General features: G+C 44.4%; 41 protein-coding genes and 2 pseudogenes. 35 read left to right on the plus strand and 8 right to left on the minus strand.

Annotated elements, in window-relative coordinates:
- Positions 1–123 precede the first annotated feature (123 nt).
- The 4 genes from BJR36_RS15520 (at position 124) to BJR36_RS15535 (ending at position 4,294) form a co-directional block, all read left to right on the plus strand.
- Entirely contained in the window at positions 124–939 is an 816-nt protein-coding gene (locus BJR36_RS15520) for a mechanosensitive ion channel family protein (RefSeq protein WP_091236048.1), read from the plus strand.
- A 149-nt stretch (positions 940–1,088) separates the two neighbouring features.
- The gene (locus tag BJR36_RS15525) at positions 1,089–2,876 is read left to right on the plus strand and encodes a B12-binding domain-containing radical SAM protein (protein WP_091236050.1); all 1,788 of its coding nucleotides are present in this window, start codon (positions 1,089–1,091) and stop codon (positions 2,874–2,876) included.
- Positions 2,873–3,541 carry an endonuclease III gene (gene nth / locus BJR36_RS15530; protein ID WP_091236052.1) on the plus strand — a complete coding sequence of 223 codons (669 nt, stop codon included), beginning with the start codon at positions 2,873–2,875 and terminating at the stop codon, positions 3,539–3,541. The genes BJR36_RS15525 and nth overlap by 4 nt, the downstream gene beginning before the upstream one ends.
- Positions 3,542–3,565: 24 nt before the next feature.
- Positions 3,566–4,294: a 3'-5' exonuclease gene (locus BJR36_RS15535; RefSeq protein WP_242875615.1), complete on the plus strand. Its 729-nt coding sequence runs from the start codon at positions 3,566–3,568 to the stop codon at positions 4,292–4,294.
- Positions 4,295–4,298: 4 nt separating this feature from the next.
- Here BJR36_RS15535 and BJR36_RS15540 read toward each other — a convergent pair whose 3' ends face one another.
- A complete protein-coding gene (locus BJR36_RS15540) occupies positions 4,299–4,907 on the minus strand; it encodes a globin family protein (RefSeq protein ID WP_091236054.1) in 609 nt (202 codons plus the stop codon).
- Between the two features lie 378 nt (positions 4,908–5,285).
- Here BJR36_RS15540 and BJR36_RS15545 point away from each other — a divergent pair, with 378 nt between their 5' ends.
- From BJR36_RS15545 to BJR36_RS15565, 5 genes are all read left to right on the plus strand, one after another.
- Positions 5,286–6,908: a VanW family protein gene (locus tag BJR36_RS15545; RefSeq protein WP_169823736.1), complete on the plus strand. Its 1,623-nt coding sequence runs from the start codon at positions 5,286–5,288 to the stop codon at positions 6,906–6,908.
- Between the two features lie 254 nt (positions 6,909–7,162).
- Positions 7,163–8,158, plus strand: a complete 996-nt coding sequence (locus BJR36_RS15550) for an AIR synthase family protein (protein WP_091236058.1) — start codon at positions 7,163–7,165, stop codon at positions 8,156–8,158.
- A 136-nt stretch (positions 8,159–8,294) separates the two neighbouring features.
- Positions 8,295–8,777, plus strand: coding sequence for an Lrp/AsnC family transcriptional regulator (locus BJR36_RS15555; RefSeq protein ID WP_091236061.1), 483 nt, complete (start codon positions 8,295–8,297; stop codon positions 8,775–8,777).
- Positions 8,774–9,949: an aminotransferase class I/II-fold pyridoxal phosphate-dependent enzyme gene (locus BJR36_RS15560; protein WP_091236062.1), complete on the plus strand. Its 1,176-nt coding sequence runs from the start codon at positions 8,774–8,776 to the stop codon at positions 9,947–9,949. The genes BJR36_RS15555 and BJR36_RS15560 overlap by 4 nt, the downstream gene beginning before the upstream one ends.
- Positions 9,950–9,969: 20 nt before the next feature.
- On the plus strand, positions 9,970–10,470 hold the full coding sequence (locus tag BJR36_RS15565) for a tRNA (cytidine(34)-2'-O)-methyltransferase (protein WP_091236063.1): 501 nt from the start codon (positions 9,970–9,972) through the stop codon (positions 10,468–10,470).
- 98 nt (positions 10,471–10,568) lie between these two features.
- Here the strand turns inward: BJR36_RS15565 and BJR36_RS15570 are convergent, their stop codons facing one another.
- The 3 genes from BJR36_RS15570 to BJR36_RS15580 all read right to left on the minus strand — a co-directional run bounded on the left by BJR36_RS15570 (position 10,569) and on the right by BJR36_RS15580 (position 15,170).
- A complete protein-coding gene (locus tag BJR36_RS15570; RefSeq protein WP_091236065.1) occupies positions 10,569–11,981 on the minus strand; it encodes a sensor histidine kinase in 1,413 nt (470 codons plus the stop codon).
- Between the two features lie 33 nt (positions 11,982–12,014).
- Positions 12,015–12,719, minus strand: coding sequence for a response regulator transcription factor (locus BJR36_RS15575; RefSeq protein WP_091236068.1), 705 nt, complete (start codon positions 12,717–12,719; stop codon positions 12,015–12,017).
- Between the two features lie 69 nt (positions 12,720–12,788).
- Positions 12,789–15,170: an endonuclease MutS2 gene (locus tag BJR36_RS15580; protein WP_091236070.1), complete on the minus strand. Its 2,382-nt coding sequence runs from the start codon at positions 15,168–15,170 to the stop codon at positions 12,789–12,791.
- A gap of 436 nt (positions 15,171–15,606) precedes the next feature.
- On the opposite strand from BJR36_RS15580, the gene BJR36_RS15585 reads away from it, so the two are divergent.
- The 5 genes from BJR36_RS15585 (at position 15,607) to BJR36_RS20395 (ending at position 20,484) form a co-directional block, all read left to right on the plus strand.
- Complete coding sequence (locus BJR36_RS15585; protein WP_091236072.1) at positions 15,607–16,887, plus strand: S1C family serine protease; 1,281 nt, start codon at positions 15,607–15,609, stop codon at positions 16,885–16,887.
- Between the two features lie 72 nt (positions 16,888–16,959).
- Positions 16,960–17,904 (plus strand): 3'-5' exoribonuclease YhaM family protein, encoded by a 945-nt coding sequence (locus BJR36_RS15590; RefSeq protein ID WP_091236074.1) that lies wholly within the window; start codon positions 16,960–16,962, stop codon positions 17,902–17,904.
- A 102-nt stretch (positions 17,905–18,006) separates the two neighbouring features.
- The gene (gene rlmD, locus BJR36_RS15595; RefSeq protein WP_091236076.1) at positions 18,007–19,371 is read left to right on the plus strand and encodes a 23S rRNA (uracil(1939)-C(5))-methyltransferase RlmD; all 1,365 of its coding nucleotides are present in this window, start codon (positions 18,007–18,009) and stop codon (positions 19,369–19,371) included.
- A gap of 380 nt (positions 19,372–19,751) precedes the next feature.
- On the plus strand, positions 19,752–19,979 hold the full coding sequence (locus BJR36_RS20580; protein WP_207648889.1) for a hypothetical protein: 228 nt from the start codon (positions 19,752–19,754) through the stop codon (positions 19,977–19,979).
- Positions 19,980–20,226: 247 nt separating this feature from the next.
- Complete coding sequence (locus BJR36_RS20395) at positions 20,227–20,484, plus strand: hypothetical protein (RefSeq protein WP_091236078.1); 258 nt, start codon at positions 20,227–20,229, stop codon at positions 20,482–20,484.
- 10 nt (positions 20,485–20,494) lie between these two features.
- Here the strand turns inward: BJR36_RS20395 and BJR36_RS15605 are convergent, their stop codons facing one another.
- On the minus strand, positions 20,495–22,183 hold the full coding sequence (locus tag BJR36_RS15605) for a LysR substrate-binding domain-containing protein (protein ID WP_242875616.1): 1,689 nt from the start codon (positions 22,181–22,183) through the stop codon (positions 20,495–20,497).
- 57 nt (positions 22,184–22,240) lie between these two features.
- A pseudogene (locus BJR36_RS21185) lies at positions 22,241–22,414 on the minus strand (LysR family transcriptional regulator); the annotation flags it as partial.
- A 332-nt stretch (positions 22,415–22,746) separates the two neighbouring features.
- On the opposite strand from BJR36_RS21185, the gene BJR36_RS15610 reads away from it, so the two are divergent.
- The 7 genes from BJR36_RS15610 to BJR36_RS15640 all read left to right on the plus strand — a co-directional run bounded on the left by BJR36_RS15610 (position 22,747) and on the right by BJR36_RS15640 (position 31,213).
- Positions 22,747–23,820 carry a tripartite tricarboxylate transporter substrate binding protein gene (locus tag BJR36_RS15610; RefSeq protein ID WP_091236084.1) on the plus strand — a complete coding sequence of 358 codons (1,074 nt, stop codon included), beginning with the start codon at positions 22,747–22,749 and terminating at the stop codon, positions 23,818–23,820.
- An 84-nt stretch (positions 23,821–23,904) separates the two neighbouring features.
- Positions 23,905–24,372 (plus strand): tripartite tricarboxylate transporter TctB family protein, encoded by a 468-nt coding sequence (locus BJR36_RS15615; protein WP_091236085.1) that lies wholly within the window; start codon positions 23,905–23,907, stop codon positions 24,370–24,372.
- Positions 24,373–24,386: 14 nt separating this feature from the next.
- Entirely contained in the window at positions 24,387–25,916 is a 1,530-nt protein-coding gene (locus tag BJR36_RS15620) for a tripartite tricarboxylate transporter permease (RefSeq protein WP_091236087.1), read from the plus strand.
- Between the two features lie 43 nt (positions 25,917–25,959).
- Entirely contained in the window at positions 25,960–27,105 is a 1,146-nt protein-coding gene (locus BJR36_RS15625; protein ID WP_242875617.1) for a dienelactone hydrolase family protein, read from the plus strand.
- A 58-nt stretch (positions 27,106–27,163) separates the two neighbouring features.
- A complete protein-coding gene (locus tag BJR36_RS15630; RefSeq protein WP_169823738.1) occupies positions 27,164–29,212 on the plus strand; it encodes a glycoside hydrolase family 28 protein in 2,049 nt (682 codons plus the stop codon).
- Positions 29,213–29,254: 42 nt separating this feature from the next.
- The gene (locus BJR36_RS15635) at positions 29,255–30,352 is read left to right on the plus strand and encodes a glycoside hydrolase family 88/105 protein (protein ID WP_091236089.1); all 1,098 of its coding nucleotides are present in this window, start codon (positions 29,255–29,257) and stop codon (positions 30,350–30,352) included.
- 18 nt (positions 30,353–30,370) lie between these two features.
- The gene (locus BJR36_RS15640; protein ID WP_169823739.1) at positions 30,371–31,213 is read left to right on the plus strand and encodes a sugar phosphate isomerase/epimerase family protein; all 843 of its coding nucleotides are present in this window, start codon (positions 30,371–30,373) and stop codon (positions 31,211–31,213) included.
- Between the two features lie 176 nt (positions 31,214–31,389).
- Here the strand turns inward: BJR36_RS15640 and BJR36_RS15645 are convergent, their stop codons facing one another.
- The gene (locus BJR36_RS15645) at positions 31,390–32,307 is read right to left on the minus strand and encodes a LysR family transcriptional regulator (RefSeq protein WP_091236092.1); all 918 of its coding nucleotides are present in this window, start codon (positions 32,305–32,307) and stop codon (positions 31,390–31,392) included.
- 131 nt (positions 32,308–32,438) lie between these two features.
- Here BJR36_RS15645 and garD point away from each other — a divergent pair, with 131 nt between their 5' ends.
- The 5 genes and pseudogenes from garD to BJR36_RS15670 all read left to right on the plus strand — a co-directional run bounded on the left by garD (position 32,439) and on the right by BJR36_RS15670 (position 37,248).
- Positions 32,439–33,971 (plus strand): galactarate dehydratase, encoded by a 1,533-nt coding sequence (garD, locus tag BJR36_RS15650; protein ID WP_091236094.1) that lies wholly within the window; start codon positions 32,439–32,441, stop codon positions 33,969–33,971.
- A gap of 29 nt (positions 33,972–34,000) precedes the next feature.
- A complete protein-coding gene (gene garR / locus BJR36_RS15655) occupies positions 34,001–34,921 on the plus strand; it encodes a 2-hydroxy-3-oxopropionate reductase (RefSeq protein ID WP_278276595.1) in 921 nt (306 codons plus the stop codon).
- 13 nt (positions 34,922–34,934) lie between these two features.
- Positions 34,935–35,831, plus strand: a complete 897-nt coding sequence (dapA, locus tag BJR36_RS15660; protein WP_091236100.1) for a 4-hydroxy-tetrahydrodipicolinate synthase — start codon at positions 34,935–34,937, stop codon at positions 35,829–35,831.
- Positions 35,832–36,169: 338 nt separating this feature from the next.
- Positions 36,170–36,487: pseudogene (locus BJR36_RS15665) on the plus strand (23S rRNA (uracil(1939)-C(5))-methyltransferase RlmD); the annotation flags it as partial.
- Between the two features lie 230 nt (positions 36,488–36,717).
- Positions 36,718–37,248, plus strand: coding sequence for a hypothetical protein (locus BJR36_RS15670; RefSeq protein ID WP_091236102.1), 531 nt, complete (start codon positions 36,718–36,720; stop codon positions 37,246–37,248).
- Positions 37,249–37,273: 25 nt separating this feature from the next.
- Here the strand turns inward: BJR36_RS15670 and BJR36_RS15675 are convergent, their stop codons facing one another.
- On the minus strand, positions 37,274–37,627 hold the full coding sequence (locus BJR36_RS15675; RefSeq protein ID WP_091236104.1) for a winged helix-turn-helix transcriptional regulator: 354 nt from the start codon (positions 37,625–37,627) through the stop codon (positions 37,274–37,276).
- Positions 37,628–37,774: 147 nt separating this feature from the next.
- Between BJR36_RS15675 and BJR36_RS15680 the strand changes: the two genes are divergently transcribed.
- The 9 genes from BJR36_RS15680 (at position 37,775) to BJR36_RS15720 (ending at position 46,616) form a co-directional block, all read left to right on the plus strand.
- Positions 37,775–38,287 (plus strand): nitroreductase family protein, encoded by a 513-nt coding sequence (locus tag BJR36_RS15680; protein WP_091236106.1) that lies wholly within the window; start codon positions 37,775–37,777, stop codon positions 38,285–38,287.
- Between the two features lie 278 nt (positions 38,288–38,565).
- Complete coding sequence (locus BJR36_RS15685; protein ID WP_091236110.1) at positions 38,566–39,198, plus strand: flavodoxin family protein; 633 nt, start codon at positions 38,566–38,568, stop codon at positions 39,196–39,198.
- A 376-nt stretch (positions 39,199–39,574) separates the two neighbouring features.
- Positions 39,575–40,153: a YdeI/OmpD-associated family protein gene (locus BJR36_RS15690; RefSeq protein ID WP_091236112.1), complete on the plus strand. Its 579-nt coding sequence runs from the start codon at positions 39,575–39,577 to the stop codon at positions 40,151–40,153.
- 261 nt (positions 40,154–40,414) lie between these two features.
- A complete protein-coding gene (locus BJR36_RS15695) occupies positions 40,415–41,098 on the plus strand; it encodes a response regulator transcription factor (protein ID WP_091236114.1) in 684 nt (227 codons plus the stop codon).
- Complete coding sequence (locus BJR36_RS15700; RefSeq protein ID WP_091236116.1) at positions 41,095–42,084, plus strand: sensor histidine kinase; 990 nt, start codon at positions 41,095–41,097, stop codon at positions 42,082–42,084. The genes BJR36_RS15695 and BJR36_RS15700 overlap by 4 nt, the downstream gene beginning before the upstream one ends.
- A 109-nt stretch (positions 42,085–42,193) precedes the next feature.
- On the plus strand, positions 42,194–42,958 hold the full coding sequence (locus BJR36_RS15705; RefSeq protein WP_091236118.1) for an ABC transporter ATP-binding protein: 765 nt from the start codon (positions 42,194–42,196) through the stop codon (positions 42,956–42,958).
- Complete coding sequence (locus BJR36_RS15710) at positions 42,955–44,988, plus strand: ABC transporter permease (RefSeq protein ID WP_091236120.1); 2,034 nt, start codon at positions 42,955–42,957, stop codon at positions 44,986–44,988. The genes BJR36_RS15705 and BJR36_RS15710 overlap by 4 nt, the downstream gene beginning before the upstream one ends.
- 130 nt (positions 44,989–45,118) lie before the next feature.
- Positions 45,119–45,364: a RhuM family protein gene (gene rhuM / locus BJR36_RS20995; protein ID WP_330387960.1), complete on the plus strand. Its 246-nt coding sequence runs from the start codon at positions 45,119–45,121 to the stop codon at positions 45,362–45,364.
- A 94-nt stretch (positions 45,365–45,458) separates the two neighbouring features.
- Positions 45,459–46,616, plus strand: a complete 1,158-nt coding sequence (locus tag BJR36_RS15720) for an MFS transporter (protein ID WP_242875618.1) — start codon at positions 45,459–45,461, stop codon at positions 46,614–46,616.
- Positions 46,617–46,715 lie beyond the last annotated feature (99 nt).

Here is a 46,715-nt window from a genome sequence, read left to right on the forward strand (position 1 = left end):
TACCTCTATTTTACCACTTGCGGAGAGAAAATTTATATAAATGAAGCAATAAAACCCAGTAAAATCAATGGGTTGCGGCGTTTATCAAACGCCTAGGAACATTTACAGGTAAGGAGAAACAAAATGAACGACAATATATACTACAGCATTGGGATCGTGGCAGCTGCGCTGGTCCTGAACAGGCTGAACAAGCTTCTGTTCAGAAAGATACTGATGAGACGCAACAGGATCCATTTGAAATTCCTGCGCTCCATCGTATCCGTGACCATCTATGTGCTGGCAACATACGGCTTATTATCCCAGTTCGAGGTGACGCAGAAGCTCACACAGTCGATACTGACCAGTTCGAGCATTATCGTGGCGGTGGTGATTTTTGCTGCCCAGGAGAGCCTGAACGACATTATAAGCGGGGTGATGCTGTCCTGGAGCAGGCCTTTTGAAATCGGCGAACGCTTGCAGATCGTAAGCCTGAACATTACAGGAACTGTGGAGGACATCACCGTAAGGCACACGATCATAAGGACCTTCAACCACTCCAAGGTGGTGGTGCCTAATAGCGTGCTGAATAAGCAGGTCATTGAGAAGAACAGCAATTCGGACAACAGGGCGGGCAATTTCCTGGATGTCACGGTGAGCTTTGAATCTGACCTTGCAAGAGCCATAGAAATTATGGAAGAACTGGTATCCTCCCACGAACTGGTGCTGATTACGGAGGAGACGCCGGTGAAAGTGTTTGTAAGGGATATCTGTGAAAACGGAGTTGCCCTTCGGGTGCAGGTTTGGACCTGCGAGATCGGGGAAAACTTCCAGACCTGCAGCGACCTCAGGAAGAGCCTGCTGGAGGCATTTAGGGAGAATAAAATCGAGATACCATACAGGCATATCAAAATCGTGGAGCAGGGTGGTAAGATGCGGGCGGCTGCAAGCGATAGGGGTTGATTCTTCGCAGATTTATGTTATCATTAAATAAGATAAAGTAAGACGGCGTTAAAGGGGGCTTTGGAGTTTGCTGAAGCCTTCTTTTTTTATCTCATAGGAAGAACTGTCCTATCATAAGAAAAATCCGTCCTGGAGGAGGAGAATTCTAGTTGAAGATTTTACTGGTTGCAGTGAATGCAAAATACATACATTCCAATCTGGCGGTGTACAGCCTCAGGGCGTATGCGGAAAAATACAGGGACCAGATCGAGATAGCAGAATATACGATTAACCATTATACAGACGACATCCTGCAGGACCTCTACAAGAGGAAGCCGGATGTGGTCGCATTTTCCTGCTATATATGGAACCTCAGCCATGTCAGGGCTCTGATCGGGGATTTCCACAAGCTGATGCCGGATACCCCTATATGGCTTGGAGGTCCCGAGGTTTCCTACGATGCAGAGGAGTTCCTGCGGGAATTCCCCATGGTCAGGGGAATCATGACCGGGGAAGGTGAAAAGTCCTTCCATAAGCTGGCGCACTACTATGCCGGCAAATCCGCAGTCAGACAGGATGAGGAAGCTGCCTTTTCAGGAATAGAAGGCATCACCTACAGGGGCAGGAATGGAAATATCATCGTAAATCATGCCTGCAGCGTAATGGATATGAGCGGCATTCCCTTTGCCTATGAGGATATGGCGGATTTTAAAAACAAGATCATCTATTACGAGTCGAGCCGGGGGTGTCCGTTTTCCTGCAGCTACTGCCTGTCCTCCATCGACAAGAAGCTGCGGTTCAGGGATACAGAACTTGTAAAAAAGGAGCTGGGATTCTTCCTTGATGAAAAGGTGCCCCAGGTGAAGTTCGTGGACAGGACATTCAACTGCAGCCACGGACATGCCATGGAAATCTGGAGATTTCTGAAGGAGAATGACAACGGAATCACAAACTTTCATTTCGAGATCGCGGCGGATCTGCTGAATGAAGAGGAGATGGATCTGATCAGAACCATGAGGCCGGGGCTGATACAGCTGGAAATCGGAGTCCAGTCGACAAATCCTCGAACGATTCAGGAAATCGACAGGACCATGGATTTTGCAACCCTGTCCAGGGTCGTAGCAAAGATCCGCAGCGGCGGAAATATCCACCAGCATCTCGACCTGATTGCAGGACTTCCTTATGAAGGGTACGAAAGCTTTTCCTCTTCTTTCAATGACGTCTATGCATTGAAGCCAGACCAGCTGCAGCTGGGATTCCTGAAGGTCCTGAAGGGCTCGAAGATGCACCGCAACGCAGGCAGCTACGGCATCGTGTATAAGAGCAGCCCACCCTATGAGGTGCTGTATACAAAGTGGCTTTCTTATGACGAAGTGCTGAAGCTAAAGGGGGTCGAGGAAATGGTCGAGCTGTTCTACAACAGCGCCCAGTTTACTGCTTCCATAAGGCAGCTGGAGACGCTTTTTGAAACACCGTTTGAACTCTACACCAGGCTCTGGGAGTTCTATCAGGACAGAGGATACAGCGTGGCAGGTCCCTCGAGAATGGGCCGTTATGATATCCTCCTGGAATTCGCGAAGGAAAATGCCCCGGAAAATGAGGGCATGTACAAAGACCTTCTGCTTTTTGACCTGTATGCCCGCGAAAATCTCAAGAGCAGACCGTCCTGGGCAAAGGATGCAGAAGCCCTGAAGGAACACAAGGAGCGGATTCGTGCATTCTATATGGAAGAGGAGAAAACGCCTGTCTATCTGAAGGGGTATGAGGGGTACCAGTATAAGCAGCTGTCCAAGATGACCCATATTGAGGTGTTTGAATGGAACGCAGCAAAAGGAGCCCCCCTGGCCGGCGAAGACAGAGGATCATACATGGTCCTTTTCGACTACAGGAACAGGAATCCGCTGACTAAGGATGCGGCTGTGTATGTGGTAGAGCAGGGAGAAGGAGGCGGCCGATGACAAAGAGGACGAAAGAAATACTGGAACTTCTGGATAAAAAGTATTCAACGGAATATAAATGCTATCTCCATCATGAGACGCCGTGGCAGCTTTTGATCGCTACCATCCTGAGCGCCCAGTGCACAGATGCCAGAGTCAATATCGTTACGGAGAAGCTGTTCAAAAAGTATACGTCCCTGCAGGATTTCGCAGATGCGGACCTGGTGGAGCTTGAGCAGGACATCAGGTCGACTGGCTTCTACAGGAATAAGGCAAGGAACATCAAAGCCTGTGCCGGAGCAATCATGGAAAAGCACGGCGGGGAGGTTCCCCGGGATATAGAGGAGCTTACGGCACTGCCGGGAGTCGGCAGAAAGACTGCCAATGTCATCAGGGGAAATATTTTTCACGAGCCCAGCATTGTGGTGGATACCCATGTAAAGCGCATTTCGAAAAGGCTTGGATTCACAGTTTCCGAGGACCCGGAAAAGATCGAGTACGACCTTATGAAAGTGCTTCCGGAGGATCACTGGATCCTCTACAACATACAGATCATAACCTTTGGAAGGGAAATATGCACCGCAAGGAATCCGGGGTGCGAGGAATGCTTTTTACAGGATTACTGCCTTGAATATGGGGCGCAAAAAAAGAAGAAGAGAAAAACAGCTGACAAACCGGGCAAATAGGATTCCCGGAAAGAAAGAGAAAAGATGGAAATATTGAATTCATACGTAGCGTTCGATCTGGAGACCACGGGGCTGAATCCCAAATCTGACAGAATCATAGAGATCGGCGCCGTAAAAATAGTGGACGGAAAGCCGGCAGAAATCTTTGAGACCCTGGTCAACCCGGGGATGAGGATTTCTGGAAGGATAACGGAAATCACAGGAATAGACAATGAAATGGCGGCAAAGGGGAAAAAAACCGAAGAGGCGGTGAAGGAATTTATCGATTTCTGCGGCGACCATGTGCTGCTTGGCCACAACCTGATGTTCGACTACAGCTTTATGAAGAGAAGCGCCGTAAACAGCGGAATGAGCTTTGAGAAAACGGGGATCGACACTCTGAAGATTGCGAGAAAGACCCTTCCGGATCTGGAAAGCAGGACCCTCGGATATCTGAGCAGCTACTTCAGGCTGAGCCATGAGAACAAGCACAGGGCCTACAGCGATGCTCTGGCAACAGCCCTGCTTTATCAGAGGCTGGCAGAAGATTTCTGGGAAGAGGAAAAAGAAATATTCCGTCCCCAGCCGCTGATCTATCCGGTGAAGAGGGAAGGCCCGATTACAAAAAGGCAAAAAGCATACTTGAATGATTTGATGAAATATCATAAAATAGACATAACTGTCGGGATTGACACCCTGACAAAGAATGAAGCTTCAAGACTGATCGATAAGATCCTCTTCAATAACGGAAAAATCCCTACGGGCCAGATATAAGGCCCTATTCCCCCAGGGATTCCGAAAGGATCCGCAGGATCGTCGGTTTCATAAGGGAGTCAAGCGTTTCGGCATCTGCCATCAGACGGCGTATTTTTTCGGGCTGTCCCTGCATGCTGTAAAGTTTCGCAAGGAGGGCATAATGCCCGCTGATATCGGTGCGGCATCGGACTCCGAACTCCAGTACGGAAACAGCTTCTTCTGTTAACGAAAGTTCATCAAGGCGAACCCCCCAGCGATACAGTAGCCTGGCAAGGCTGGTGAAATTCTGGTCATAGGAGATCAGGGTGTTCAGGTTGGCAGTTCCATATTCCAGCTTCAGTTCTGTATTGGAAATGCCCGTAAGATTTACAATCTGCTTTTCGGCCAGCTCCAAAATGCCGGCCTGGCAGGCAAGCAGCTCGTTGTCTTCGGTTTCAGGAAAAGGCAGGGAATGAAGGGGAATTTCAATGTAGTCCAGAGAGTCCAGAGATTTTTTTGCGGCCCTGTTGGCGCGGGACTCCCGGTTCCAAAAAGTTTCGCTTTCTTTTTCCATGTTTCTGGAAGCCCGCTTCAGGGCGAAGGAAAACCACAGGACTAAAAGGACGATAGATGTAAACCAAGGCAGCTTCATAAATAGATAAGTTCCTTTCTAAAAAAAGAGGTGATAAAATGTTTAATTTCAATAATTCAAAATCAAGAAAAATGGTCTCGACGGTAATCATTGTCATGCTGGTGATTTCGATGGTGCTTTCTGTTGTACTTCCGTTTTTTTCCTAATCCGGGGATCAGGCGGAAAGGGCATGCAGGATTCGGTTTTTTTGTCTCATAGGAAAGTTCGTCCCATGAAATAAAAACGCATAAAAGAACTTCGCAGGACAACGGCTCTGGACAGTTACACATAATATACAGAAACCAGGGGACAATGTCAAATATATTAGTGCTAATTTGTATTGAAAATGATGTTGAGTATGATAAAATATTCGTAACGAATAAAAAAGGAGTAAATAAAATGAAAATTAGGGAAAGATTGCTATCTGTAGTGATTTTATTAATGGTCATCATGACATTTGGAACTACCGCATATGCAACCGGGGCTGAGAAGGAAGACACAATTGAAGCAACGACCGAAAAAACAGACAATGACACTGAAAACACCATCAGCAAGGGCGTTTTTGTAGGGGATATAGAGATATCCGGAATGACTACGGAAGAGGCGGCGGCAGCAGTCGATGCCTATATAGCTGATTTGAACAATAAAACGCTGACATTTGACGTAAATGGAAATGAAGTCAAGGCGGCAGTAAGCGAACTGGGGCTCACCTGGGAAAACAGAGGAATCATCGATGAAGCTTCGGAGCTTGGAAAGACCGGAAACATCGTGAAGCGATATAAGGACCTGAAGGATCTGGAAAAAGAGCCTCATAAATACGAGGCCGAACTGAAGGCAGATACAGAGCTTATAAAGACTATGGTCGAAGAGAAATGTACAAAATACAATGTGGAAGCAGTCGATGGAACCCTTAAGAAAAACGGCGGCGAATTCAGCTTTGTTGCGGGCACTCAGGGCGTCGAGGTAAACGTGGAGAAATCAGTTGAAGGAATTGCAGCATTTCTCCTGGGCTCCTGGAATAAGCAGGATGCTTCCTGCGAGCTGGCAATCGATACGGTTGCACCTAAGGGAACAGCAGAGGAACTGAGCAAGGTAAAGGATGTCCTTGGAACCTTTACGACAAGCTACGGAAGTTCGGGAGCGGACAGATCAGGCAATGTTGCGACGGGAGCTAAGCATATCAACGGAACAGTGGTGTATCCGGGAGAAACGTTTTCTGTTTATGAGGCGGTAAGTCCTTTCACGGCTGCAAACGGATACTTCGTGGCAGGTGCATACCTGAACGGCATGGTCGTGGACAGCGTTGGAGGCGGTATCTGCCAGGTTTCGACAACCCTCTACAATGCAGTCCTGAGAGCAGAGCTGGAAGTAGTTGAAAGGTCAAACCACTCCATGATCGTAACCTATGTGGATCCAGCGGCAGATGCGGCAATTGCCGGTACTTACAAGGATTTCAAATTCAAAAATAACAGCGATGCTCCAGTGTATATCGAAAGCTACACAGGCGGAAAGAAGGTCACATTCAATATTTACGGCCAGGAAACAAGGTCAGCAGGACGCAAAGTCGAATTCAGAAGCGAGACACTCAGCACGACTGAACCGCCGGCGGATGTGGTGACTGCAGATCCATCCCTTTCCCTCGGAACGGTGAAAGTGACCCAGTCCTCTCATAGAGGATACGTTGCAAAGCTTTACAAAATCGTGTATGAAAACGGCGTGCAGGTAAGCAAGGAAGAAGTCAACAAAAGTACATACAAGGCGGCGCCTAAGTATGTAAGCGTCGGAACAGCAGGAGCATCTGCAGAGGCGGCAGCCACTATAGCAGCTCAGGCGGCGGCAGGAGATACGGCGGGAGCAAAGGCGACCGCACAGGCGGCGGCGGCACAGAATGCGGCGGCGGAAGCGGCAGCAGCTGCTGCGGCACAGCAGCAAGTGACTGATCCGACAGTAAATACGCCTCCTGCAACGACAGATCCGGGAACAACGACAGATCCGGTTCCGGAAACTCCGGCAGCACAGTAAAGGCTGGCGTAACTATTCAGGACTACATCCTTCATAGTCACAGATGATGCACACAAATTGCATAGTCAGCAATTTGGCGCATGCATGTCTCGGGTTTTTATGCAAAATCAGCATAAAAAACCTCGCGGGACAGGGGTTCTGAACAGTTACAGGCTGGCAACTGTTCAGAAGACCTGTGACTATGAAGGTCATGGGCCTGAATAGCGGCAAAAGCTGATACAAAATAGAAGAGACATAGAAAGGCTGATAAGGAAATGAAAGTAGGAAAAGTATCCGAAGCGGTTTTAAAGCGTTCCGTACTGAAACAGGTTAAGAATAAAAGAAAAGAGGTACTTCTCGGAGCTGGCGTCGGTGAAGACTGTGCAATCGTGAAGCTCGAACCGGGAGAAGTCCTTGCTTTTTCAACGGACCCGATTACCGGAACGGTGAAGGATATCGGAAACCTTGCCATACACATCACGGCAAACGACCTTGCAACCACCGGAGCGGAGCCGATCGGCGTGATGCTCACAATCCTGCTTCCTGAATCAGTATTCGAATCAGAACTGAAGGAAATGATGCAGCAGATAGAAAAGACCTGCACCGAACTGAACATACAGGTAATCGGAGGACATACGGAGGTAACGCCCGCAGTCAACCAGCCTGTCATAACGGTATCGGGGGTCGGCAAGGTAAAAGAGGGCGCACTGGTCACCACGGCCGGGGCAAGAGCCGGGCAGGACATCGTAGTTTCAAAATGGCTTGGCATAGAAGGCACCTCCATAATCGCAAAGGAAAAAGAAGAAGAGCTTCTGAAAAAACTGCCGGAAGCACTCGTTGAAACGGCAAAATCCTTCGACCAGTACATATCTGTGGTGAAGGAGGCCGGCATAGCTGTCAAGGCAGGCGTATCGGCCATGCATGATGTTACGGAAGGCGGAATCTTCGGAGCCCTCTGGGAAATGGCGGAAGCATCAGGCATCGGACTTGAAATAGATCTGAAAAAAATACCGATCAGACAGGAAACCGTAGAACTCTGCGAATGCTTTGACTTAAACCCGTACTGCCTTATTTCTTCAGGCAGCATGCTGATGGCCATCGACAACGGCTATGACCTGGTACGGGCGTTGGAGAAAAAAGGAATCCCGGCAGCCGTAATCGGAAAGGCGACAAAGGGTAAAGACAGAGTCGTCGTGAATGACGATGAGGTGCGTTATCTGGAGCCGCCGAAAAGCGACGAGATTTATAAGATATATATAAATCGCGATTAATCAGCCGTGCCGACTGAATGATTACGATGATGAATATAAAATGTCCCGGGTTTTTATGCAAATTCAGCATAAAAACACCTCGCGAGACAGGGGTTCTGAACAGTTACCATAAAATAATCAATTGGAGATGAGTGACATGAGAGAGAAGATTTTATCGTATATCGAGAAGAACAGCAGAATCGATATCAAGGATCTGGCAGTTCTGCTTGGGATGGAAGAAGCTGAAGTAGCCAATGAGCTTTCGGCAATGGAACAGGAAAAGGTAATCTGCGGATACCATACGCTGATCGACTGGGAAAAGACAAACAACGAAAAGGTCACTGCATTGATTGAAGTAAGGGTCACTCCTCAGAGAGGACAGGGCTTCGACAGGATTGCAGAAAGAATCTACAACTATCCCGAAGTAAATGCCGTATACCTGATGTCAGGCGGATTCGATTTTACTGTCATCATCGAAGGAAAGACAATGAGGGATGTTGCCCAGTTCGTATCGGACAAGCTGGCTCCCCAGGAAGCGATCCTGAGCACGGCTACCCATTTTGTACTGAAAAAATACAAGGATCATGGCACTGTTCTGGTCCAGGGTTCAAAAGATGAAAGGATGCTGGTGACTCCATGAGAAATCCATTATCAGATAAAGTAATCAGCATTGAGCCGTCCGGAATCAGAAAGTTTTTCGATATTGTAAGTGAAATGAAGGATGCAATCTCTCTGGGCGTTGGGGAACCTGATTTTGACACCCCATGGCATATCAGGGATGAGGGAATCTATTCCCTTGAAAAGGGGCGCACATTCTATACATCCAATGCAGGGCTCAAGGAACTGAAGGTTGAAATCTGCAAATATTTAAAGAGAAGAGTCGGTCTGGACTATGACTATAACCTTGAAACCCTGGTCACGGTAGGCGGAAGCGAAGCAATTGACCTTGCCCTCAGGGCGATGATCAATCCTGGAGATGAGGTGCTTATCCCGCAGCCAAGCTATGTTTCCTACCTGCCATGCACGGTGCTTGCGGACGGTGTTCCGGTGGTAATCGAGCTGAAGGCCGAAAACCAGTTCAAGCTCACAAGGCAGGAGCTTCTGGATGGAATCACGCCAAAGACAAAAATTCTGATCCTTCCGTTTCCCAACAACCCTACAGGCGCAATCATGACAAGGGAAGAGCTGAAGGAAATTGTCGAAGTGGTCATAGAAAAAGATATTTTTGTAATCACGGACGAAATATACTCGGAGCTCAGCTACAGCGGCAATCATGTGTCGATTGCAGAGTTCCCGGGAATGAAGGAAAGAACAATCCTGATTAACGGCTTTTCCAAAGCATATGCCATGACAGGCTGGAGGCTTGGATATGCAGTAGGACCAAAAGAAATCATCGAACAGATGATCAAAATACACCAGTTCGCAATCATGTGCGCACCTACCACAAGCCAGTATGCTGCAGTCGAAGCCCTGAAAAACGGGGATGAAGACGTGGCTGCCATGCGGGAGGCCTATGACCAGAGGCGGCGGTTCCTGGTCAATGCCTTCAAGGAAATGAAGCTTGAATGCTTCGAACCGTTCGGCGCATTTTATGTATTCCCATGCATCAGGGAATTCGGAATGACTTCGGATGAGTTTGCAACAAGGCTCCTGAAAGAGGAAAAGGTTGCGGTAGTTCCGGGAACGGCATTCGGAAGCTGCGGCGAGGGATTTTTAAGGATTTCCTATGCCTACTCTCTGGAAAACCTGAAGCTTGCCCTGGAACGAATCAACAGATTCGTAGAAAGGCTCAGAGCCGAAAAATGCAATTAAGCAGGCATGGAGGAAGAAAAATGGCAGCATTGAACATCGTGCTTTACGAACCGGAAATTCCGGCGAATACAGGAAATATCGGGAGGACCTGCGTTGCAACAGGCACCAGGCTTCACCTGATAGAGCCCCTTGGATTCAGGCTCAATGAAAAAGAAATAAGACGCGCGGGAATGGACTACTGGAAGGATCTTGATGTGACGACCTATATCAACTACCAGGATTTCCTGGATAAGAATCCGGGAGCGAAAATCTACATGGCTACAACCAAAGCGCCCAACGTATACACAGAGGTCTCCTACGAGCCTGATTGCTACATCATGTTCGGAAAGGAAAGCGCCGGGATACCGGAGGAGATTCTAGTGAATCATCAGGACACTGCGATCAGGATTCCGATGATCGGGGATATCAGATCCCTCAACCTGGGAAATTCGGTGGCCGTGGTGCTTTATGAGGCCCTGAGGCAGAACAATTTTGAAAACATGAATCTTGAAGGACACCTGAAAAAATTCAAATGGGAATAAAGCCCAAAAAAGGTACCAGGTACTGTGAACAGTCGTTCACAGTACCTGGTACCTTTTTTTGATAAGGGGCGGGTGAAAATCACCCGCCTACTTTACCCTTATTTCTTTGATTTTGGAAGGGTGAAGATGAATTCGGTTCCGACCCCTTCCGTGCTTATTACATTGATATGTTCACCATGGGACTGGATGATTTCCTTTACGATGGAAAGTCCGAGTCCTGTGCCTCTTTTGTCTTTTCCGCGGGAAAGATCGGTCTTGTAGAAGCGTTCCCAGATCTTCTTCAGGCTGTCTTTTGGAATTCCGATGCCTGTATCCTTGACGGATACGAAAATCTTTTCATTTTTTTCAGTGGTTTCCACGTAGATTGTGGAGTTGTTGTGGCTGAATTTGATGGCATTGTCGAGCAGGTTGTAAAGAACCTGCTGAATCTTTCCTACGTCAGCGGACACATACATATCTTTTGATGCGAAAGTCAGATTGATGCTGATCTTCTTGCCTCTGCAGGTACCTTCAAATGCGGCGGCAGTGCTTTTTATGATGCTGTTGATGTCGAAGTCCACGATGTCCAGAAGGTTTTTGTTGATGTCGAAATTATTGAGTGTCAGGAGGCTGCTTGTAAGCTTGTTCAGACGCTCGGTTTCGAAAAGCACGATGTTCAGATATTTTTCCTGCATTTCCGGAGGGATAGTGCCGTCTAGTATGGCCTCCAGGTAGCCTTTGATGGAAGTGAGGGGGGAACGGAAATCGTGGGAAATATTAGAAATGAATTTTTTCTGGTATTCCTCGGACTTGCTCAGCTCGCTGGACATGTAGTTAAGCGATGCGGCCAGGTGTCCGATCTCGTCCTCGCTTGTTACGTTGAGTGCGTATTTCAGGTTTCCTTTTGCGTATTCGTTTGCAGCCAGGGTAATCTTCTTCAGAGGGATGTAGACGATCCAGGTGAAGACCCCCAGAATGATCAGCGACATGATAAAAATTACCAGAAGGGACATATAGGAGATGTTAAGGACCTTGTCCCGGTATTCGACGAGTCCCGACATGGGGGTGTGGATCAGCACATATCCACGCACCCTGAAATTGGAGGTGATTGGCGAATAGACCGTCAAAACATCTTCTGAATACAGGTCATAGAAATTGCCGATCTGGTAATAACGGCTGCCGCTGAGGGTCGGGTCGAAGGAGGTAAGGATCACCTGTTCGTCATTGGCGATGGTTCCTTCTGAGCTAATCAGCAGGCGGCCGGCTGGATCCACGATCCATATATCTGCAGATATGGAGGTTGCGATTGCGCTCAGGTTCGTCTGGACGCTCTCGACAGTGGACTGGTTCTTGAAATATGCTGAGCCGTATTTTGAAGAAAGGAGGGAAGCCTCCTTGTAAAGATCTTCGGCTCGGATTGTCGTCAGCTCTTTCATCGTGTATTCGGAGGCTATTGTTGAGATTATGATAAAGCTCATGATTCCGAAAACCAGATAAGCAAGCAGAAATTTTGTGTATAGGGATTTATTCATCCGGTATGCGGCCTCCTTTGCTGCGTGTTAGTTTTAACTTCTTACGTCGAATTTGTAGCCGATTCCCCAAACGGTGGAAAGTCCCCATTTGGCATGGTCTTTGATTTTCTCCCGCAGACGCTTTATATGTACGTCCACAGTTCTTGTGTCGCCGATGTATTCGTAGCCCCAGATATGGTCGAGAAGCTGCTCCCTTGTAAACACCTGGTTGGGTGAAGAGGCAAGGAAGTAGAGGAGCTCAAGCTCCTTGGGGGGCATCTCAACGGTCTCGCCGTTGTAAAGAACGGAATAGTTTGTCAGGTTTATGATGAGGTCGGGATATTCCACCACTTTTGCCCCTTCGTTGGCAGCCGGTACAGCCGGTGCCGGATTGAAGCGCCGCAGAACGGCCTTTACCCTGGCCACCATTTCTTTTGAGTCGAAGGGTTTTATGATGTAATCGTCAGCACCGAGCTCGAGCCCGAGCACTTTGTCAAAGATCTCGCCTTTTGCTGAAAGCATGATGATGGGTACGGAGGATCGCTGCCTGATTTCACGGCATACCTGGTATCCGTCGATTCCCGGAAGCATAAGATCCAGGAGGATCAGGTTTGGCTGGAAGGAATCGAATTCCTTCAGGGCGGATTCACCGTCGTGGACCATTTTCGTTTCGAAGCATTCTTTTGTAAGATAGAGGGAAATTAATTCTGCAATGCTGGCATCGTCATCGACGATGAGTATTTTCTGTTTTGACACCATATTGGGTACTCCCTTTCAAGTTGTAGTAACTATTCAGGACCACGCCCTTCATAGTTACAAGTATAGTTACTATTTAAACTCAACGATCGTCACTCCTGTTTCGCCTTCGCCGAATACGCCGAGGCGGAATGATTTTACGTAGTTCAGTCGTTTGAGGTGGCTGTGTACGCCATTTCTTAAGGCGCCGGTACCTTTGCCGTGTACGATGCGTACCTGAGGCACATGGGCGATGTAGGCGTCGTCGAGATATTTGTCAAGAACGGCGATGGCCTCGTCCACCGTTTTTCCGATCAGGTTGATCTCTGTAGTTATAGTTGAAGATTTCGCCATTTTGATCTTTCCGGCGCCAGTCCTGTTCGTGGCTGACGAGGATGCTGTGACGGCTGGTTCCTGAATAACCTCCAGGTCCTTGATGTTGATCTGGGAGCGGAGGATTCCCATCTGCACGTAAAGGTCGCCCTTTGCATTCGGCAGGGTGCTTACGGTTCCGTTGAGATTCAGGCTCAGGACTCTGACTGAGTCGCCGATTTTGAAGTCGGCAGGTTTATGCTGCTTTTTGGCTGCAGGCTTCGTCTTGTAGGCCAGGTTTTTCTCCACGTCGGACATCCTGCCCCTCAGGCGGTTTCTCTCGTTTTCCAGGTCCTTGGCGGACATGCCTTCTTTTCCGTATTTGTTGAAGTTCTTGATTGTCTGGTCGGCGTATTCCTTGGCTTCCCTGAGGATTTCATGGGCCTTTTCGTTTGCCTCCCGGATGATTTTCTCGCTGCGCTCGTCAAGTCTTGCCTGCTTTTCTTCCAGCTTTTTCTTTAAGGCCTGTGTTTCGCTCTTATACCGTTCAATCTCAGCCTGTTCCTTTTCGATTGTCGCACGGCTTGTCTCAAGATCCGTAATCAGGTCCTCGAAGGTCTCGTCCTGTGCAGTAAGCCTGCTTTTGGCATCCTCAATGATGAAGTCCGGAAGGCCGAGCTTGCTGGAAATGGCGAAGGCGTTACTCTTGCCGGGTATGCCGATCAGGAGGCGGTAGGTTGGGCGGAGTGTGGCAACATCGAATTCGCAGCATGCATTTTCAACGCCTTCCGTAGAGAGGGCATAGACCTTGAGTTCGCTGTAATGGGTGGTCGCCATGGTCCGGATGCGGCGGCTGTGCAGGTGGGAAAGCACTGAAATCGCCAGTGCGGCACCCTCCGTAGGGTCGGTTCCGGCACCAAGCTCGTCGAAGAGGACCAGGGATCTCTCGTCCGCGTGCTGCAGGATGGAGACGATGTTGGTCATATGGGAGGAGAAGGTACTCAGGCTCTGCTCGATGCTCTGCTCGTCGCCGATATCGGCATAGACCTCTTCGAAAAGGGCGAGCTCTGACTTGTCGAAGGCGGGTATGTGAAGGCCGGCCTGTCCCATCAGGGTGAGGAGGCCGACGGTCTTCAGGGACACGGTCTTGCCGCCTGTATTTGGTCCTGTCACGATCAGAAGATCAAAATCCCTTCCGAGGTGGATGTCTATGGGAACGACATTCTTTTTGTCAAGGAGCGGATGGCGCCCTTTTTTGATATTGATTCTTCCTGCGGTGTTGAATATGGGTTCCGTGCCGTTATAATCCTTCGAAAGGAGGGCTTTTGCAAAAATGAAATCCAGCTCGGTCAGGATGGAAAAATTACCGGCAATCGCTTCGATATACTCGGCGACCTGCGCGCTCAGGTCAGCAAGGATAACCTCGATTTCGTCGGCTTCCCTGATGGAGAGCTCCTTCAGGTCGTTGTTCAGCTTGACGACGGACATAGGCTCGATGAAAAGTGTGGCCCCTGTCGAGGACTGGTCGTGGATCATGCCCGGCACCTGGCCGCGGTATTCGGATTTTACAGGAAGGCAGTATCTGCCGTTCCTCATTGTGATAAGGGCATCCTGCAGATAGGTCCTTGCGGAGCCGCTCACCATGGAAGTCAGCTGCGAATGTATCTTGTCGTTTGTCTGCTGGATCGTCCGCCTGATATGCTTCAGATTGCTGCTGGCGTCGTCGCTGATTTCGTCTTCGGCCGGGATGCATCTTCTGATTTCCGAAGAAAGAGGCGTCAGAGGCTCGAGGGCCGAGAACATCGCATCAAGGGAATCGGGCGGCGTGTTGGCATGCTCGCGCCTGGAAAATGCCTTGACCCTGTTGGTGTTCTCGAGCAGGGTGCAGATCCTGAGAAGCTCCTCGGAGCTGAGCACGCTGCCGATTTCCAGTCTTTTTAAGGAACCGCGGACATCCTTGACGCCTGAAAAGGAAATGCTTCCCTTTTCGAAGATGCGGCTCAGGGCATCTGAGGTGTTGACCAGGGCGAGGCGTATTTCCTCGAGATCAGAGGCGGGTACCAGGTTCCGGCAGGCCTCTTTTCCCATAAGTGAGGAAGCATAGGCTGCCAGGCGGTCAATTATTTTATTATATTCTAAAGTCTTTAGTGCTTTGCTGTTCATTGTTTAAATCTCCTATAAGTTCTGACGGAGCATGCCCCGGATGGACCGCGGAATGCTCCTGAAGGCAGATAATATCTGAAAAAATTATGTTTACACCCTTATTATTTTAACCTATAATATAGTAAATGAAAACACATAAATGTGAGTTTCATTTAATTCATGATAATCAAAGGTTACTGTCCACTTCGTGAACAATAACACGCTTTATAATCAAATTTCTTAAAAAACCTGGCTCTGTGAAGCATAAAGGGGCCTGTTGTTTGGTCTGTTGCAGAGCGTCTCTGCTTTATTTACACTTATTTCATATACCGTTCACAAATTTCTGATAGGATATTAACATGGTTTAAAACTATGATGCAGGGGTCAAAAAATATTTTGCTCTCTGGATTTGTGATGCGTTGTGCGTATTGATGATTTAGTAAAAAGGAGATTTCCAATGTCTGTGGAAAATAAAAAAGAGGAAGAATTCCGCTTTATCACGGAAAAAATTAAAGCGAAACCTTTAGATAAGAAAAAAGCTGTCCTGAAAGCGGTGGGATTCATCGGAGCGGCAGCATTATTCGGGATCATTGCCTGCTTTATGTCTGTGCTTACGAAGCCCTTTGCGGAAAGCCTGTTCGCAAAGGAAGAAGTGTCAGCGATTACCATACCGAAAGACGAGGAAGCCGCAGAAGAGAACGGAAATGCACAGGTCGAAGGCGGAAACCAGCAGGAGCCTGTTGCAGAGGCAGCACCCCGGGAACTGAATGTCGGAGACTACGAAACGATCTATAAAGAACTCTATAAGGTCGCTGACCTTGCCGAATGTTTTATGGTGACCGTAACTGCGCGCACAAGCGATGTTGACTGGTTCAACAACACGTATGAAAGCCAGGGGCAGGTCTCGGGAACCATTGTCGGAAATAACGGACTGGAGCTGCTGATCCTGACGGAAAGAAGCGCCATCGAAGGTGCGGATGAAATTCAGGTGACCTTTGTAAATAAGGACATGGAGACGGCTACCATTAAGAGATACGATGCAAATACCGGACTTGCAGTCATCGGCGTTCCTATTGCGGGGATGAAGAAGGAGACTCTGGACAAGGTGGAAATCGCGACTCTTGGGAATTCCTATTCGGCAGGGCAGGGAGAGCCTGTCATGGCCCTTGGAAGCCCTCTCGGCTATCCGAATTCCGTTTTCCACGGTTTCATAACGTCGTGCAAAAATACAGTTTCGACGCTGGATGTGAATTATGACCTGATCAACACGGATATCATAGGAAGCAGCCAGGGAAGCGGAACAATCATCAATACAGACGGAGAGGTAATCGGCGTAATCGCCCAGAAATATGGAACGGAAAGCAGCCAGAATACGGTTGTGGCGTTGTCTGTTTCAGAAATCAAAGGGCTGATAGAAAAATTGTCCAATAATCAGGATATCGTGTACTTCGGAATCAAAGGCATAGAAGTGACGGACACGATAGCGATCAAAATGGAAATTCCAAGGGGCGTTTATGTGACTGAAACGGCAATCGATTCGCCGGCGATGACATCCGGAATCCAGAGCGGGGACATTATTGTAAGCTTTGATGATGAAAAGGTGACATCCCTGATGGATTTTGAGAACAGGCTTGTAAGATATGCGCCGGGACAGGTCGTGGAAGTAAAAGTAATGCGTCATGGAAGCGAAGGTTACAAGGAAATCGCGTTTATCGTGACTTTGGGAAGCTTAAAATAAAAATAGAATAAAAGTTCCGGCGGGCATAGACCCGGTCTGGAACGGAGCAGTATTAGTTTGGAAGGAGAAAACATGAAATATATAGAGACACTGCGCGAGGGCGAGAGAGTAGCGGACATCTACCTGTGCAAATTTAAACAGTCGGCAATGACAAAGAATGGAAAGCCATATGAGACGGTAATCCTGCAGGACAAGACAGGAACAATCGATGCGAAAATATGGGATCCGAATTCACAGGGAATCGACGACTTTGAAGCCCTTGATTATATAGAGGTTATGGGGGATATCATATCCTTTAACGGTATATTGCAGCTGAACGTAAAGAGGATCAGGAAGTGCCGCGAAGGCGAATATGATCCGAAGGATTTCCTTCCGGTAAGCACAAAAGACATCGGCGAGATGTATGCCGAACTTACTGGTTATGTAAATAAGATTAAAAACGAATATCTTTCAAAGCTGGTAAACAGCTTTTTTATAGACGACGAGGAATTTGCAAAGGCATTCCAGTACCATTCGGCAGCAAAAAGCGTGCACCACGGCTTTGTGGGTGGACTTCTGGAACATACGCTGGGTGTGGTAAAGCTTTGCGACTTCTATTCGAAGAACTATCCGATCCTGAACAGGGACCTTCTTTTTTCGGCTGCCCTTTTCCACGATATCGGTAAGATGAAGGAAATATCAAGATTTCCGGAGAACGATTACACTGACGACGGCCAGCTTCTTGGCCACATCATGATCGGAACCATGCAGGTAGCAGAAAGAATTGGAACCATACCGGATTTCCCGGCGAAGCTTTCAAGCGAACTGCAGCACTGCATACTTTCCCATCATGGAGAGCTGGAATTCGGCTCCCCTAAAAAGCCGGCAATACCGGAGGCGCTTGCCCTGAACTTTGCCGACAACACGGATGCGAAGCTGCAGACCATGACGGAAGTCCTTGGATCATCTGACGGAAAGCCTGAATGGCTGGGATACAACAGGCTGTTTGAATCGAATATCAGGAAGTCGAGCTTATAAGAGGCTTGTTGAGTCGAACATCAGGAAGTCGAGAAATAAAAGGCTGATTAAGCCGGATATCAGAAAGTCGGGCTGTAAAAGGTCTGAAAGGTGTGAAAACGAATGGAATTCAAGAAAAATGAAATCGTAAAAATAGAGATCCTGGATATGGGGTCAGACGGAGAGGGAATCGGCAAGATTGACGGCTATCCCCTTTTCGTCAAGGATGCCGTGACCGGAGATGAGATAGAGGCCAGGGTCACCAAGGCCAAAAAGAACTACGGGTACGGAAGGCTCATGAAGATCCTGAAGCCATCCCCCCACCGGGTCGAACCGAAATGCGCCGTTGCGGCACAGTGCGGCGGCTGCCAGATCCAGGCCCTGGATTATGCGGAGCAGCTGAAATACAAGGAGAACAAGGTCAGGAACCATCTCCAGAGGATCGGCGGCTTCGAAGATATCACCGTGCTTCCGATCATCGGCATGGAGGAGCCTTACCACTACAGGAACAAGGCCCAGTTCCCGGTTGGAACGGATAAGGATGGAAATATCATTACAGGATTCTATGCGGGAAGGACCCACAGCATCATCAGCAACACCGACTGCTGTCTCGGCGCGCCCGTCAACGAGGAAATCCTTAAAAAGATACTTGCCTTCATGAATGAGAACCACGTGAAACCCTATAATGAGGAAAATGGAGAAGGTCTTGTGCGTCACATCCTGATCCGCTACGGCTTCACGACAAAGGAAATCATGGTATGCGTGGTCATAAACGGACGAAGGCTCCCGTCAGCGGAAAAGCTGGTGGAAAGCCTGTGCGAGATCCCGGGAATGACAAGCATTTCAATCAACATCAATAAGAAGGCGACCAATGTGATCCTTGGAACCGAGGTGGTCAACCTCTGGGGAAGCGACACCATCACCGACTACATCGGCGATGTGAAATACCAGATTTCCCCGCTTTCTTTCTATCAGATCAACCCTGTACAGACAAGGAAACTCTACGAGACAGCCCTTGATTATGCAGGACTCACCGGAAACGAGACGGTGTGGGACCTCTACTGCGGAATCGGAACCATATCGCTTTTCCTTGCAAAAAAGGCAAAGCAGGTATACGGCGTCGAGATCGTGCCCGAGGCAATCGCCGATGCGAAGAGCAACGCAAAACTGAACGGCATCAGCAATGCGGAATTTTACGTGGGCAAGGCTGAGGAAGTGCTGCCTGAAAAATATAAAAATGAGAATATTCATGCAGACGTCATCGTCGTTGACCCGCCGAGGAAGGGCTGTGAAGAAAGCCTCCTGGAAACCATCGTGCAGATGAATCCGGCGAGGGTCGTGTATGTGTCCTGCGATTCGGCAACGCTGGCGAGGGATCTGAAGTATCTCTGCGAGAGGGGATATGGGATTGAGAAGGTGCAGCCGGTTGATATGTTCCCAATGACTGTGCATGTTGAGACAGTAGTGTTGCTCTCGAAGAAGCCTTGATTTCATGCGGGTTAGCGGGCTTTTGTGAAGAATATGAACCTGTGTTTTTAGTAGATAGAAATGTGTAAAAATGGCTGAAAACAGCAGGGGTGTTAAAATGAATACCTGATGGCGGACCTTGAGAGGCGTGCGCTGTCAGGTATTTTTTTGTCTGCAGCTATGGAATCCAATCTAAAATCAGGAGCTTATCTATCAGAGGTAAATTCATTGTGAAGGAGGTTATTATCATGACCAAGTATCGTGAAATTCTCAGACTGAAAAACCTGGGATTCTGCGAACGGATAACAGTGCACTCTGTGTACTATGTTCCAGAAATACCGTGTCAAAAATTCTGAAACGTGCCAACGAGATAGATATCTCATGGCTGCTTCCTGAAGAGCTTGCAGATACGTAGTTTTTATATTAAAGATGACCATGAAGCGATTATAGAACCAGAGGTCTGGCAATGTTCAGAACGGTATAGGGTAAAAGGAGTCAGGGGATGCACCAATCGGCATATTGATGAAGAGAATTTGCATCAGATTTTTATTGAAGCCTGGAATGGAATTGTTGCAGAGAAAAAAGCATATATCAAGAAGTGGAAACAGACCATATGCTGGCAGTACTGAATTATATGAAGATATTTCCGGACGGAAAGGTGGTAGTAAGGTTTTTAGAGGGAAGTGAAATAGCAATTCAATGTGAATAAGGTAAAAAGTCGGCAGGTGAGGATTACCATGAATACATTAAACCTGGTGTTGACCAGCTGGTATCTTTATGCCGTGATAACGGATTTCCTTGCGCTGTTTCTCCGGAACTTGGCAAATTTCGCAGTCCGGAGAAAAGATCGACTGCTACCCATACGCGACGCTGATTATGGCCGATTTGCTGTTGTATATTCCGAAATATCAGGATTCCAAGGTTGCGGCCTTCTCTGTGAAAGTTCTGCTGAGCCTGTGGGAAAACAGCCTTTCGCAGCATCCGTATATGTGCTACATGGGAACGGACTTCCGCAAGCTGAAAGCGCCGTCCTTCTGGAATGATATTGTCAGCGTAGCCGGAGTTTTGAGTAAATACGAGTTTGTCCGATATGCTTGGAATTGTATGAAAAGAGGAAATGGTAGGCAGAAGTGATGGTTGCCTGCTATTTCCCCTTAATAAAATATGTTTGAAGGTTTTTATTAAGTAACTGTGCAAGTTTTTTTGCTGAAGGCGGTAAGGCACGGCTTGGGTGATGGGACAGCATCAGATGATATTCCTGCGGTTGTTTAAATGGAATACTGCGTTTTGCTGCTTCGGAGGAGAGTTGATCTACAGGCAGTACAGAGTCAGCGATTCCTTCGGCAGCCAGGTGAAGAAGGATGCTTATATTGGCTTCGCAGGTGATTTCAGCAGGTGATTCATATAGATCTGTAAAGATACGAACCTGTTCTTCTCTGAGAGAACTCCCCTTTTGGCATAACATGACCTGTCCAGGAGATATGGAGCGATTCAGTAGTATAGCGTCCTGCGCCTTAGTCATGGATGCTTGTGTAGGGTTACAATATACTAATTCACTCTTTGCGATAATCTGGCATTCCAGAACAGGATGCTTAGGCGAACAGGAAAAATATAAACCAAAATCAGCAGAAGCATTTTGTAAAGATTCTTCGATATCATGTCTGCTGGTTTCACTGACAAAGAGCTTGACATCTGGAAACAAATCGTGGAATTGTCGTTTGATCTGTTCTTCAATGTATTTTGCAAGCCCAAAGTCGCACTGAAGATAGATGCCGCCTCCGTGACCGATACGGTAAGAATGCAGATGCGTTTCCATGTCCATAACAAATTGTAGAATATTACGCGATGAGTTTACGAAGACCTTGCCCGCATTCGTAGGCATCAAGCGGTTATGGACCCTGGTAAATAGCTGGGTACATAGCTTGCTTTCGACATTTCTAAGATATCTGGATAGCATGGGCTGGGTCAGGTAGAACTTTTCAGCGGCGCGGGTCAGGCTCTTTTCATCTACGATGGCAATAATGTATTGCAGTAACTGCGTATTTAGGTTGATTTCAGGAGCTACGTGAGGGGGCGTAATCGTGGTGCCATCAGAAGCAGGGGAATTCGCAATTGACGTGCTGTCGGAGTCCGCGTTGACGCAGTTAAGCAGGTCCGTCACCTCGCTTGAGGGTATGGCAGAATAGCGGGAATCAGACAGCCTCTCCCTAATTAACAGTCCGGCAAGATAGCGCTCGGGTTCTGTCAGCGTATGCCCGAGAGGATAGCGAATGTGCAGCGTCTGATTGACAGGCGGGTCTAAGGGTCTGTATGCCAGTTCCCTGCACGGGAATACATGTGCATGAGACACAAGGCCTGCTCCTACTGCCTGATGCAGCATAGAATCAATGAGTATGACGTCATTGGATTCAAATGCTATCACAGGGTTAAAGCCTGCCTCTTTAAATAATTCTTCCGCAAGAATACGGATACTATGATTCTTTCCCTGTAGTACAAAAGGAGTGTCAGACAGATCTGCGAGTCGTATCTGCTCAACATTTGATAAGGGATGGGATATGGGCAGCGACACAAGAAGCTCCTCATACGCTATGGGGATGTCTGTAATCTTGTCCGAAGAGGTGCCAGATCCGATAGCAATATCGATTTGACCCCGCGCGATAGCGCCTGCCTGCTCGCTTGCATATAGTTCCGTTAAGGATAAGGATACATTTGGATAGCGCCTGGAAAACTCATTATAGATTCTGCTATAGATAATAGCGCCTCGGTTAGGAGCGGTAGCAAGTCGAATCCTGATGTGATTACTATCTGTCAGTGCACGTATAGTCTGCTGCATACGCGTCTGCTCATCCAGGATTTTTTGGGCACAACCTAATATGTACCTTCCTATTGCGGTTGGCGTCAGTTGTCTGCGATACCTTAAAAAGATTAGAAAACCAAGAGAGTCTTCATAGTCTGTGAGGAATTTGCTTAAAGCAGGCTGAGAGATTCCCAGGATAGCACTGGCTTTGGATAAGCTGCTTTGTTCCGCTATGGTGACAAGATAATAAAGCTGTCGAGTTGTCATGATTTCCTCTTTTCTTTTTCTGCAAGATGCATTTTACTATTGTCCATGCCTAGGTTTTACAAACTGAAATACACAAAAGGCAATATCCTGGCAAATACATAGGGGGCAGTATTGTACGAATTATCTACATTGTACTAAATTCTATAGCAGAATGCAAATTCCATAACTAAAGTGGTATGAAAGACATAATTTTTTGCGGCTGGTAAACCTAGTAGTACACAGTATATAATGTAAACACAAGACAGGGGTGCTGTTAATAATTATTAATGGTTGTAAATGCCTGTAAATCAACAAAAAACAGATGTAAAAAAAGTGTATAAGGAGAGAGTATTATGAAAAAGAGCATTAAGAGTATCTTAGCCGCAGGACTTATTGCAGCAATGGCAGCAAGCATGAGCGCTTGTGGTGCCTCGAACGAATCTTCAACAGCTGCATCAGCAGACAAAGCAGCAGACACAGCAGCAGAAGCAACAGCTTCAGCAGATGACATCGGATTTGCAAAGGATGAGACGATTACACTTGTTGTACCTGGTAAAGCAGGTGGTGGTTCGGATTTGGGTATTCGTTACTACAGCGAAGGCCTTAATCGTATCTACGGATTAAAGACAACGGTAACCAACTACGACAGCAATACCATAGGCCATCAGACGGTAGCTTCTGCTAAGCCGGATGGTACAACACTTACGGTTGCAACATCAGCACTGAACATTCAGTACATTACAGGAAATGCAGAAGTAAATCCTATGAAGGACTTTACAGTAATCGCCTGTCTTCAGGATAACGGTTTCTCAACACTTGCAGTCCCAGCAGATGCGCCATACGATGATTTTGCGGGCTTTGTAGATTATGCAAAGGCTCATCCGGGTGAGTTGAATGCAGGTATGCCGGCAGCAGGAGCGAACACAATCCTTTTTGGTGTGATCACAAAGGCAACTGGAATCGAGCTTAACTCAGTTGAGTGTGCTTCTGAGTCGGATCGTCTTACAAACCTTGCAGGTGGTTTTATTGATATCGGTGTTGTAGGCGTTGGCAATGCTGTTGAATATGAGAAAGCTGGTAAAATTAAGGTTATTGGTACTGTATCAAGTGATGGAACAACAATCTCAGAGTATCCGGAGACACTACCGGACAATTACAAGACATTACAGGAGCAGGGCTTTGACGATTGCTACCTTGCGGTGTTCCATTATCTCCTTGGACCAGCAGGGATGGATGAAACGATGGTTAAGAACATGAACGCTGCAATGCAGGCCGTATGCGAGGACTCAACTGTAAGCGATGGAATTGCAAGCGTTGGCAACATTCCGGGATGGCATGACCTTGAAGAATCTCAAAAGATCCAGGAGGAAGAGTATGCACAGGATGTAGAAATTTCAAAAGATTTAGGATTATTTGTACAAGAATAATCCGTATTCTATTCATAATGGCGACAATTCAGATGTCCTGGGGGTGTATTTTCTCCCAGGACATAATAAAAGAGGGAGATTTATATGAAACTAAGAAGAGACACTACAACAGGTATTGTAGGTCTGATCGGATGTGCTTTCTTTGCAGTATACATCCAGTTTATTAAGATGCCTGCAAAGCTTCTGGAACCAGGACCAAGATTATTACCATATGTATCAATTGTACTAATAGCTATGAGTGCCGTTGCCCTGATCGTTAAGGGGGTGAAGGAGCACAAGATTGAAGAAAAACCATATTTCCCAAAGGGCGGAATTCTGAAGATTACAAAGAGCTTCCTTATGCTCGTTGTCTATGCGATTGCGATGACATACTTAGGATTTGTAATTACGACACCATTTGCAACTTATGCATTTATCTATGACCTGAAGGGTAATAGTGAGATTAAGCCAATTGTTGCAATTATTATATCAATCCTTGTTACAGCTTGCCTGTATGCCATGTTTGTGTATGGTTTTCAAATCAAGCTGCCAGCAGGCGTACTATTTGACTAAGGAGGAGCAAAAAAATGACAGCATATATGCATGCATTATCAATCTGTCTTCAACCAAATAATATGCTTCTGATCGTAGCCATGGTTTCCCTTGGTATCGTATTCGGAGCTATCCCGGGCCTTTCAGCAACCCTTGGTATCGCATTATTGCTACCTGTTACATTTGGCCTTTCTGCAGAGACATCCTTTGTATTGTTGCTTTCAATCTGGATTGGTGGGGTGTCGGGAGCTTTTATCTCAGCGGTTTTGATTGGTATACCCGGTTCCTCATCGGCCATCGCTACCTGCTTTGATGGGTTTCCGATGACGAAGAATGGACAGGCCGGTAAGGCACTTGGTATCGGTATGACAGCTTCCTTTATTGGAACCGTAGGCTCTGTTGCTATTGCTACAGTTCTTTCGCATGTTATTGCAGAGTTCGCTCTGCATCTGGGACCATGGGAGTATTTCTCACTGTGCTTTTGCGCCATCACCTTGATAACTTCCCTTTCTAAGGGCAACATCTTCAAGGGGATCATGGCGGCAGGTATCGGTCTGTTGATGGGTAGTATCGGTATGGACCCAATTAATGGTTCCACTCGTTTTACTTTTGGAAATGCTTACTTAAGCTCTGGTATTAGCACGGTAGCTCAGATGCTTGGTATGTTCGCTATCTGTCAGATTATCCGTGATTCTGCCAAGGGCGAAGCAAAGATGCCAGCTGCAGATGCAGGTAAGATGAAGGGACTTGGCATTAAATTTAAGGATATTTTTGAAAATATCAAAAGCATTGTTTTTGCATTTGTTACTGGGTTGTGGATCGGTTTCCTTCCAGGTATGGGTTCCGGTATCTCGAACATGGTTGCTTACGGCTATGCAAAGAGCATAAGCAAGAATCCAGAGAGCTTCGGTAAGGGTAACCCGGCCGGTGTATGGGCTTCAGAGACAGCCAATAATGCTTCTATCGGTGGAGCATTGATTCCAATGATGGCACTTGGTATTCCGGGAGATGGAATTACAGCTATGTTGATTGCAGGTCTTACGATTCATGGATTACAGGCAGGACCATTGTTTATGTCTGAACAGCCAGAACTTGCCAGCCTGATTTTTGCCTGTGTCATGGTTGCGGCTGTTGTTACCTACTTTGTACAGATTCTGACGAAGCGTTGGTTTCCGTATATTTTGAAGGTTCCTTATCATTATTTATATACAGTGATTCTTGTAATCTGTTTTATAGGAGGATATGGAATATCTAACACGATGTTCAATATTTATGTTATGTTGGCACTTTGTTTTCTTGCTATATTTATGAGTATGGCAGGTCTGCCAACCTCTCCACTTGTGCTTGCATTTATTTTATCAAGTAAGTTAGAGAAATATTTCCGTCAGGGAATCAGCTATGCACATGGCAGCTACGAGGAGTTCATCACAAGACCAATCTCAGCAATTCTGTTGCTTGTATCGTTATTCTGCCTGGTATGGCCAATTATCTCAGATTACAGAAAGCAGAAAAAAGTGGCTTTGGCAAATGTAGCAATGACTGAGAATGCAGCTTGTGATGACTGATTGAAATGAGATAGTTAAGAAAATGAAGTTGGAGAATATAAAGATGCTTCCAGATATAGATCGCTGCTACGGCTCCCTTACATCTATGCTAAAAAAGTTCGATGCCTACGCAAGGAAGGATTGTTTTAAGGGTAAGACGAAGGAAGAATTCCTGGCCTGGAAAGAGGAGATAAGAAAGCTTCTTACGAATCTGCTCGGCATTCATAAGATGGAATTTTGTGATTTAAATCCAGTTATGGAAGATGTAACTGAGATAGCAATAGAAGTAGAGCCTGATACCGCAGCTGAGCCGGTATCAAAGTCCACAGCAGAACATAGGGCAGAGAAATCAAGCAGCATTAAAAGAGAACATATTCGTATCCAGGTGGAGCCGGATGTGTGGATGCCGATGTATATCCTGATTCCTGAAGGAGCTGACAGCAACACGAGAGTATTTCTCTGCCCACCAGGTCATAACGGTGGAGGTAAATATGCAGTGGCAGGACGAAAGGAATACAGTGCGGTAAATGAAAAGATTAAGCAGTATCACTATGACTATGGTTATGAACTCGCCAAGCTTGGGTATGTAGCGGTATGTCCAGATTGCCGTGGTTTTGGAGAGAGACGAGAAGACATCGCTGATACGAAAGATGAACTCGCTGCTTTAAAGGGTGACTGTTACTGGCTGGCCCATATGGGAGAACCTCTTGGAATCCCTGTTGCTGGAATGCTGACCTGGGATCTGATGCGGGCGATAGACTATGTTAAGCAGCGGGGAGACTGGAAGGATAAGAAAATCAGCTGTCTTGGGTTTTCGGGTGGCGGAATGCAGGTACTGTGGCTTGCGGCCCTGGACGACAGGGTAGGACTTGCCATTATAAGTGGCTATATGTATGGTTATCGCGATGCGCTGATGACCTTGAACCGCAATTGCTCCTGCAATTATGTGCCTCATCTCTGGGAACATCTGGATATGGGCGACATCGGAAGCTTGATTGCGCCAAGGCCGCTCCTAATTCAGTCTTGTAGAGATGACATGCTGAATGGACCAAGAGGAATCATAAATGCAATAGAGCAAGTGGACATCATTCGAAAAGCGTACAAGCTTATGGGGGCATCAGAAATGGTCATCCATGAAATATGCGAAGGGACACATCAATGGCATGGAGAGAAGCTTAAAGATAATTTGGCATATTTATCTAAGATGTAAAGTAAACCAAGAATCAACAAAAATAAATAATTCAAATAATGATTGCCAGGAGATACATATGAACAAGACACAGCTGAGGGAAAATATACTCAGACAAATTGAAAAACCGCATATTCCCAATACAGAGTATCCTTGTTCGGGTTTTGGAATCATTGCTGACAGCAATGAGGTGCAAACTGTTAAATTGCAGCAGGCCATAGATACCATCAGTAGAAACGGTGGTGGACGACTAATCCTGTCATCGGGCACCTATCGGACTGGAGCTCTGCAGCTTAAGAACAACGTGGAGCTGCATTTGCAAAGCAAGAATACGATTCTGTCATTTGTAAATGAAGAGATTGAGAAGCATTATCCGTTGGTGCTGTCTCACTGGGAGGCAACTCCCTGCTATAACTATAGCCCTTTAATTTATGCCTGTGAAGCTCATGACATAGCAATAACAGGAGAAGGAATCTTAGATGGTGGTGCAGATGAAGAACATTGGTGGAACTGGCATCATCAGGTGGAAAATGCCTGGTCAGCCAACAAGGTTGATTTGCAGCTCCATGACCGAAAGGCACTTCGTAAGATGAATATGGACTGTGTGCCAGTGAAAGAGAGAAGGTTTGGCCCGGGCCATTTCTTACGTCCAAGCTTCATCCAGCCTATGAAGTGCGAGCGTGTTTTATTAAGTGATTTTACGATCCATCATAGTCCTATGTGGCAGGTCAATCCTGTTATGTGTAAGAGCCTGACCATAAGCGGTCTGACTCTGTCCAGTCATGGCGCCAATAACGACGGCTGTGATCCGGAAAGCTGCGATGGGGTGCATATCGTCAATTGCAGGTTTGATACAGGTGATGACTGCATCAGCCTAAAATCAGGAAGAGACAGAGATGGAAGAATCGCTAACATCCCTTGCAAGAATATACTCATAGAGAATAATGAATTTGCAGATGGCCATGGCGGAATTGCTTTGGGAAGTGAGATGAGCGGTGGAATCTCCAAAGTGGTCGCAGTCAATAATTATTTTACCAGTCCTAATCTTACCTATGCCCTGCGGCTTAAGACCAACGCGCGCCGTGGAGGAATCGTAGAAGATATCATTCTGGCAGACAGTGTGATGGAACATGTGAATGGTGCAGCTGTTCATGGAACCATGCTCTATGAGGATGGAAGAAATGGGGACGATCTTCCGGTATTCCGCAATATCCTGGTGGAAAATATTACGGCCCACGGGGGAGATTATGGAATCTTTTTGGAAGCATTTCCTGAGGTGCCAATGACAGGTCTTGTCTTAAGAAATATCAAGATAGACGGTGTAGCCAGGACGATGCACGGCATGAACTGGGATAATCCAGTGATTGAAGCAGTAAAGATCAATGGAGAGGAGTATCCGCGCCCCACTAAAGTACGAATTGCGGGTGTGACCCAGGAGGGAGAAGAGGTCAGTGCAATAGCTGAAAGCTGTGGCACGACGGAAGTATTTTCCTATGTATGGGAGAATTCCAAGGATGGTGTCATCTGGAAGGAAGTCGCCATTGGACCGAAGTATCTTGTGCCAGAACGTGCAGGCTTGCTTCGTGTACTTGCGACTAATCAATTAGGACACACCTCCAGTAGTCATAGTTATAAGATGATTGGAAAAAGTGGGAAAAAGGGTTCCTATAAGCGCCTGATCTGCCGCGGCATGCTGCGTGCGATTGATGAGTTTTCAGATAGCGAATTGATAACCAGAAGCAGGCTTGCGAAGATGCTGCTTCCCCTTGTCGGGATTACTGCAGAGGAGGCTCCTGGCGTGGATCCGATGAAACTGTCAATCGAACGAGGTTTTCTTGCCAAACACACGGAGGGCGAGTCAGACCCACAGGGCTATGTGACGCGCCAGGAGATGGCCACAGTCACCATGCAGGCTTGCGGAATCAATTATAAAAATGCATCCAGTACGATGCCTGAGTGTGTCGATGTAGCAGATGTGTATCATAATTATGGAACAAATGTAGCCAGATCCCTCTATTTTGGTTTCATGAGATTAGAGGAAGATGGAACATTTCTTCCAAGGGCTTATGTCACCATGGGTGAGGCAGTAGAAATTTTGAATCGGGTGGCAGATTTTGCCGGAATATAGCAATGAAATGGAGTATATAATTACAAGAAAGGACATACCAATATGTGGCTTAAGTATTTTACAAAATATCTGGAGAAGGATTTCCCACATTTTCTGGCCGATAAAGCGTGGAATTATAAAGATGATCTATGTGTAGTCGGAGCTGCCAATCTTGCTGATGTAACTAAGGATACAAGCTGGAATCAGTATATTACTGCCAGTGGAAAGTGGCTTATAGATGACTCTGGCAATGTGGCGAATTGGATAGAGGGAGAAAATAACATTGATAAGATCAGCTTTGGAAAATCCCTGATGATCTTACGTGACCTGACAGGCAAAGCAAAGTATGCCCAGGCTGTTGACCGGGCCTATGCATTCCTGAAGCAATATCCAAGGACGGCTACTGGGAATTTATGGCACAAGGATATTTATCCGAATCAGGTATGGTTAGATGGACTCTATATGGCGATGCCATTCTACGCAAGGTATATAGCTGAAATAGGAGAGAATCGCTGGGATGATATCATGGACCAGTTTGAGAGTGCGCATAAATTACTATGGAATGAGAAGACCAAGCTGTATTTTCATGGCTGTGATATAAGTCGTAAGATGGACTGGGCTGATCCGGAGACTGGATGTAACAGTGCTACCTGGCTTCGAGCAGAGGGCTGGTATATGATGGCCCTGGTAGATGTCTATGAGCTGGCAGTTACGAATACAAAAAGAGCCAGAGAACTTGCGACACTTCTTAAGCAGGGACTAGACGGTATCTTGCAGTACCAGGATAACAAAACCAGCATGTTTTTCCAGGTCGTAGACCTTGCAGATTTTCCGAATAATTATCCGGAGACCTCAGGAAGCGCTATGATAGCCTACGCACTGATGAAGGGCGCAAGACTGGGTATGCTCCCAAAAGAATATTGGGATAAGGGAAGCCAGGTCTTAGATGGAATCAGAGATACTTACTTAAAGAATGAAGGCGGACGCTATCGTCTGCACGGCATCTGTGCCAGTGCAGGTCTTGGAGCAGGTCCAGATTCTCATAATCGCAAGGACCGTACAGGTAAAGCCGATTACTATATAAGCGAGGCGCAAATGGTAGATAACCAGCACGGCAGCGCAGCATGCATGATGGCTGTGAGCGAGCAGTTGAGAAGATAGTTTGGAGGAGAGAATGTGATGCAGTTAGGATTGCGTCTTCATGACGCAGAGGATTTGCCGATTGAGGCACTGCTTCCAGTGGTAAAGAAGAAGGGTTACACATGTGCACATCTTGCTTTAAGCAAAGCAATGAAGGAATTTCCTTGTGGTCCGTCGGCATTGACACCTGGATATGCACACTACCTGAAACGTGTTTTTGATAAAAATGAGATGGATATCGCAGTACTTGGCAATTACTTGAATCTGGCACATCCGGATCCAGTAGTGATTGAACAATCATTGGAAAAGTATTACGCACATATCCGTTTTGCATCCCTTCTTGGCTGCGGAATGGTAGGGACGGAGACCGGTGCACCGAACGCGGAGTATAAGTATTGCCCAGAGTGTCGTACAGATAAGGCGTTGCTGACATTTATCAAAAATATCAAACCAGTCGTACGTTGCGCGGAGCAGTACGGCGTAATATTAGCCCTTGAGATTGTGGCCCGCCATATTGTATATAATCCAAAGAGAATGCGAATGGTTCTCGATGAGATCGGTTCCCATAATCTGCAGGTACTCTTCGACCCAGTTAATCTATTGGATCTTGATAATGTAGATCATCGCGAGGAAGTTATAGCCGAAGGAATCGAACTGCTGGGGCCAGATATCGCTATGGTGCACTTCAAGGATTTTGTCCGGGTAAGTGAAGGCTATGGTCTAAAAGCAGTAGGCGCAGGAACCGGCGAGATGGATTATACATCAATTATGAAGTTCATAAAGAAAGAAAAACCATTTATCTATGCAACATTGGAAAATACAACCTCAGAAAACGCAGAGTATTGCGGGAAAACGATGAAAGAATTGTATGAGAGGGCGTAGCAGTTTTAACTGCTACGCAATAATTTTATGCAGCCAGGAGGCTGAGCCTGTATTCTACAGGAATCATCCATCCTGGTTTCTTAATTCTCCATAAATCCGACGAAAGCCGAAATCTTTGTGTTCTTTTCTGATTTCAAGAATTCTTTGCTCAAGATCCTCATTTGCATTACTTACAGTTACATTTTTGTTTTCCAGTATTTTGAGGCGAGAGAAATAAAATCTTCTGCGGCTTGGCTGGTATAGGCTGTTTTGCTATAGCATGAGACAATCTCCCATCCAGGGCGTTCGGGAAGAGAATAAAAAGAGATATTAGAATCAGTTTTATCAACATAATGTGCAGGTATCAAACCACAGCATAACCCTGCTCGAATCATAGAAAGAATTGTGTTAGTACTGGAAGTTTCGAATAGAGTAGTCGGTTTAAATCCTGCATTGCGAAATAGGTCATTAATGACACTGAGGATCGTAGATTCTTTGTACATTAAAACAAAGGATTGTTCACTCAGATATTTAAGCGGAAGAACTGGAAAATCATATCCTGGTATCCTACTAGTACAGGAAGTAAAATCCATGGAAGATGGAGTAGCCAGGTAAATCTCTTCTCTGCAAATGAGTTTATAAGAAAGGGTGGGTTTTCTTTGCTTTTCTGGTAAAGTTAAAAAACCGATATCAAGCGCATGTCGCTCAATGAGTTCCAATTGTTGAGACACACTTAATTCTTTGGGTTCTATAACTATCGCCGGATATTTTTTGTGGAAATTAGGATATATTGCAGAAAACATAGTGCTTCCCCGGTTGGGTGTAAAACCAATGGACAGATAACCTTTTTTTCGATTGGTAAGATCGAAAATTCTATTGTAGGCATTTTTCTTCAGAGCAAGTATTTCACGTGCAGTTTCTAAATATATTTCACCAGCTTCTGTCGGATGCCAATTGGTTCTGGAACGATGAAATAATTCGGTTCCCAGCTCTTTTTCTAGTTTGAGAAGTTGTTGGTTTAATGCAGATTGGGTAATATAAAGCTTTTCTGATGCATGAGTGATATTATTTTCTTCTGCGATTTTTACAATATATTCCAGTTGTTTTAGCTCCATTTATCCTCCTTGAAGTGCCTTTGCAATTAAAATAATTAAGAGATATCTTAAAACTATCAATTTTACTTATTAATAAAGGCATTATATAATAAAAACATCAAAAACACAAGAAATTAAATAAAGGAGGAAAAATGGATAAAGTGTTAGAAATCAGCCCGCTATTTATTCGAATCAATGATGCAGATAATGTGGCGATTGCAGTAAAAGACATACCAGCAGGAGCAAAAGTGGCGGAGGGAATTATTACCAATATGGAAATTCCACAAGCGCATAAAGTTGCATTGGAAGATATCAATGTTGGTGAATCTGTTGTGCGATATGGGATGATTCTAGGTTTCGCAAAGGAGTCAATCAAATGTGGTGACTGGATTAATGAATTTGCGCTTGAATTACCGAAACCACCGAATATTGATGAAATGGAATACGGAAAAAACATTGATACAGAACTTCCTAAAGCGCCAAGAAGAACATTCGAAGGCTTTCGCAATCCAGATGGTGGATATGCAGGAACTAGGAATATTCTTGGAATCAGCTCAACCGTTCAATGTGTAACAGGAGTTTTAAATGTAGCAGTTCAGAAAATGAAAGAAGAATTATTGCCCAAATATCCAAATGTGGATGATATTGTTCCAATCAACCATGCTTATGGATGTGGGGTGGCAATCAATGCTTCGGAAGCAAATATTCCGATTCGTACATTGAGAAATCTTATAAAAAACCCTAATTTTGGTGGGCAGATAATGGTTGTGGGACTTGGCTGTGAAAAACTGACAGTTGATATGCTCTTGGAAGAAACGGATATCAACCCAAATAACGTAATTATTCTTCAAGAGCAGGAAGGTTTTGACGCTATGATTAAGGCGCTCATGAAAATGGCAGATATGAAATTGCAGATTCTGAATGAAAGAATAAGAGAACCTCTTCCGCTATCTGATCTATGTATAGGACTGCAATGCGGAGGAAGCGATGCATTTTCTGGTGTTACTGCTAACCCATCAGCTGGATATGCATCGGATATGTTGGTAGAAGCTGGTGCAACAGTAATGTTTTCGGAGGTTACAGAGGTACGTGATGGCGTTCACTATATTGCAGAACGATGTATAAATAAAGAGGTCTGCGATAAATTGTCAAAAGAAATGAAATGGTATGATAACTATTTGTCAGAAAGTGAAGTGGATCGAAGCGCTAACCCAACACCGGGAAACAAAAAAGGCGGGCTTTGTAATATTGTTGAAAAGGCAATGGGATCTATTACAAAATCGGGAACATCGCCTATCGTAGAAGTGCTATCGCCAGCAGAGCGTCCAACAAAACATGGAATGATATATGCGGCAACTCCAGCTAGCGATATTGTCTGTGGTCCTTGCCAACTTGCATCAGGAATAGCGTTACAGGTATTTATGACAGGTAGAGGTACCCCGTATGGTTTGGCAGCAGCCCCAGTTATCAAAGTATGCTCCCGAAGTGAGATGAAACAGATGTGGGGGGATCTGATTGATGTAAATGCAGGACTAATAGCTACAGGTGATGCATCTATAAAAGAAATTGGAACAGAGCTATTCGATTATATTTTAGATGTAGCGAGTGGAAAGATGCGGACTGCAGCTGAGAAGTATAAGCTTTATAATGACGTTTGTATCTTTAACCCGGCACCAATTACGTAAAAGTAGTATTAAATAAAAATAGCAATAAAATAAAATGGAAAAATCAGGAGGAGGTTAAAATGAAATTAGGATTTATCGGGTTAGGGATTATGGGAAAACCAATGAGTAAAAATCTAATTAAAGCAGGACATGAATTAGTAGTATTTGACGTTAATAAGAGTGCAATTGATGAATTGGTTGTTGCTGGCGCAATTGCAGCAAAAAGCGGAGCAGATGTAGCTTCGCAGTGTGATACGATCATCACAATGCTTCCAAATTCTCCACATATACATTCAGCAGTTTTTGGTGAGAATGGAATCGCAGAAACAGCAAAAGCAGGAACAGTTCTGATTGACATGAGTTCCATTGATCCAGTTGTAAGCAAAAATATGGGAGCTCAATTGGAAGAGAAAGGTATTGAAATGTTGGATGCTCCTGTATCTGGCGGAGAACCAAAAGCAGTTGATGGAACACTTTCTGTAATGGTTGGAGGAAAGAAAGATTTATTCGACAAATATTATGATATATTAATGAATATGGCAAGTTCAGTTGTATATGTTGGAGAGCTTGGCTCTGGTAATGTTGCAAAACTTGCTAACCAGATTGTTGTTGCTGTAAATATTGCAGCAGTTGCAGAGGCTTTAACATTCGCAAAAAAAGCAGGAACAGATCCAGAATTAGTATACCAGGCAATACGTGGTGGCCTTGCAGGATCAACAGTTATGGATGTAAAGGCACCAATGATGTTGGAAGGAAACTATAAACCAGGATTCCGTATTGAGCTTCATATCAAAGATCTTAACAATGCATTAAATGCAGCACATTCTATCAACTCACCAGTGCCTCTTACCGCACAGATGATGGAAGTTATGCAATTTTTAAAATCAGAAGGTCATGACAAAGATGACCATGACAGCATTGTAAAATATTATGAGAAAATTGCCGGAACAAGCATTGTAAAAGAAAAATAGGGAGAATAATATTATGAGTAATTTTGTACCAAAAGGAATTATTCCTCCGATTGTAACCCCATTTACCCTTGAAGGAAAAGTAGATTACGACAGATTAAGAGAAATGGTTGATTTCCTGATAGATAATGGTGTTCATGGACTGTTTCCAATGGGAACAACCGGTGAATTTTATGCAGTATCAGATGAGGAATACCGGGAAATCCTCATGACAGTGAAGGATCAGACCAAAGGCAGGGTTCCGGTTTATGGTGGTGCAAGCCATATCACAACCCGTGGAGTAATACGCTTACTAAAAATCTGTGAAGATGTTGGTATGGATGCAGTATCTGTATTGACTCCGATGTTTGTGTCTCAGACACAGGATGAACTTTATACATATTACAAAACTGTTGCAGAAAGTACATCTCTTCCAATTATTATGTATAATAACAAACCAAAAACCAATGTTACCATCGAGCCCACAACTGTTGCAAGACTTTCAGAGATTGTTAATATTATTGGTGTAAAAGACAGCACTGGTGATATGACAAATACAGCTGAGTATATCCGACTTACAAGAGGAAATGATAATTTCCATGTGCTGATGGGTAGAGATACACTGATTCATGCAGCTCTATGCTATGGAGCAACAGGAGCAATCGCAAGTTGTGCGAATGTAGCACCGAGAGTCTGCGCAGATATTTATGATAAATATATGGCGGGTGATGTGAAGGGGTCGCTGGAAGCTCAGTATTTGCTAGCGCCACTTCGTATCGCTTGTGGAATGGGAACTTTTCCGGCAGTAATTAAAGAAGGTTTAGAACAGCAGGGAATCCATGTAGGAAAATGTTTGGATCCAATTGCAGAATTGAAAACCGAAGAAAAAGAAAGACTGCATAGGGTTTTGATGGATATGGGGCTTGTATTCTGAAGAAATTGAAACACCTGTTTCACAGTTCAATAAGAAACAATTATGTGATTATATTATCAGTAATGGAGAATATGCTGCACAGTAATTACTGAAAATAGCAGTCGCATACCGTTTTACATATAGCCGCTATACAGGAAATCCAGAAGTTAAAAATGGATTTTAACGAATATGAGCTACAAACTGGAATCCCTCAGCTATAGTTGGTAAATCAAACTAATTTGCATAAATTTAAATTTATAATTGGGATGTAGAAATTTATGAATGTACTATATAATGATAAAAGGGTGTAAAACCGACACTATATATAGTAGTCCGCCATGAAGTATAATACGGAAATCTCGACGCATGTTGAGACGGTTGTTCTTTTGTCCCAACAAAAACCGAGTGATCGAATTTAGGTTGATTTGGACTTGGATGAGTTGGATGTGACATCAGCTGAGAGCAAAGCGACCTATGCGGAGATAAAGGAATATGTATTGAAAGAGAATGGGCTTAAGGTTTCTAATCTGTATATTTCACAGGTGAAAAGAAAATGTGGATTAGAGGTTGGGGAGAATTATAATCTTGCTAAGTCGAAGGATGCGAAGCAACCGAATTGTCCTGAAGAGAAGGAAAGGGCAATAGTGGATGCATTGAAGCATTTTTGGATGATGTAGATTGTAGTAGTTAAGCAATATATGGAATAGTAAATAAGATTTGGTGTTGCAACCTTGTAAGTGTAATTGTAAGGTTGACAGCACCTTTTTTGTTGTCTTCTTTTTTAAAATCATCCTGCAAATCTTATGAAAGTTAAAAAAGGTTATTTACAAATTACTTTTTATGAGTATAATAGAATTATAAAAGGTAATTATATAATTACCAAAACATAATCAAGGAGGAATTCACAATGAAACAACTATCATGGAAAAGCAATATTAAACACGCTAAATTAGAGTATCTAATTAAGGAATTAGATCCAACGCAAGACTTAAGCAGAGGTGGAATTACTAACAGAGCAATTGTTGCAGCTAATGACATGACTAAGGCTATGTCGAAAGAAGAAAAAGGAAACTGGTGGGAAAAGGTGGCAAAAAAAATACCAGAACTAAATAATTTTAAGATTGAGTTATCAGTTCCGACAGCAATGCAAGTAAAACTAGATGATGAGAATGAAGAAATATTTGAGGTAATAAGTGAAAACATAAAGAAAGCTCTTGGACTTGAAGTTTTACAAACTCAGTATGAAATTCAAATTTTATGGATGAATTATTATTCATGGTTAAAAGAAAAAGCAATAAAAGTGGGGAGTGAGAAAGAAGAAGATATAACGGGACCAGAGATGGTGAAAAGACTTGTCCAAATTCTTCTTCTAAATAGAGAATCAGATGTAGAAATAATAGAAGAAATAAAAACAGCGTTACTGCAATGGGAGGAATAGTCGATGAAACAGCCTTTTAATATCATTATATTTTGCTGGCATTGGTTTTGTGGTCATCGCCCCATTTATAAAGACCATTTAATGCAGGAATTAGTTCTTTTCCCAAATCAGTAAGTTCATATGTAACAGATGGGGGAACCGATCCATCGGATTTGCGAAGAACAATAGAATCTTGTTCTAATTCGCGTAGACATCTAGTGAGAACAGTGTTTGTCACACCTTTTAAATGTCGTTTCAGTTCGTTATAGTGAAGAATCTCGTAATGTGCCAGATGCCATAATACAGGAATTTTCCATTTTGCGCCTATGAGTGACATTGCATAAACAATGGAGCATTTTTCTTCATATGGATTTTCGAATTCGGATTTCTTTTTTGCCATAATAATCTTTCCTTCACATTTTACTTTAAGAAACAAAAAAGTGCGTACTTGTACAAATGTTTCTATTTGATATACTTATCCTATCAACAAACAAGAGAAAAATCAATATGTTATTGCGATAAGAATTTCTTATCAGATGGAGGTAAAATGGAATTTAAAAAATTAGCAGAAGAACGTTATTCATGTAGAAGTTTTTTGAAACAGAAAGTGGAATCAGAGAAAATAGAAACATTGCTTGATGTGATTCATACAGCTCCAAGTGCAGAGAATCATCAGCCAATTCGCGTATGGGTGATTAAGAGTGATGAAAAATTGGAAGATATCAAGGAAATCACAAAATATCACTATAATGCACCGCTTACCATTGCAATAGGTTTTGTCCCAGGGGAAGCGTGGATAAGAGAAAGTGACCAAAAAGATATGGGAATTGTTGATGCTAGTATTGTAGCAACTTCAGTTTGGTTTGAAGCAGCAGACCTAGGATTAGGATGTGTATGGGTATCATCATTTGATACAGAAAAACAAAAAGAATGTTTCCCCGAAATGGCAGAATGTGAAATGGTTGCATTCATGCAAATAGGGTATCCAGATCCAAATGGTAAAAAGGCAAAGTGGCATTATGACAAAAAGGAAAGATCTGAGATGTTTTTTGAAATGTAGGAGATAAAGGTAGGGTAAGCGTAATGGTTACTCGCTTAGAAAGTGCATGATAAGGCTAGCCCATTTTCCTTGAATGAGCCTTTGAGCCGTTGTAAATGGGCATATTTTTTGTTGAACCATAAATAACCTCCTCGTGGTATTTTTGATGATACTTAGTATGTTTCATAATCATACTTGTAAATCTATTTTACAGGATATAAAATTGAACTGTGATATTTTATTGAACTATTATGGCGCATAAAAGTAATTTTTCAAATATGATACAAGGAGAATAGAAAATGAAGGTACTCGCAATAAATTGTAGTCCACGAAAAAACTGGAATACCGCACAATTACTTAAATCAGCACTGGAGGGAGCAAAATCTGTTGGTGCAGAAGTCGAATATATTGATTTGTATGATTTGAATTTTGCTGGGTGCAGAAGCTGTATGCTTTGCAAAAGAAAAGGTGCAGAAAGATGTCATTGCTATTGGAAAGACGAGCTTTCACCTGTCATAGATAAGGTCTTTTCAGCAAATGTACTCTTTATTGGTACTCCAATATATTTAGGAAGACCTACAAGTCAGTATTTTGCATTTATGGAAAGACTGCATTTTTCTTCGCTTTCTTATGACGATTACAGTAACTATTTTAAGGGAAATGTAAATGTTGGAATGTTTATTACGATGAATGCAACGAAAGAATTTTACGATAAACTTTACAAGGCAAAATTTGAATCCTATGCCGATGACTTCAAGGCATTAAACGGAGAAGTCAGCTTGTATCCTTGTTACAATACGCTACAAGTAAAGGATTATTCAAAGTTCAATATGGCTAGTTTTAATGAGGAAGAAAAGAAGAAAGTTCATGACGAACACTTTTCTATAGATTTGGAAAATGCATATAATCTTGGCGTACGGTTGAATAGATAAATTCCAATTTATCTATGGATATATTTCCACAAACAGAAAGAAGTCAATGGATATGTTCCCATAAACGAGAGTTGCCATTTGACGTACTTACTATCCTCTCGAGCCATGTGGAGACTGTAGTATTGATGTCAAAGATCGAAAAGTAAATACAGGATGTTGAGATACGGGTCTTCTGGAAACAGAAGGCCTTATTTGCTGTGGCGAACACTTGACAGTATGTATTATAATAAATTATCTGAATTTTGTAATTTGTTGAATTACCAGAGTGGTCGTATGTTAAAGAATAATGTAGAAATAGATGTGAAAGTAAAATGTATGGAATAGGGCATCACTCATGCGCAGCTTGCAGAGGGATTTAGTTCGTGGGGAAAGAAAAATGGAGCCTTTAAAAACTATTTATACAAGTGAAAGAACGAAGTGGAGGGAATGGCTTGCAGAAAACTTCGAAAAAGAAGAGGAAATATGGTTTGTGTTCCCAATGAAAGAGTCAGGAGAGAAAGGCCTTTCCTATAACGACACAGTAGAAGAGGCGCTCTGCTTCGGCTGGATTGACAGTACTATAAAGAACATGGATTCATTGCACAGAGCTCAGCGTTTTTCACCAAGGAGAAAAGGCAGTGGATATTCCAGGGCAAATATTGAAAGGCTGATTTGGCTTGAAAGCCAAGGGATGATTCACCCGAATGTCAGGGAGAGCGTTCTTGAAGTAATCAAAGTCCCTTACGAATTTCCCGAGGATATTCTTGAGGCAATAAGGAGCGAAAAAAAGGCTTGGGATAACTATCAAAAATTCCCGGAAGAATACAAGAGGATTCGTATTGCCTATATTGATGCGGCGAGGAAGCGTCCCCTGGAGTTTAAGAAACGCCTGGAAAACTTTATAAGTAAAACAAAGGAAAACAAACTTATTGGGTATGGAGGAATCGACAAATACTTCAAAAAAAGAGTTGAATAAGCTCAATGTGAGAGAATATACAAAGGTTTTAAAATTGGGTATGATAGAATATAAAAGAATATTTTTAATTTGGACTGAAGAAAAATGCATTATTCATATTACTCGTCTATTATGAAGAAGAGTGATTCATATGAAGTAGGAAAGTGCGGACTTGAAGCCGGAGAAAGCTATAATAAGCCAGAAAATTAAACAGTAATTGAGAATAATTTGCGCAGAACCTGCCTTAAAAAGGCAGGCTCTGCGTCTGACGGAGGAAATAATATGACATACCGAATTTTTATTGTAGAAGATGACGAAGGAATTGCTGGCGCCGTTGAAACCTGCGTTTCCGGCTGGGGCATGCAGGCAGAAACGGTGCACGATTTCCGTGCTGTTATGGCAGAATTCGCAGATTTCCAGCCGCACCTTGTCCTGTTGGATATCACGCTTCCGTTTATGGGCGGCTACCACTGGTGCCAGGAAATACGTAAAGTCAGCTCGGTGCCGATCATATTCATTTCCTCTGCATCGGACAGTATGAACATCATCATGGCGATGAATATGGGGGCGGATGATTTTATTGCCAAGCCATTCGACAGGAATGTACTGATTGCCAAAATTCAGGCGATTCTCCGCCGTACCTACGATTTCGGAAATTCCGCGCCGGTCCTTGAACATAACGGAGCCATGCTGAATACCGGAGACAATTCTCTTGCTTTTGACGGAGACAAGATAGACCTTTCTAAAAATGAATACCGCATTTTGCTGACACTGATGCAGAATAAAGGCAAGGTCGTCAGCCGGGAAAAGCTGATGGAAGCACTGTGGGAAACTGACAGCTTCGTGGATGAAAACACGCTGACAGTCAATGTCGGCAGACTCCGAAAAAAACTGGATGCGGCGGGACTTGAGAACTTTATTGTTACAAAATTCGGTGTGGGATATATCCTGGGTGATTACAGATGAAACTGATTTTTAAGTATCTCAAATACAAGCGAAAAATAATTGTTGCTTTTTTACTGTTCGTCACTCTGTTTGTGGTGTCGTTTTATCTTTATCACCTGCCGCTGAAAGCCGTTTTGTATCCAGCGGCACTTTGCACGCTTGCGGGGATCATGCTTCTGACTGCTGATTTCATCTCAGTACACAAGAAGCATAATGATCTTGTATATCTGCAGAGATTGAGCGCAGAGCTGATTGATGCTTTGCCGGACCCTGATTCCATATTTGAAGAGGACTATGGCAGGATGGTGGATTGTCTGTGCCGGCAGCAAAAAGAACAGGCGGAGCTGTCTGCAGTGAAATACACCAATATGCTGGATTACTACACCGTATGGGCACACCAGATCAAAACTCCCATCGCTGCTATGCGGCTGAATTTGCAAAATGAAGATTCGGCATTTTCAAGAAAATTACAGAATGATCTGAGCCGTATTGATCAATATGTTAACATGGTACTGACTTTTTTGCGCCTGGATTCGGAAAGCACGGATTATCTGATCAAAGAATACGATCTTGATGGCATCGTTCGTCCGACTGTGAAAAAGTATTCTGGTGAATTTATTGGCAAAAAACTGAAGCTGAATTATTCGGAACTGAATGCAACTGTCCTGACTGATGAGAAATGGCTTTCTTTTGTGGTAGAACAGGTGCTTTCAAATGCGGTGAAATACACATCTTGCGGCGGTATCTCCATCTATATGGAGGAACCTGAAACACTTTGTATTCGGGACACTGGAATAGGCATTTCTCCGGAAGACCTGCCACGTGTTTTTGAGAATGGGTATACCGGCTTTAACGGTAGGACTGATAAAAGAGCCAGTGGTATAGGGCTTTATTTATGCAGACGTATATGCAGTAACCTTGGCCATCATATTTCTGCGGAATCGGAAGCAGGCGTCGGAACAGTCATTCGAATCAGTTTTGACAGGAACAAGCTGGATACCCGGTAAATGTGACAGAATTGTTAGGTTTTACGGTCAGACTGTAAGCTGATTCGATGGAGCGGATCGGCTTGTTATCTTATAATATCCCTGTAATAAACAGAAAGGGGACTAATATATGAGCTTACTTGAAGTAAAGAACCTAAAAAAGGTCTATAAAACACGCTTCGGCGGCAATGAGGTCGAGGCACTGAAAAATGTGAATTTTAGTGTGGAAGAAGGTGAATATGTCGCTATTATGGGGGAATCGGGCAGTGGTAAAACAACACTGCTGAATATTCTTGCTTCCCTGGATAAGCCAACTTCAGGGACTGTACTCCTGGATGGCAATGATTTCTCAAAAATCAAAGAATCTGCTGTTGCTGAGTTTCGCCGTGATCATCTTGGCTTTGTGTTCCAGGATTTTAATCTGCTGGATACCTTTACACTGGAGGATAACATCTATCTCCCGCTTGTACTGGCCGGAAAAAGTTATTCAGAAATGAATGCTCGCCTGAATCCGATCGTCGAACAGCTTGGGATTTCCGGCCTGTTGAAAAAATATCCTTATGAGGTTTCCGGCGGACAGAAGCAGCGTGCGGCAGTTGCCCGTGCTCTGATTACAGAGCCGAGGATCATCCTTGCCGACGAACCGACCGGTGCGCTGGATTCCAAGGCAACTGATGAGCTTCTCCGTCTTTTCAGAAAGATCAATCAGCAGGGGCAGACGATTCTTCTTGTGACCCACTCCATAAAAGCTGCCAGTCATGCTTCCCGTGTGCTTTTTATCAGGGATGGTGAAGTTTTCCACCAGATATACAGGGGTGAAAATACCAGTGAACAGCTGTACCAGAAAATCTCCGATACTCTGACATTACTGGCACAAGGCGGTGACAGAAGATGAAAGCAGGTTTTTATTCAAAGCTGGCGATTGATGGCATCCGGAAAAACCGCCGAATGTACCTGCCATATCTGCTGACTTGCGTGCTTATGGTGGCGATGTTCTATATTCTTGCATATCTTTCAAATGCACCTTTTATGGAATACATGCCTGGCAGCGCGTCACTGCAAAGTGTGATGAATCTTGGCAGTTTTGTAATTGCTGCTTTTGCAGTGATTTTTCTGTTTTACACAAATTCCTTTTTGCTTCGGCGCCGCAAGAAAGAATTCGGCTTGTTTAATATTTTAGGTATGGATAAGCACAGTATCAGCCGGATCCTGTTCTGGGAAACATTAATTATAGCCGGACTTTCCCTGATTGGAGGTCTTGGCTTTGGAATCGCTCTTTCAAAGCTTGCCGAGCTTGGACTGACCAATATTATTGGAGGGGATGTTTCGTATGAGTTTACTGTGCCGGGTCTTGTTGTGCGTAATACGTCGATCATATTCGCCATATTGTTTTTCCTGATTTATCTGAATGCGGTCCGACATGTACGGTTCTCCAATCCTGTGGAGCTGATTCGCAGCGAAAATGTGGGAGAAAAGCCACCAAAGGCAAACTGGTTTCCTGGCATCCTCGGAGTCTTGATTTTAGGCGCTGCGTATTACCTTGCAGTCAGCATAGAAAATCCAGTGGATGCGCTAGTTTGGTTCTTTGTTGCCGTGATCCTGGTCATCGTAGGGACTTATCTGATTTTCATTGCAGGCTCTGTGCTGCTTTGCCGTATTCTCCAGAAAAACAGGAGATATTATTATAAGAAGAACCATTTTATTTCGGTTTCTTCAATGGCTTACCGCATGAAGAACAATGGAGCCGGCCTTGCTTCCATCTGTATCCTGCTGACCATGGTCCTGGTGATGATCTCCTCCACCACCTGTCTCTATTTCGGTAAAGAGGACAGCTTACACAGCCGTTATCCCCGTGACATTTCTGCACGTATAGATTTTGAACATATTGAGCAGGCAAAAGAAGACAACATTTCTCTGGTGCGTGATACCATTGATAAGACTGTCAGAGAAAACAATGTAAATATGTCAAATGTCTGGGACTACAGAGAATCGCAGGTTTCCGGCATGCTGAGAGATGGAAATGTGGAGGTGAATGCGGATGACACACTTTCTGTGAATTACGATGAACTTGTTACGGTGCATTTCATTCCACTGGAAGACTATAATCGAATGATAGGCAAAAACACTATTCTTAGTGAGGGAGAAGCACTTGCGTTTTCTGTGAAAATTAGTAATCTGCCCGAATACAGGACCGTCGGCGGTGTAAAGCTGCATGTTGTTGAAAGGCTTGCTTCACTGCCCATAGACGCAACATCCACAGCAGAGATGATCCCGAATCTATATCTGGTCGTACCGGACCTTGATAAAACGCTTGCTTCACTTTCGGAACTTGTGGATTCCAACGGGAACCGGATGCTCATTACTTCCTGGTATTACGGATTTGATACCGATATTGAAGTGGCAGGGCAAATTGATATGCGTAACGATATCAGAGAGGATCTTGGACAGATGAACGAAGGAGATCAGGGAGGCTTCACTTCCTACTCCTGTGAAAGCATAGCAGCAGAACGTGATGATTTCTACGGTACCTATGGCGGTTTATTCTTCCTTGGGATCATGCTCAGTATCGTGTTCCTTGTTGCCGCTGTGCTGATTATCTATTACAAACAGATTTCCGAAGGCTACGAGGATCAGTCCCGCTTTGATATTATGCAAAAGGTCGGCATGACGAAGCAGGACATTCGTAAAAGCATCAATTCACAGATGTTGACGGTGTTTTATCTGCCTATTATATTTGCGGTGATCCATCTCGGTTTTGCATTCCCGATGATCCGAAAACTGCTGTTACTGTTTGGCCTAAATAATCTGATACTACTACTGACAACAACAGGAATCAGCATTGTTATCATCGCCTTCTTTTATGCAGTTGTATACCGAATGACATCCAATGCATATTATTCCATTGTCAGCGGGGCAAGAGAATAAGACTGCGATAGTTTAGAATATAGGATAGCTGTTGTGGTAAAATAAAGATGGTTTTAAACAGATGTATTCGTTACTATTGGGGTGTTAGGGTTACAAAATTCCAAGTAAGAAACTTTCTACCGATATTGATTTGGTTTTTGAAAGGGTAATACCAGGTGCATACAATAATCTTGATGTTATCATTTCAGTAGGATACCGTGTAAAATCAAAAAGAGGTGTTGCGTTTCGAAAATGGGCAAATAGTGTGTTAAAGCAATACATAATGCAAGGATATGCTGTAAATCATAAACGTATTAAGGATTTAGGAGAAGTGATACGTATTATGAAGAGGACAGAGAATGATAGTCTGGTACCTGACACCATAAACTGCATTTAATGGTGTCAGGTACCGAAATAATCGTAGAATAGAGGAACCAGTAAATATGGCACAAATAATAAAAGCGCAGCGAAAGCATCCGCTAATTGAATTATTGAAAAAGAATAAAGGAAATCCAAGAACTCTGATTTTGATGGAGCCTCTCTGGGGCATTCCGTATAACCTGATTGCACCTTTTGCTACATTGTATATGTACACGCAAGGGATAACGGACGTTCAAATAGGACTGATTCTGTCGATTGCGATGTTTGTTCAGGTGATTGTTTCCTTCTTTGGAGGTATAGTCACTGATAAGCTTGGACGCAAAGTTACAACCATGATGGGTGATTTCTTTGGATGGGGGATTGCCTGCCTGGTTTGGGCTGTTTCGGGCAATTTCTGGCTCTTTTTAATTGCATTTTTATTTAACAGTTTTGAGCAGGTCAACCAGACGGCATGGTTTTGCTTATTGATTGAAGATGCAGATTCCGAGGATTTATTGGGAATATATACCTGGATAAGCATTGGCGGTCTGGTTGCAATCTTTTTTGCACCAATTTCAGGATTGCTGATCAATTCCTTCACTGTGGTTCCGGTTGTCCGTGTTTTATATGTTGTTTTCGCTGTAAATATGATGATCAAGGTGATTATTACTTTTCGGCATTGTGAGGAAACCAGGCAGGGTAAGATTCGTATGGAAAAGACGAAAGGCATCTCTGTGTTACAGATGCTGTTTGAATACAAGAATCTGATTCTCAAAGTGCTAAAGAATAAAGAGATCATGAAAGTGCTTTTTGTCTCAGTGATTTTACATATAACGAATCTTGTCAGTACCAACTTTTTCAGCTTATATGTAACGCAAAGACTAGGCATAGCAGAGCGTTACCTGGCTTTTTTTCCTATTTTGAATGCATCTGTGATGTTGATTTTCATGATTGGAATACAGCACCGTCTGGAATCTGTTAAATTCCGGATACCTATGTGGATAGGCCTGGTACTGTATGCTGCATGCTCGATTCTTCTGATCGTTGCTCCGATCGGCAGTATACCATTTATTATCATCTATGTTTTTGTCGCGGCGGTAGCCAGTGCGCTTGTAATGCCTCGTAAAGATGCCTTGCTCCAGCTGAATATTGATCCAAAGGAGCGGGCACGTATTAATTCTTTGATTATGTCTTTTACCATTGCTTTTGCTTCACCATTTGGCTACTTTGCCGGATGGTTATCAAGTGTTGACCGCCGCTTCCCATTCGTGTTTATATTTGCTATTTAGTGTTTGCTGATTAAATCGCTTCCGATTGAAAATCAGCAGGTCTTTTCCACAAATTTTGTACCAGCAAAAAAAGTGCAAAAAGTATTCGTGCCTGAATCT

Origin of the sequence: Anaerobium acetethylicum (genome assembly GCF_900096945.1) — a bacterium.
Classification (GTDB): Bacteria; Bacillota; Clostridia; order Lachnospirales; family Lachnospiraceae; genus Anaerobium; species Anaerobium acetethylicum.

What these genes read in the sequence shown, in the direction of transcription:
- BJR36_RS15685 (WP_091236110.1), top strand. Translation starts at nt 38,566, where the DNA reads ATGAAGGTACTCGCAATAAATTGTAGTCCACGAAAAAACTGGAATACC.
- dapA (WP_091236100.1), top strand. Translation starts at nt 34,935, where the DNA reads ATGAGTAATTTTGTACCAAAAGGAATTATTCCTCCGATTGTAACCCCA.
- BJR36_RS15645 (WP_091236092.1), bottom strand. Translation starts at nt 32,307, where the DNA reads ATGGAGCTAAAACAACTGGAATATATTGTAAAAATCGCAGAAGAAAAT.
- BJR36_RS15555 (WP_091236061.1), top strand. Translation starts at nt 8,295, where the DNA reads ATGAGAGAGAAGATTTTATCGTATATCGAGAAGAACAGCAGAATCGAT.
- BJR36_RS15575 (WP_091236068.1), bottom strand. Translation starts at nt 12,719, where the DNA reads ATGGTGTCAAAACAGAAAATACTCATCGTCGATGACGATGCCAGCATT.
- BJR36_RS15710 (WP_091236120.1), top strand. Translation starts at nt 42,955, where the DNA reads ATGAAAGCAGGTTTTTATTCAAAGCTGGCGATTGATGGCATCCGGAAA.
- BJR36_RS15545 (WP_169823736.1), top strand. Translation starts at nt 5,286, where the DNA reads ATGAAAATTAGGGAAAGATTGCTATCTGTAGTGATTTTATTAATGGTC.
- BJR36_RS15520 (WP_091236048.1), top strand. Translation starts at nt 124, where the DNA reads ATGAACGACAATATATACTACAGCATTGGGATCGTGGCAGCTGCGCTG.
- BJR36_RS15700 (WP_091236116.1), top strand. Translation starts at nt 41,095, where the DNA reads ATGAAACTGATTTTTAAGTATCTCAAATACAAGCGAAAAATAATTGTT.
- BJR36_RS15590 (WP_091236074.1), top strand. Translation starts at nt 16,960, where the DNA reads ATGAAATATATAGAGACACTGCGCGAGGGCGAGAGAGTAGCGGACATC.
- BJR36_RS15695 (WP_091236114.1), top strand. Translation starts at nt 40,415, where the DNA reads ATGACATACCGAATTTTTATTGTAGAAGATGACGAAGGAATTGCTGGC.
- BJR36_RS20395 (WP_091236078.1), top strand. Translation starts at nt 20,227, where the DNA reads ATGGCCGATTTGCTGTTGTATATTCCGAAATATCAGGATTCCAAGGTT.
- BJR36_RS15675 (WP_091236104.1), bottom strand. Translation starts at nt 37,627, where the DNA reads ATGGCAAAAAAGAAATCCGAATTCGAAAATCCATATGAAGAAAAATGC.
- BJR36_RS15690 (WP_091236112.1), top strand. Translation starts at nt 39,575, where the DNA reads ATGGAGCCTTTAAAAACTATTTATACAAGTGAAAGAACGAAGTGGAGG.
- BJR36_RS15535 (WP_242875615.1), top strand. Translation starts at nt 3,566, where the DNA reads ATGGAAATATTGAATTCATACGTAGCGTTCGATCTGGAGACCACGGGG.
- BJR36_RS15620 (WP_091236087.1), top strand. Translation starts at nt 24,387, where the DNA reads ATGACAGCATATATGCATGCATTATCAATCTGTCTTCAACCAAATAAT.
- BJR36_RS15610 (WP_091236084.1), top strand. Translation starts at nt 22,747, where the DNA reads ATGAAAAAGAGCATTAAGAGTATCTTAGCCGCAGGACTTATTGCAGCA.
- BJR36_RS15670 (WP_091236102.1), top strand. Translation starts at nt 36,718, where the DNA reads ATGAAACAACTATCATGGAAAAGCAATATTAAACACGCTAAATTAGAG.
- BJR36_RS15580 (WP_091236070.1), bottom strand. Translation starts at nt 15,170, where the DNA reads ATGAACAGCAAAGCACTAAAGACTTTAGAATATAATAAAATAATTGAC.
- BJR36_RS15565 (WP_091236063.1), top strand. Translation starts at nt 9,970, where the DNA reads ATGGCAGCATTGAACATCGTGCTTTACGAACCGGAAATTCCGGCGAAT.
- BJR36_RS15550 (WP_091236058.1), top strand. Translation starts at nt 7,163, where the DNA reads ATGAAAGTAGGAAAAGTATCCGAAGCGGTTTTAAAGCGTTCCGTACTG.
- BJR36_RS15570 (WP_091236065.1), bottom strand. Translation starts at nt 11,981, where the DNA reads ATGAATAAATCCCTATACACAAAATTTCTGCTTGCTTATCTGGTTTTC.
- BJR36_RS15640 (WP_169823739.1), top strand. Translation starts at nt 30,371, where the DNA reads ATGCAGTTAGGATTGCGTCTTCATGACGCAGAGGATTTGCCGATTGAG.
- nth (WP_091236052.1), top strand. Translation starts at nt 2,873, where the DNA reads ATGACAAAGAGGACGAAAGAAATACTGGAACTTCTGGATAAAAAGTAT.
- BJR36_RS15605 (WP_242875616.1), bottom strand. Translation starts at nt 22,183, where the DNA reads ATGCAGCAGACTATACGTGCACTGACAGATAGTAATCACATCAGGATT.
- BJR36_RS15560 (WP_091236062.1), top strand. Translation starts at nt 8,774, where the DNA reads ATGAGAAATCCATTATCAGATAAAGTAATCAGCATTGAGCCGTCCGGA.
- BJR36_RS15630 (WP_169823738.1), top strand. Translation starts at nt 27,164, where the DNA reads ATGAACAAGACACAGCTGAGGGAAAATATACTCAGACAAATTGAAAAA.
- garD (WP_091236094.1), top strand. Translation starts at nt 32,439, where the DNA reads ATGGATAAAGTGTTAGAAATCAGCCCGCTATTTATTCGAATCAATGAT.
- BJR36_RS15540 (WP_091236054.1), bottom strand. Translation starts at nt 4,907, where the DNA reads ATGAAGCTGCCTTGGTTTACATCTATCGTCCTTTTAGTCCTGTGGTTT.
- BJR36_RS15705 (WP_091236118.1), top strand. Translation starts at nt 42,194, where the DNA reads ATGAGCTTACTTGAAGTAAAGAACCTAAAAAAGGTCTATAAAACACGC.
- rlmD (WP_091236076.1), top strand. Translation starts at nt 18,007, where the DNA reads ATGGAATTCAAGAAAAATGAAATCGTAAAAATAGAGATCCTGGATATG.
- BJR36_RS15585 (WP_091236072.1), top strand. Translation starts at nt 15,607, where the DNA reads ATGTCTGTGGAAAATAAAAAAGAGGAAGAATTCCGCTTTATCACGGAA.
- BJR36_RS15680 (WP_091236106.1), top strand. Translation starts at nt 37,775, where the DNA reads ATGGAATTTAAAAAATTAGCAGAAGAACGTTATTCATGTAGAAGTTTT.
- BJR36_RS15625 (WP_242875617.1), top strand. Translation starts at nt 25,960, where the DNA reads ATGCTTCCAGATATAGATCGCTGCTACGGCTCCCTTACATCTATGCTA.
- BJR36_RS15635 (WP_091236089.1), top strand. Translation starts at nt 29,255, where the DNA reads ATGTGGCTTAAGTATTTTACAAAATATCTGGAGAAGGATTTCCCACAT.
- BJR36_RS15615 (WP_091236085.1), top strand. Translation starts at nt 23,905, where the DNA reads ATGAAACTAAGAAGAGACACTACAACAGGTATTGTAGGTCTGATCGGA.